Below are 57671 nucleotides of genomic sequence, written 5' to 3'. Positions count from 1 at the left end.
TTTTTTGTGCCCAGCGCAGCGTAATTTATTGCCAGTGCCGCCCGGCACTGGCTTTGTTTTTTCTTCCACACCTTGGATTTTGTTGATTAATCGTCTCTAAGCGTCTGATTTTGTAAACAAATGTTAAATTTGTCTGTTCACCTTGTGCGCTTCACATCCTTTGTTCATCTTGCTACGTATCGGCATGTCACATTGCATTCAAACACTTACTTTACTGGGTGTCGCGACCATACTAATTAAACTTCTGCGATACCTTTTTCCGGGGAGAAATCTATGAGAATCCTTATGCCGTGCAGGACTCGCGGTGCTTTTTTAACTTCACTGTGCATGTCAATGACCTGCGTTGTGTGGAGTGCTTTTGTGCTCACTGCTAACGCCCAACCAGCGGCGAGCGCTGCGACGGAAGTGATTGTGCAAGCAGCAAGTACAGCGCAGCTCACGACCACAATTGAAGCGCTAGGTGATTTGCGTGCGAATGAAACAATTACTCTCACCTCCAATGAAACCAAAAAAATCACCCGTATTAATTTTGATGATGGTCAGCGTGTCGAGAAAGGGCAGATTTTGGTTGAAATGACCAGCCGCGAAGAGTCAGCGTTGCTTGAAGAAGCACGCTTCAATACCGATGAAGCCAAGAAGCAACTTGATCGTGTGCGCGAATTAGCCAAGCGTGGTGCTGCTTCGCAGTCAGAGCTTGATCAGCGCATCCGCGAATTTGAAGCAGCGCGTGCACGTTACAACGCAACCGAATCGCGCTTAAAAGATCTGGTTTTGCTTGCGCCGTTTTCTGGTGTGGTGGGCTTGCGACAAGTCAGTGTCGGTGCGCTGGTATCGCCAGGTAATATTATTACCACCCTGAACGATGACTCTAAAATGAAATTGGATTTCACTGTGCCAGCTATTTACCTGCGCAGTTTGGCCACCGGGTTACCCATTGTGGCGAAGAGCCGTGATTTGGGTAACAAGGAATTTCAAGGTGAGGTAGTCAGTATTGATAACCAGATTGATGAAGTGACTCGCGCCATCAAAGTGCGTGCACTATTGGACAATAAAAATCATGAATTGAAACAAGGCATGTTAATGCTGGTGGATTTAAAAGCGGCATCGCGTACAGCATTGATTATTTCTGAATCCGCTTTGGTGCCTTTGGCCAGCAACAATTTTGTATTCGTGTTGCAGGATGCAGAAAATGGTCCGGTGGTGGAGCGTCGCCAAATTACCATTGGTGAACGCTTGCCTGGCTCTGTGGAAGTGCTGAGTGGATTAAGTCCGGGCGAAAAAATTGTGACGCATGGTTTACAAAAAATTCGTCCGGGACAGAAAGTGCAAGTTCTTGCCGAAGAAAAACCTTTTGCGGAACAGACGGGGGAGGCATTACACCTGTCTGACTTAATTAAATCCAAAAATAACTGAGGGCCACCATCATGATGCTCTCGGATATTGCTATCAAGCGCCCGGTATTTGCCTCGGTGCTGTCAATTTTATTAATCGCGTTCGGCATAGTTGCCTTTGAGCGGCTGACCTTGCGCGAGTATCCCAATATCGATCCCCCTGTTGTATCTATTCGCACTAATTACCCCGGTGCTGCTGCCAATATTGTTGAAACCAGAGTAACCAAGGTTATTGAGGATCGTATTTCCGGTGTGGAAGGAATTCGCTACATAGAATCCTCCAGTGAAAATGGTGTTTCGAATATTGTGGTTCAGTTTGATACGGGCCATAACATGGATGCCGCCGCGAATGATATTCGCGATCGTGTAGCCCGTGCGTTGGGTAATTTGCCCGATGAGGCCGACCCACCCGAAGTGCAAAAAGTCAGCTCGGATGAAGACGTTATTCTCTGGTTTAATTTTGCCGGTGAAAATATGACTATGCCGGAGCTTTCTGATTACGCCCAGCGTTATTTGGTGGATCGTTTTTCAGTAATTGATGGTGTGGCGCGTGTACGTATTGGTGGTGAGCAGCGCTACGCCATGCGCATTTGGTTGGATCGCCGTGAATTGGCGGCGCGCAATCTTACCGTCAATGATGTGGAGGCCGCGCTGCGCGCTGAAAACGTCGAATTGCCGGCGGGTAGTATTGAATCCCTGGAGCGACAATTTACGGTGCGCATGGCACGCTCCTATCGCACCGTCGATGAATTCAGTCGCCTTGTGGTGCGGCGCGGTGAAGATGGTCACCTGACCCGTTTGGGGGATATTGCCAAAGTAGAAAAGGGCACCGAAGAAGATCGCAATTTATTTCGCGGCAACGGTGTAACCCAGGTCGGGATCGGCATTGTTAAACAATCTACTGCAAATACCATTGATGTGGCGCGCGGTGCAAAACTCGAGCGCGACAAGATTAATGCAATTTTACCTAAAGGCATGAGTCTGGAAGACAGTTATGACAGCTCGGTATTTGTAGAGCGCGCTATTCACGAGGTGTACATCACGCTCGCCATTGCGATTGGTTTGGTGGTGTTGGTTATCTATTTATTTTTAGGCAGTGTCCGTGCCATGTTAGTGCCTGCGGTTGCTGTACCTGTATCTATTATTGCTACCTTTACCGTGCTTGCTGCCTTGGATTTTTCAGTCAATATGTTCACGCTGCTTGCGTTGGTTTTAGCAATTGGATTAGTGGTAGATGATGCGATTGTGGTACTGGAAAATATAGTCCGGCATATTGAAGAGAAAGGCAAAACACCTCTGCTCGCGGCGGTTGATGGAACACGGGAGGTGGGTTTTGCGGTAATCGCTACCACACTGGTGTTGATTGCCATTTTTGTGCCCATTATTTTTCTTAAGGGCGATATAGGGCGATTGTTTTCCGAGTTTGCCATCACCATGGCCGCCGCAGTTGCCTTCTCATCGCTGATCGCACTTACTTTATCGCCGATGATGGCGTCCAAGGTACTCACCCGCAATGAAAACAAAAATAATCTGGTTGAGAAAATTAATCAGGGAATGTTGCGTTTGCGTTTGCGCTATCAGGATTCCATCCGTTTTTGTTTGCGCCATACCAAAGCAGTTATTGTTATTTTTGCACTGCTCATTTTGGCGATGTTTTATGTAATTAAAACTTTGCCATCTGAATATGCGCCGCGCGAAGACAGGGGAACTTTTTTTGTCATGGTGAATGGCCCGGAAGGTGCCAGTTATGCCTACATGGAAGAGTACATGACGGAGATTGAGAACCGCATGATGAAATATGTGGAGGCCGGTGAAATCAATCGCTTGATGGTTCGTGCACCACGGGGCTTTGGTGCCGTAGAAAGTTTTAACTCCGGCATGATCATTGCCGTTATGAATGATTGGAGCGAGCGGCGCGGTGCATTTGTGGTAATGGAGGAAATCCGGCAAAAGTTGGCAGATTTACCGGGCGTGACCGCGGCGCCGGTAATGCGACAGGGGTTTGGCTCGCAAGCGCAAAAACCGGTTCAGTTCGTGCTGGGTGGTGGTACTTATACCGAGTTGGCTCAGTGGCGCGATATTTTGCTGGAGAAGTTAGAGGAAAATAACCCCGGCTTAACCGCAATCGATTGGGACTACAAAGAAACCAAACCACAAATAGAAGTATTGATTGATACGAATCGTGCAGCGGATTTGGGAGTTAGTGTCAATAATATCGGGCGTACACTGGAGGCGATGTTGGGCTCGCGCCGAGCGACAACCTACATCGATGATGGCGAAGAGTACGATGTAATTATGCAAGGTGAACGCCATGAGCAGCGCACCACTACCAGTTTGCAAAATATGTATGTGCGCTCTGAACGCAGCGGGGAATTAATTCCCTTGGCAAATTTGGTCACGCTAAAAGAAGTTGCCGATGCCAGCCGTTTGAATCGTTATAACCGCATGCGCTCATTAACAATAGAGGCGAATCTGGCTGACAATCTCGCGTTGGGTGATGCCTTGGCTCATTTGAATGGTTTGGTGCGTGAGCATCTACCGGCAACTGCGGTGGTGGATTACAAAGGTTTATCGCGCGATTTTCAAACTGCAGGCAGCTCGGTAATGTTTATTTTCCTGCTCGGTATTTTAATTACCTTCCTGGTGCTGGCTGCCCAGTTTGAAAGTTATGTGCATCCTTTTGTAATTATGCTGACGGTGCCGCTGGCTATTTTGGGTGGCATGTTGGGGCTGTATGTTACTGGTTCCAGTCTTAATCTCTATTCACAAATCGGATTGTTAATGCTCGTGGGGCTCGCTGCTAAAAACGGTATTTTAATCGTTGAGTTCGTCAATCAGTTGCGCGACCGTGGCGTTGAATTTCATGATGCACTGCTCGAAGCATCATCAGCCCGTTTGCGTCCGATCCTAATGACCAGCTTAACTGCAGTTGCCGGTGCAATTCCTTTGGTTATTTCATCGGGAGCCGGTGCAGAAACGCGTTTTGTGATCGGCACGGTGGTGATCGCGGGGGTAATAGTTGCCACTGTTTTGACTTTGTTTTTGGTGCCTGTGGCTTACAGCTTGCTTGCGCGCAATACGGGGTCACCCGGTGATGTAGCTCGTCAGCTAGTTCAGGATCAGGCGCATTACAGTGGCGAAGACGATTAAATAGTTATTGCGTCAGGCGATAAGGGCGATATTGACTGGTCAGTATCGCCCTTATTCGTTAGTATCCACCTCACTATAAAAATGATTTATTTTCGGCAATTTCGTTAACCCTTTTTGTCAACTCCCTACCATGAGGAGCGGCAATGGTATTGCTGCAGATTGCTATGAAATTTTCTTTATTATTAACAATTCCCTGTGTTGCTTTTTTATTTGCCTGCACAAGTACAGTACCGTCAATTACACCCAATAATAATGTTGCCTTGTGGCAAGTGAATTCGCTAGAAACTATCGCCGGCGCAAAAGTAAGTATTTCTGGTGATCCTGAGTTAGTGAAAAGCGGGCAGGATCAGGTGGTGCGTTTTGATGGCGATGGTGATCGTTTATTGGTGGATGCCAATCCATTGGGTGACGCACAGGAATTTACCATTGAGATTTTTTTTAACCCCGCCGATGCTTATCCCAATAATCTGGAGCCGCGTTTTTTTCACATCGAAGCGGAGGATAAACCGAATCGTCGCATTACCATCGAGTTGCGTTTGAATGATAAAAAACAGTGGTATTTGGATGCCTATATTAAATCTGAAACTTCCCAGTTTACCTTGATAGACCCAAATAAGGTTCATCCAATAGGGCAGTGGGCTCATGCTGCAGTGACTTATAAAAATGGCGAATTTGTGTCTTACGTAAATGGAGTGCGTGAGCTAACCGGGCAGGTGGAATATTTACCCATTGCTGCGCATGCTAAAACCTCTATCGGTGCGCGCATGAATCAAGTGCATTGGTTTAATGGTGATATTGCCTGGGTGAAAATTACACCAGCAGCATTACCGCCAGAGGCATTCACGCTGACCAAATAGAGTTGCGACACCAAAAAAAGCCGCTGGTGCATTGCTGCAGCAGCGGCTTTTTTTAACGGAGAAAGTTCCAGCAAAAAATTACAGTTGGATTTTTGCTTTCAAGAACTCAACAATGTCTGTTGCTGGAATTTCTTGTTTTTCTGCGTCGCGACGGCCTTTGTATTCGATATTGCCCGCCTCCAAACCACGGTCGCCAATGACGATGCGATGGGGAATGCCCATCAAGTCGGTATCCGCCAACATTCCGCCCAGGCGCGCTTTTTCGTCGTCCATCAACAATACATCAAAACCAGCGTTAGTCAGTTGTGCATAAAGCTCTTCGCTTTTGTTAGCTACTGCGGCTGATTTGCTGATATTGATGGGCACTATGGCAATATGGAAAGGTGCAATTGCATCTGACCAAATGATCCCATTGTCATCGAAGTTTTGTTCGATGGCAGCTGCAACCACACGAGTTACACCAATACCGTAACATCCCATAATCATGGTTTGCTCTTTGCCATTTTCATCCAGTACTTTGGCTTTCATCGCTTCGGAATATTTAGTGCCGAGTTGGAATATGTGGCCCACTTCAATGCCGCGCTTAATTTCCAGTGTGCCCTTGCCGCAAGGGCTCGGGTCACCTGTGACGACATTGCGAATATCGGCAACCAATGGCGCTTTTTCATCGCGCTCCCAGTTTACGCCGGTGAGGTGGAAACCGTCTTTATTGGCGCCACAAACAAAATCGGCAAGGTGGGCAGCAGCGTGGTCAACAATTACTGGAATTTGTAAACCTACCGGTCCGATCGAGCCAATACCCACACCCAGTTCTTCTTTAATGCGACTTTCCGGTGCCAGCGTTAGTGGGGCCGCGATACCGGTTAATTTCTCTGCTTTGATCTCATTGAGTTCATGGTCACCGCGCAATACCAATGCTACCAATGGCTGGGTTTTATCGGCGCGTATTTCGCCTAATACAATGAGCGTTTTTACGGTTTGCTCGGGGCTGACCTTCAAGAATGCACACACTTCTTCGATGCTGTGTTTGCCGGGAGTCGCAACTTCCTGCAGCAGATGTTGCGGAGCAGGGCGTGTACCGGCTGGCGGCAGTGCTTCCGCTTTTTCAATGTTGGCAGCGTAGTCACTGGCATTGCTGAAGGCGATATCGTCTTCACCGCTGTCAGCCAGTACATGGAATTCGTGGGAAAAAGCACCGCCAATAGAGCCGGTATCGGCTAATACGGGGCGGAATTGCAAACCCAAGCGCGTGAAAATGCTGCAGTAGGTTGCATGCATCACATCGTAGGTTTGTTGCAGTGATTCAAAACTATTATGGAAAGAGTAGGCATCTTTCATAATAAATTCACGCGAGCGCATCACGCCAAAACGCGGGCGAATTTCATCGCGGAATTTGGTTTGAATTTGATAGAAATTAGCAGGCAACTGTTTGTAACTTTTTACTTCATTGCGAATTAAATCAGTGATGACCTCTTCATGGGTCGGGCCGAGGCAAAAGGGGCGGTCGTGACGATCGTTCATGCGCAGCAACTCGGGGCCATACTGCTGCCAACGACCTGATTCTTCCCACAGTTCCGCAGGTTGTACTACTGGCATCAAAACTTCCATAGCGCCGGATTTATTCATTTCTTCGCGGACGATTTTTTCAACCTTGCGCAGCACTCGCAGGCCCATCGGCAACCAGTTGTACAAACCGGATGCGGACTTGCGGATCATACCGGCACGCAACATCAATTTATGGCTGATGACTTCTGCATCTGAAGGGGTTTCTTTAAGAGTGGCAATTAAAAATCGACTGGAACGCATAGTTAAGGCTTCTTGATGGCTATAATGGGTTTCAAAGCTGCCTATTCTACGGTGGTTGATGGCATTGGTATAGCGCCCTGTGGCGCTTCACTACCGCCCACAGTGATGATTGCTTTAGCTTATAAAAGGATAACAACTTATGTTTGAACTTCACCCCCGTCTTGCACAAGATTCCGTTGTGATTGGTGAATTTGATTTGTCTCTGCTGCTCTTGAGTCGCGACGCAAACTACCCTTGGTGTATTTTGGTTCCCAAGCGCGAAGAGGTTTACGAAATTCACCATTTGAGTGAGGAGGAGCAGCTGCAGCTAATCCGCGAATCTTGTCGCCTCTCAGAAGTCATGACGAGTGTGTTTGACGCCGACAAGATGAATGTGGCCGCACTGGGCAATGTGGTGCGCCAGCTGCATATTCACCATATTGCACGCTTTACCGACGATGCAGCCTGGCCGCAGCCTATTTGGGGAAAGCTGCCGGCTAAAGAGTACAGTGAGGTAGATTTTGCCGAGCGAATCAAGCGCTTACAAAATGCGCTGATCGGTGAAGGGTTCACGGTTTGTTAACTGTTAATGGCTAGATTGCAGCCATAAAAAAACCCGCTGAAGCGGGTTTTTTTATAAAAAGTAATCGTGTCTATTAAACAGCGAATTCTTTCAGTTTTTTCAGCGGACGCACTTTTACGGAAATGCTCGCTGGTTTAGCTTTGAAAGTTACTTCTTCTTTCGTGAAGGGGTTGATGCCTTTACGCGCTTTAGTGGCAGGCTTTTTCACGGTAGTAATTTTCAGCAGGCCAGGCAGAACAAATTCGCCTACGCCTTTTTTCTTGATGTGACCTTCAATAACATTGGTCAATTCGTCCAACACTGCCTGTACTTGCTTTTTGCTCAGTTCGGTTGCATCAGCAATTTGTTGCAGCATTTGGGTTTTGTTTTGACGCTCAGCGATTGGCTTAACAACAGCAGGTGCTGCTTTAGCTACTGGCGCTTTTTTAGCTGCTGGTTTGGCAGCAGGCGCTTTCTTGGCAACTGCTTTAGGGGCAGCTTTTGGAGCTGCTTTAGCAGCTGGCGCTTTTTTTGCTGGAGCAGCTTTTGCGGCTGCAGGTTTCTTAACGGCCATATTTTTTTCCTTGTGTAAATGTGATCAACCTTGGGTTGAGTCGATGTTTTTTGATTACGCGTGTAACAAAAACCCCTGTATTTATAGGCTCTATGGCGCCTCAATACGGATTGACGCTATATATATAGGATTGAAAACGAATCGGCAACAAAAAATACTGTGGATTAAGCGCAAAAAGGGCTTTTTTTACGGCGTGTGACTTTTTGCCTTGGTTTTAACGAGTTAATTCATCGCTAAGGAGCGGATACTATTACAAATACAGCTGTTGAAACTCAGGTTCCGGTTCGGCGTATTGCCACAAGTAATTGAATTCCTCGCGCAGTTGTTTCACTTCGCGTGATGCCGCACTGTTATAGAAACCGCGGTAAGTGTTGTCGTCGTTTTTGTAGAGGACTTTTGTGGTATCACCCAACATGAAGCCCATTTCTTTATTGTTAGGCTCCTGCGTCATTTTTCGCACTTCAATTTTAGAAGAGAGTCGTTGCGCAAGGCGAACCAATGGATGGCCCGATTCTATAGCGCGCTTGGTGTCTTTTATCAGGATTTGGACCTGGCAGTGCCGGCTTGAACGTGCAAAGTCTGACAGCGCCTGCACATAGTGGTTAGTGCCGTACACTGGCTCATCCAGGTCGCGACTGAGAATAGCAATCTGCCGGTTGCTCTGCTGTAAAAGTTCAAGGCTGTAATGGCGAAAGTCTTCGAGGCCATCAAGTAACCAGAGTTCGGTACTGACAGCGGATTGTTCAGCCATTTTGCAACTCCCCGGCTTCAAACCACATAGTGATATGAGGAATACCTGCATCCATAAATTCACTACCCCTGGCGCAAAACCCTAGCTGTTCGTAGAAACTGCGGCGCGTGGTTTGGGCATGCAAATAAATCTTCCTGTCGGGCGCCGTGCTTAGGCAATAGTTAATAATAAATAGCATGAGCTGATGGCCAATACCTTGAGCGCGGAATTCGCGTAAGACGGCAACTCGGCCAATATGGTAAAGATAACCACCTTGTGGATTGGATTCTGTGAGCAACCGTGCACAACCTATTGCATTAACATTACTCTCCTGCACTAAAAAATGAATGGCGTCACTGTCGTATTCGTCCCATTCATCAGCTTCTGGTACTGCCTGTTCTTCGATAAAAACCCGGGTGCGAATATTACTTAGGTCGGTTTTGTGGGTGCGCCAATCGGTAATTATTGTTGTGCGGCTCATGATTTTTCCGTCGAAAAATAGATGGGTAGTGCGTGGGCTCTACCCATTCCAGGTTTGAAAATTATTCGTCGACTAGCAGTGTTTCCAGATTAATTAGCTGGGTTATGGCAGCGCGGTCTTGCGGATCTTGGACTAAGGTTTTGAGTTCGCGCCAGCTAATCTCCACTTCTTTGCACACCAGTTCGGCCAGCTCGCGCGAGCAGCAAATCACTTCGCCATCGGCAAATAAAATAGTGCCTTTTTCATCGCTGTGGAAGGCGAGGCGCGCAGCGGGATGACGCCAGAGTAATTCGCCGTCGGCGAGTGCAGATTGCCATTCACTGGCGTCTATATCGAGCGGCTCTTCATCGGTCTGTTCAATATATTTGCGTTCAGTCATAAATTTACCGAACCAATGGGCGATATTTTCGTTGGTCAGATGCTGCAAAATAATATTGCGCACTTGTTCGATGGCTTTGTTGTTAATTTCGCCCGGGTTGTCTTGCAAGGCCAAGTCTGGGTCGGAGTAGCGCAAGTCATCGACAATCGAGAGTGCAATTTCTTGCCCGGCCTCGGCGATAATATCTGCATGGCTGGGTGCGCGGAAACCAATCGAGTAGGTCATACAATCATCGCCCTGGGCATTGCCCCAGTGTGCGATGCCTGGTGGGATATAAAGCATGTCGCCCGGCTCCAGCACCCACTCGTCGGTAGTGTGAAATTCACTGAGGATTTTCAAGCGAGTACCTTCAACACGCGGTGAATTGTTGTCGCACATTTGCCCGAGTTTCCAATGGCGTTTGCCCAAGCCCTGCAACAAAAATACATCGTAATAATCAAAGTGCGGGCCAACACCGCCTTGATCCGGCGCGTAGCTGATCATTACATCGTCCAGGCGCCAGCTGGGGATAAAACGGAAATAGTCCAGCAGTTGATTTACTTCTGGTACAAATTGATCAACGGCTTGCACCAATAAAGTCCAGCGTTTTTCTGGCAAGGTTGCAAACGTTTTTTCATCGAATGGGCCATTGCGCAATTCCCAGGGCGTTTCGCCTTGCTCCAGCACAATGCGCGACTCAACTTCTTCTTCCAGCGCGAGACCAGCAAGTTCGTCAGGAGATAACGGTGATTCAAAACCGGGAAATGCGTTGCGAATTAACAGCGGTTTTTTTTGCCAGTAATCGCGTAAAAATTCTTCAATCGGCATATCGCCAAGATGGGTGAGGGGTGTGGTCATCTTTAATACCTGAAAATAAAATGGGAATTAAAATAATAAAGGGCTCCGTAGAGCCCTTTATTTTTTCACGGTTTAGATCGCCTTGGCTTGATCTACCGCATTACCAATGTAATTGGCGGGCGTTAAGTCACGCATGGTCTGTTTGGCGTGTTCGGGAATATCCAGCGTCTCTACAAATGCTGCCAACACTTCGCGGTTGATAGTTTGGCCGCGAGTCAGCGCTTTTAATTTCTCATAGGGTTCGGCGACGTTGTAGCGGCGCATAATGGTTTGGATTGGTTCGGCCAATACTTCCCACGAATTATTTAAATCTTCTGCGAGGCGTGCGCGATTGATCTCAAGCTTGCCCATACCTTTTAAGGTGGAGGCATAGGCAATCATGCCGTAACCAAAACCAACGCCCATATTGCGCAATACAGTTGAGTCGGTCAGGTCGCGCTGCCAGCGGGAAATAGGCAGTTTTTGTGCGAGGTGGGTAAAAATGGCATTGGCGATTCCCAAGTTGCCTTCGGAGTTTTCAAAGTCAATCGGGTTAACCTTATGCGGCATGGTGGACGAACCCACTTCACCAGCGATGGTTTTTTGTTTGAAGTAGCCGAGTGAAATATAGCCCCATACATCGCGGTCAAAATCGATAACGATAGTGTTGAAACGGGCGATAGCATCAAACAATTCGGCGATGTAGTCGTGCGGTTCAATTTGAGTAGTGTAGGGGTTCCAGGTCAGGCCTAAACTTTCGACAAATTCTTTGGCGTTTGCTTGCCAGTCAACATCCGGGTAGGCCGACAAATGCGCATTGTAGTTGCCCACGGCGCCATTGATTTTGCCGAGCAATTCTACTTCTTTAACGGTTTTTAGTTGGCGACGCAAACGCGCGGCGACGTTGGCCATTTCTTTACCGACGGTAGTAGGTGATGCCGTTTGGCCGTGCGTGCGTGAGAGCATGGAGTCTTCGGCGTAGTCGTGTGCGAGTTTGGCGATACCATCAATAATGGCTTCAGCATCCTGCAAAAATACCTTGCGACCTTCGCGCAGCATCAGCGCATGGGATAGATTGTTAATATCTTCAGACGTGCAAGCAAAGTGCACAAACTCCAATACTGCTTCCAATTCCGCGTTGCCCGCGAATTTATTCTTGAGAAAATACTCAACGGCTTTTACATCGTGATTAGTGGTGCGTTCTATATCTTTAACGGCTTGGGCATCTTCACTGTTAAAGTTGGTGACAATGCTGTCGAGAAACGCATTAGTCGCCGCGCTAAAGGCAGGTACCTCGGGCACGCCGGCCATCCGACTCAATTGCTGCAGCCAGCGCACTTCCACTTCTACACGAAAGCGAATCAAACCGAATTCACTGAAAATATTGCGCAGTGCGATAGTTTTGCTACCGTAACGGCCGTCTACCGGAGACACGGCGTTCAGCGCGGAGAGAGTGTTGAATGTATTGTCCATTGCGTTTCTCGTTTGAAATTAAAAATAAAAAGAAGATAAAGCAGAATTTTTATAAAACTATTCGTTTGGGATAAGGCGAGTCATGGGGCCGTTAAATCCGGCGCAATAAATCATCAACCTGCCGTGCGATATCCTTGCGATTGAGCAGCAGTTGCCAGCGATTGCCGCCTACCTGACGCCATAAAATGGCAGATCGCACCGCAGCGAGCAGCAAGGCGCGAATTTGGTTGGCGATGCGTTGTTGTTGCAGATAATTGTAGTCGCCATTTACTTGAATGCGAAAACGGAAGGTGCTCAGGGTTTCGGTATAAAGCGTGCCCAAATTGGCGACCACATTGTCGTGTGTGGATGAAAAATGCTGTGCCTGTTGGCTGGCTTGTTCAATGCGGCTGCCGATGACATTTAACATGTCTCGTCGGCCGGCGAGTTTCTTTTGCAAATGTAATACACCCAAGCCATAGCGCAGCACTTCGCGATGTTGCTGCGAGTTTGGGCGCAGTAATTCCCGCATAACCTCAAGGCCGGTACGCAGGTTTTCAATACTGCCGCCGTAGACATCCAGCGTGCTGGCAGGATTCAAGTCGAGAATGGATTCCATGCTGCACTTAAACGCATCGGTAGGTACATGCCCGGTTTTGGCGACTTGATCAACCAGTGCGGTGGCTTGAAATACGCCAGCGAGGGCGAGGGTAATGTCTTGCCAGTTTTTGCTCACGCGAATTCTCTCACTATCAATCGGTTGGAAGGCTATTAATCGCCTGAATGCTGTTACTTGGGTTGAGGTAAAACATTCATTAACGATTGTCGGTTGACTCGATAACGGCGCCACCCAGACAGATGTCGTCTTGATAGAAAACCACTGATTGTCCGGGTGTTACCGCGCGTTGCGGTTGATCGAAGTGTACATCGAGCGTGCCGTCGCTCATCACCTTGACTACACAGTCCTGATCGGCTTGGCGGTAGCGGGTTTTGGCACTGCAGCGAAACTCGGCCGCCGGTGGTGTACTGTTGATCCAGTGCGCCTGTTGTGCGATTAAATGATTGGTAAACAATAATGGATGATCTGTGCCCTGAACCACCACCAGCACGTTGCGGGTTAAATCTTTTTGCGCGACGAACCAGGGCTCTTCGTTGGCACCCTTAACACCGCCTATACCCAAGCCCTGACGTTGGCCAATGGTGTGATACATCAAGCCCATGTGCTCGCCAATGACTTTGCCATACGGAGTTTGAATTTCACCCGGTTGTGCGGGTAAGTATTGTTGTAAGAAGTCTTTAAAGCGGCGCTCGCCGATAAAACAGATGCCGGTGCTGTCCTTTTTGTTGTGGGTGATTAACCCATGCTCTTCGGCGATACGACGTACCTCCGGCTTTTCCAGCTCCCCTACAGGGAAGAGTGAGTGGGCGAATTCGGCTTCGCCAACAGCGTGCAAAAAGTAGCTTTGATCCTTGTTGGGATCTAACCCTTTGAGTAGATAAGTATGGCCATCGCGGTCGGCGCGGCGCACATAGTGGCCGGTGGCGATGAGTTCGCCGCCGAGCATGCGGGCATATTCCATAAAGACTTTGAATTTGATCTCGCGGTTGCAGAGGATATCCGGGTTGGGCGTGCGGCCCGCTTTGTACTCTTCAAGGAAGTGTTCAAAGACGTTATCCCAGTATTCTGCTGCAAAGTTGGCGGTGTGCAGCTTGATGCCAATGCGCTCACAGACGCGCTCTGCATCGGCCAAATCTGCTTTGGCGGTGCAGTATTCGGTGCCGTCATCTTCATCCCAGTTTTTCATAAACAATCCCTCGACTTGATAGCCTTGCTGTTTTAGCAGTAGGGCAGAGACAGACGAGTCGACACCGCCCGACATTCCCACAATAACGCGGGCACCGGGGGCAATAGAGGGCTTGGAAAACTGGGTCATAAGCGGAAATTACAGCGGTTGAAAAAGAGGCGGGCATTTTACCCGCCTTTTGCCCCTCTTAGCCAACAACCTCGAGCGGAAAACGGCGGCCGGCGCGATATTCCTCAATAATTTGCAGGGTCATGGGGCTGCGCAGCTGATCTTTGCGGGCGACCAGCTCTTCGTAGGTCAACCAGACTGCCTCGATTATGCCGGTGTCCAGCGGTCGCTGGGTGTCGTGACTGAGTGCTTTGGCGATAAATGTTGTACGGAAATAAGTAATGCCGTTGCTGGGCGCGGTATAAAGGTTAACGCCAACTACGCCCGTCAATTCAATGCTCCAGCCTGTTTCTTCGAGTGTCTCGCGAATCGCGGCCTCTTTAAGCGTCTCGTTAGGGTCAAGGTGACCAGCAGGTTGGTTGTAAACTTTTTTTCCATCCGCTTCCTCATAAACCATAAGGTAGCGATTGTCTTGCTCGATAATCGTCGCGACAGTTACATGAGGTGCCCAAGTCATAACCAATCCTTAATTGAGAATAATTGAGCGGGAAGAGTAAAGAAGCAATGTCATCCAGGCAATCAGATAACTCATTTTTATGAGTGATCCAGTTGGCTCTTTGGTGCGTTATGGGGTGGGTGATGAATGTCATTAGTTTGTGATAATCATTAACAACGCATTGGAGAATCAGGCAAAAGGGAATATTATTCGCCCACCGACCAGATGGTCGGATGATTCTTTTTGTGACCGGTTTTGGTTGTTGTGCGCTACATTTTTTGACAACTCCCAAGTTTGGTTTTACCGGTGACTGTGTAACAATTCTTCCGCATGAATGCGTGAAGCGATGGTCGGGATGCCGTTAATTTACCTCCCTTCCTATGTTGCTCGTTTCCAAATCGTTTTTCTCCTCTTCTTTTAATGGTTCTTCATCTATGAACAATGCGAAATCAATCGGCATTGCGGCCGCAAGTCTTGTAGGGATTTTCCTCATTGTTGCTGGCGTTAAGTTCGGTCAAATCATGGCAATGGTTTCTGCCGGAGAAAATACACCACCAGTAACGGAAACAGTCAGTACGTTTACCGCAGAGCTGCAGCGCTGGCCCAACAGTTATACCGCCATGGGAACCGTTGAGGCTTCCGAGGGTATTGTAATTGCCGCTGAAGTGGCTGGTAAGGTAAAAGAAATTCGCTTTAATTCGGGCGAGCAAGTTAAAAAAGGAACAGTGCTGCTGGTGCAGGAATCCGGCAACGAACAAGCGCAATTAAGTGCGGCGGAAGCGCGCTTGCGTTTGGCTAAATCCAACCATGAGCGTTTGCTGGAATTGCGCAAGCGCAATACCGTATCGCAAAGTGAGTTGGATGCTGCCTTGCAACAAATGGAATCAGCGCAAGGCGATGTGAACGATTTGAAAACCACGCTTGAGAAAAAAGTAGTGCGTGCTCCTTTTGATGGCCGCCTTGGTATCCGCAAAGTGGATCTCGGTCAGGATTTGCAGGTGGGTGGGGAATTGGTTTCCCTGCAGGCGACTAACACTGTGCGGGTAAATTTCCCGGTACCGCAATTTTGGTTGGTGCAAATGACACGTGGCCTGCCAGTGGAAGTAAATGTGGGTGATGGTTCTGATGCAACTATCAAAGGTGAAATTACCGCAATAGGTGCAGAAATAAGCACGCTTACTCGCAACGCCATAGTGCAGTCTTATTTGCAAAACGAAAACAGCTTGTTGATTCCGGGTATGGCGGTGGAAACCAAAGTGACCTTATCTGACCCACAAGAGGTGCTCGCGGTGCCATCTACAGCAGTTATTTATGCTCCTTTTGGCGACACCGTATTTGTAATTGAGCCAGGCGAAGCGGCGGGCAGCTTTAAAGCGCGGCAACAATTTGTTCGTTTAGGTAAATCCCGAGGCGATTTTGTCGAAATCGTCGACGGTTTGAAACCGGGTGAAGTAGTGGCGAGCGCTGGCGCATTCAAATTGTTGAATGGCCAAGCAGTAACCGTGGGCAATTTACCCACACCGGAATACAAGTTGGAGCCAACGCCGGCAGATAGTTAATCACATCGGTGATTAGATGGTTTATCAACTCCACAAGCCTCAACGCCAATGGGCCTAAGTTATGAAATTTACTGATGTATTTATTAAGCGCCCGGTTCTCGCCATAGTGGTGAGCCTGCTTATTTTAATTTTAGGGATTCAAGCCGGGTCAAATTTGACTGTGCGCCAATATCCTCGCAGTGACATCTCTGTAATTATTATTAATACCGTTTATGTGGGTGCCAATGCTGAATTGGTACGTGGTTTTATTACCACACCTATTGAGCGCGCCATCGCTTCAGCGGGCGGTATTGATTACATTGAGTCGCAAAGTGCAATGGGCATGTCCACCGTGACTGCCCACTTGCGTTTGAATTACGATCCCCTCAAGGCTATGACGGAAATTTCCGCCAAGGTAAATCAGGTGCGTGGCGATTTACCGCCAGAAGCCGAAGTGCCTGCAATTCGTATTGAAGCAGCCGATTCGCAATTTGCTGCTGCCTATTTGAGTTTCAGTTCGGAAATTCTTGAGCAAAACCAAATTACGGATTTCTTAACTCGCTCTATTCAGCCGCGTTTAACTGCGATTAATGGTGTGCAAAAAGCGGATGTATTAGGTGGTAGAACCTTTGCAATGCGTATTTGGCTAAAATCCGAGCGGATGGCGGCGTTAAATGTAACACCGGTTCAGGTTCGCGCTGCGCTTGCCGCCAATAATGTGCAAGCCGCTGTTGGTCAAACTCGCGGTTCTTACACTCAGGTAAACCTGCGGGCAGACACCGACCTGAAAAGTGTTGATGAATTTAAACGATTAATTATTCGCAATTCTGCCGATGGGATTATCCGCTTAAGCGATATTGCCGACGTCGCTTTGGGTGCGGAAAATTATGACACAGTAGTAAATTTCTCAGGCGATACCGCAGTATTCATGGGCGTATGGGTCGCTCCCAACGCTAACGCGCTGGATGTGATGAAGGCTGTTAACAAAGAAATGGAGGCCATTAAATCCGAGTTGCCAACTGGCTTGAGCGGTACTGTGGCTTACGACTCTACCGAATATATTGATGCAGCGATTAATGAGGTTATTAAAACCCTCACGGAAACGCTATTAATTATTGTGGTGGTAATTTTTCTTTTCCTTGGATTTAGCCGCTCGGTAATTATTCCGGTGCTAGCGATTCCGCTCTCGCTTGTCGGCGCCTTATTTATTATGCAGGTGTGCGGCTTCTCGCTTAATTTATTGACCTTGCTGTCCATCGTATTGTGTGTGGGCTTGGTGGTCGATGATGCCATCGTTATGGTGGAAAATATTGAGCGTCATATCCAGGAAGGGATGAAACCTTTTCCTGCAGCTATTACCGCCGCACGTGAATTGGCAGGGCCAATTTTGGCCATGACCGTAACGCTCGCTTCGGTTTATATTCCAATCGGTTTGCAAGGTGGTTTGATAGGCTCATTATTCCGTGAATTTGCCATCACCCTGGCAGGCGCGGTGACTATCTCGGCGGTTGTTGCAATCACGCTGTCCCCTATGTTGGGTTCGCGTATGTTAAAACCTCACACGGGTTTAAATGCACCGCTGGAGAAGCCCTTTGAGCGTTTCCGCGCTTGGTATGTAGAAAAACTTAAAGTGAGTCTGGAAAATCGTACCGGTGTCTATATTTTTTGGATTGGTATTACGCTGCTGTGTTTCCCGCTGTACATGATGTCGGCAAAAGAGCTGGCGCCCGTTGAGGATCAAGGTGTTATTTTTGGCATTGTGGATGCGCAAGCCAATTCAACGGTTGACCAATCGTCGCATTATGGGAAGCAAGTGAATGAAGCGTTTATGAGTGTTCCCGAGACAGATTTTACCTTCCAGCTGACCATGCCCACTGGCGGTTTTTCTGGCATGGTGACTAAGCCTTGGGAGGAGCGTGATCGCGATGTATTTCAAATCATGCCGGAAGTGCAAAAAAAGCTGGCAGAAATCTCCGGTGTAAGAATTCTACCTATCACTCCACCTGCATTGCCTGGTGGTGGCCAATTCCCGGTTGAATTTGTATTGGCTTCAACTGCAGATATTAAAGAAATTTATGATTACGCATTAAAAGTGCAGGAAATAATGCAGAAATCTGGCAAGTTTTATTTCCAAACACTGGATGTAAAAGTGGATCAGCCTGATTACAAATTGAATATTGATCGTGAAAAAGTGGCAGATCTTGGTTTGGATCTGCAAACAGTAACTAACGACGTAGGCACTTTGCTGGGCGGAGGTTATGTAAATCGCTTCAATATGGCGGGGCAGAGCTACAAAGTGATTCCACAAGTTAAGCGCGCTGAACGTTTGACTCCTGATGATCTGGCAAATCTTTATGTAACCGGGCCAGATGGGAATCTTATTCGTCTGGATCAGGTTGCCACAATTACTCACTCTACCGAGCCACGGACTATCAACCGTATGCAGCAATTAAATGCTGTCAAAATCAGTGGTGTCCCCGGTGTGCCATTGGGTGAGGCACTGGCTTTCCTCGAGACAGAAGTGCGCAAAATTCTGCCCAAGAGTTACACCATTGATTACACCGGTGAGTCGCGTCAGTTAAAGCGTGAGGGCAATACATTTTTGCCTGCATTCTTAATGGCAATTGTGATGATCTTTTTGGTGTTGTCTGCGCAATACAACAGTTTCCGCGATCCATTGGTTATTTTGGCGGGATCAGTACCGCTGGCGATGTTTGGTGCGCTGTTGTTTACGTTTTGGAAGATTCCCATGCCGATTCCATTTTTCACCGACGGTTTTACCACCACGTTGAATATTTATTCTCAAGTGGGTCTGGTGACGCTGATGGGGTTGATTGCACGTAATGGTATTTTGGTTGTGGAATTTGCCAATAAGTTGCAAGAGCAGGGTATGGCCAAGTTGGAGGCGGTCCGTGAGGCCTCGTCACTGCGTTTGCGCCCGGTGATGATGACCAGCGTGGCAACTATTGCGGGGCATACACCGTTGATTTTTGCTTCCGGTGCAGGTGCAGAAGCGCGTAACGCGATTGGTATTGTTCTGGTGCTAGGTATGGCGATAGGTACATTCTTTACGTTATTTGTATTGCCCTCGGTGTATATGCTGCTGGCGAAAGATCACCAGCATGACCACGAGCAATTGGATGAGTTGGTGCAAACCACTTGATTCAAGTGGTAGTTCCCGCTCCAAAAAAGGGTGCCACATGGCACCCTTTTTTGTTAGGGTGTACCGATTTTTAATGTCGGGCTGTTTATTTTTGGAGGCATTTCATGGCTAGTCACAATCAATCGATTCCCGGTGTAAAAAACATTATTGCCGTAGCGTCTGGCAAAGGCGGGGTAGGCAAGTCGACTACTGCTGTGAACCTTGCATTGGCGCTTGCCGCGGAGGGCGCGCGCGTGGGTATTTTGGATGCTGATATCTATGGCCCGAGTCAACCACAAATGCTTGGAGTGGGTCAGCAGCGCCCAAAAATTATAGGCGAGCAAGGCCAGCAAAAAATGGTGCCGATTGAAGCGCATGGCATTCAATCTATTTCCATGGGTTATCTGGTCACAGAGGAAACCCCTATGTTGTGGCGTGGGCCAATGGCGACCGGTGCTTTGCAGCAGCTACTCATGCAAACCGCATGGGATAATCTCGATTATTTAATAATCGATATGCCGCCAGGCACAGGGGATATTCAAATCACCCTCGCGCAAAAAGTGCCGGTAACTGGTGCTGTTATTGTGACAACACCGCAGGATATTGCGTTGCTGGATGCTAAAAAAGGCATAGAGATGTTCCGCAAAGTCAATGTGCCGGTGTTGGGTGTAGTGGAAAATATGGCCGTTCATATTTGTTCCAATTGTGGTCACGCCGAGCATATTTTTGGTGAAGGTGGCGGTGAGCGAATCGCACGTGCCTATCAAACGCAGTTACTGGGTTCACTGCCGCTGGATCTATCTATTTGCACTCAGGCAGATGCGGGAAAACCATCAGTTGCGGCAGATCCAAATTCAGCAATCAGTCATCGCTATCGTGAAATTGCACGCAAACTGTTAGTGATCGTGGCACAGCAGCAGGAAAGTGGTGGTGATTTGCCGCCAATAGAATTGAGTGATGACTAATCGTTATTCATTCAGATCTGTCAGGTAAAAGTAAATGCCCGTTGTTAGCGGGCATTTTTTTGTGGCAGGTCTTTATTGTGAGTTACTTTTAAGCGGAATTATTGTTCTGGATTGCAATTAATCCGCGTGATTAAAATCAGGTAATTCATCAAGCGTAATCACATTGTTATGGGTGTAAACCTTGGTTTTGTGCGCGTTGGTGTTGTAATACTCACCGCTCCAGAAATTGTCGGCGTGGGTATCGGATACCAAGGTGGTCTGATTAAAGTTGCCATCGTTCCAAGTCATAAACCACAACCACCACGCGCTATCGGCTGCGATGTTATCCGGGTCGGGAATGTAGCTGTTCTCGCTCAGCGCAACCATTTTGGTTTCCACTGGATATTTGCGCGCTTGGTCATAAGTGGCAATTTGCGATTTATAGGTTTTGTTGTCGCTGTTGTCATAAATATCATGGCTGACAATATCGACATAATCATCCCCAGGGTACCAAGCGGCATTCTGGCCATTCCATACCCACAACAAGTTGTGAATATCGTGGTGATTTACCAGTCGGTCATACATGTGGCGCCATAATAAAATCTGCGCCAGCGATTGGGGTACATCATCGGTGCGTGTGCGGCCCCACCAAAACCAGCCGTCGCCGTTGTAGCCCGATGCTTCGTGCAGCGGACGCCAGAGCACGGGTACATCAGCATCAGCGAGTTTTTTCAGTTCTTCGGCAATCAGGTCAATCCCGGCGTTGAGTTGATTGTAGGCCGGGCTACTGGTGTCGAGTGCGCCGTTAACCACGGGAATGGTGAAATTGGTGTTTTTGCTGGCATCAGATTCGCGCGCATAAAAGTTCGCGTTATTGACGCTGTTAGTGTTGAGCAGCGCTGGGTCGCGCCAGTGCCAGGAAAAGGTGATCAATCCCCCCTTGTTGGCATAGGCAATAGCTTCTTCAGTTTGCTCCAAGCCCTCTACCCAGTTTGCGGTCATGCCATAGTTCATAAAGTCATAACCCATGAGTGCAGGGTATTTGCCGGTATCGTTATGCACCCGTTGCGCCATATCAATATCGTCTTTCCAGGTCAGGTCTTGCTGGCCTGCCAGTGTCTTTTCACCCCAAATACTTTTCAGGTAGCTATAGATAGCCTTGGTCTTGGCGGAGGCCGCATCATCAACCGGCGTGTCACGTGCTTCCAAGCTAGGAAAGCTGGTGCGATTGGCTGGGCAGAAACTGTGGGCGATACAGTAATTTCCCCCTTCAAAACCCCATTCATTGTTATCGGTTACACAAATATTCCATTGTTTGCCATCGACAGTGCACCTAGCCACAGGCGCTGTGCTTGATGAACTAATTTGTTGTGAAGATGATGAGGGTGACTGAACTGACGAGCTGCTCGATACAGGCGTAGAGCTGGGCGCGATGGAGCTTGTAGCGATAGAGCTAGTATTTACGCTAGCTGCAGCGGATGAAGGTGTTGATCCGCTACCTCCACCGCCACCACCACAAGCGGTTAATACTAAAGCAATAGATAACAAAACGAGCGATAGAGGGAGTTGGGCTAAGGGCTTCATGGGTTCTCCGGATTCTTATGATTATTTGTAAAAAAGCGGTTTACAGTTGATTTAATGTAACCGGTTACCGTTTGAAGTATACCTAGCTAAAAAAAATACAGGTAGTCATAAATGGGGGATTGCTAAAAAATTACTGGTTTCAGGTCATCAAGGGGGTAGGTAAGTAAACACTCGTTTTTGAACCTGAGCTGTTTTGTTTATTCCATGAAAAAGGAGGGAGTGGAATTTGGCCTGAAGTGGCATCTCATGTAGAATGCGCGCCTCGCTTTTTCTGCCTGTTCAGGCCTAAACCCGGATCAAACTGCGCACTATCATGGAAATTAATCCCTTATTAAATGCCCTTAAAGACCTTACTGAGCGCACCAATGTGCTTAGGGGGTATCTTTGACTATGACCTTAAGAAAGAACGCTTAGCGGAAGTCGAACTTGATCTTGGTGAGCCGAGTGTGTGGGATAACCCCGAACGTGCTCAGGCGTTAGGGCGCGAGCGTTCAGCGCTTGAGATGGTAGTCAAAACCATCGATGACCTTGATGTGGGTGTGCGCGATTCCCGTGAATTATTAGATATGGCCGTGGAGGAGGATGACGAGTCCATGGTTGCCGAAGTTCAAGCGGAAGTGGATCGCTTGGATAAACAGCTCGCCGAGCTGGAGTTTCGCCGTATGTTCTCGGGCGAAACTGACGCCAACAATGCGTATTTGGATATCCAATCCGGCTCTGGTGGTACCGAGGCGCAGGATTGGGCAGAAATTGTATTGCGCATGTATTTGCGCTGGGGCGAAGCCAAAGGGTTCAAAGTGACTTTGGAAGAGGTTTCTGCGGGTGATGTGGCCGGTATTAAAAGTGCGACCATTTATTTTGAAGGTGAGTATGCGTTTGGTTGGCTGCGCACGGAGACGGGTGTTCACCGCCTGGTGCGCAAGTCACCGTTTGACTCCGGCAATCGTCGTCATACGTCATTCTGCTCGGTGTTTGTTTCGCCGGAAATTGATGACAATATTGAAATTGATATCAATCCGGCCGATTTGCGGATCGATACTTACCGCGCCAGCGGTGCCGGCGGTCAGCACATTAACAAAACTGACTCAGCGGTGCGTATAACCCACATTCCTACCAACATAGTGGTGCAGTGTCAGAACGAGCGCTCGCAACATGCGAACCGCGACAAGGCCTATAAAATGTTGCGTGCAAAAATGTATGAACAGGAAATGCAAAAGCGCAACGCTGAAAAACAAGCGATGGAAGACAACAAGTCAGACATCGGCTGGGGCAGTCAGATCCGCTCTTATGTACTGGACGACTCGCGCATTAAAGATTTGCGCACCGGCGCCCAAACCTCCAATACCCAAGCGGTACTGGATGGCGACCTGGATCAATTTATTGTCGAAAGTTTAAAGGCTGGCCTGTAATTTTTTGCAGACCCACTCCACTATTTTTAATTCAACATCAGTGAAGACTATGAGCAACGAAACCCAATCAGCGCAAACCGATGCGCATGCACATGACGAAAACAAACTGATCGCTGAACGCCGCAGTAAGCTTGATGCTATTCGCGAAAAGGGCAATGCATTTCCTAACGATTTCCGTCGTGGCGACAAGAGCATTGATTTGCAAGCACAGTTTGGTGAAAAGACCAAAGAAGAATTGGAAGCGCTGAATCATGTAGTCAGTGTTGCCGGTCGTGTGATGGCCAAACGCGGCCCGTTTATGGTGTTACAAGACGGTGATGGCTCAATCCAATTGTATGCGGATAAAGCTGCGCAAGAAGTGATTAAAGATAAATGGGGTTTGTGGGACATTGGCGATATAGTCGGTGTAAAAGGCGCGCTGCATAAATCGGGCAAAGGCGATTTGTATGTGAATTTGGAAGAGTATCAATTACTCACCAAGTCCTTGCGTCCACTGCCGGATAAATACCATGGCCTGAGCGATCAGGAAATTCGTTACCGTCAACGCTATGTCGATTTGATTGTGAACCCGGAAGTGCGTGACACTTTCCGGTTGCGTTCACAGTGCATTAGTTTTATCCGTAATTACATGAGCGGCTGCGGTTTTATGGAAGTGGAAACACCCATGCTGCATGTGATTCCTGGTGGCGCATCCGCCAAGCCGTTTATTACCCATCACAACGCGCTTGATATGGAAATGTTTTTGCGTATCGCGCCGGAATTGTATTTGAAGCGTTTGGTAGTCGGTGGATTTGAGCGCGTATTTGAGATTAACCGCAACTTCCGCAACGAAGGTGTTTCTACTCGTCACAATCCAGAATTCACCATGATGGAATTCTATCAAGCCTATGCGGATTACAAAGACTTGATGGATCTGACCGAAGACTTGCTGCGCAAGCTGTGCATCGAGGTGACTGGCGGAACCACCCTGAAATACCAAACCAGCGAATACGATTTTGGTAAGCCATTTGTGCGTTTGTCTATGTTTGATTCGGTGTTGCACTACAATCCGCAGATCACGGCAGAGCAATTAAGCAGTGTTGAAGGTGCCACCAAAGCGGCAGAAGCCTTGGGGCTAAAAATTAAACCCGGCACTGCGCTCGGCAAAATCCAAACCGAAATTTTTGAAGAAACGGTTGAGCATAAACTGGATCAGCCAACTTTCATTACAGAATATCCGATTGAAATATCACCGCTTGCACGTCGCAGTGATCACAACCCGGCGGTGACCGATCGCTTTGAGTTTTTTATCGGTGGGCGTGAATTGGCCAACGGTTTCTCTGAGTTGAATGATGCGGAAGACCAAGCTGAGCGTTTCATGCAACAAGTGCGTGAAAAAGATGCCGGTGATGATGAAGCCATGCACTACGATGCTGACTTTGTGCGCGCGTTGGAGTACGGTTTGCCACCAACGGCGGGTGAAGGTATTGGTATTGATCGTTTGATTATGCTGTTTGCCAATGCGCCGTCCATTCGCGATGTATTGTTGTTCCCACATATGCGCCCGGAATAATTCATTCGCGTGTAAAAAAATAGCGCCCATTGTGGCGCTATTTTTTTTGACTGGAAATTACTACATTAATGTTATTGGCGCTGCTTTATTGGTTCTGTGTTGCCGATTTTTTTTATTGCGCCAATTGCTGTTTAGAGTTAATTTTCGGCGGGAACTTTTGTGGGGTCATGATCCACAAAAATTAATTGTTCTGTCGCAAAACCCAAGGCTTTTGCTTTGGCAATTAATTCAGCTTGCAGATTTTTATCAATAACCGGTGTGCGTGCCAGCAGCCAGAAATAACTTTTATCCGGGCCGCTCACCAGTGAGTATTGATAATCTTGTTTGTCCAACTCAAATACCACATAAGAACCATAGAAGGGGCCAAAAAAAGAAACCTTTAAATAGCCTTGGTCTTTTTTATCCACAAAGTACGCTTTACCCTCGGCAGATTGCCATGCCTTTTCCTCTGCAGAATATCCTTTGTTAAGTACATTAATGCCGCCGTCTTCACGCAGGCTGTAGGTGGCGCTAATGTGGCTTAACCCGCGTTCAAACGAATGATCAAGGCGAGCGATTTCATACCACTGACCCAAGTAGCGGTTTGCATCAAAGTTATCGACTGGTTTGATGTTCTCGGGCATGCCCGTACACGCAGTCAGCAGGCACAACACAAATAATAATCCGTACTTTTGCATGAATCTTTTCCCCTTGTGAAACATCAATTTTGATCGGTTAGGGTGCAACACAATCCAGGCATTGCACATAAATACCTTGCGGATCGTTCATGTTTTTCAAATCTTGCAGTGGTTTTAACGCCGGGCTTATGTCATTCAGAATGCTCAGTGATACAAAATTGTTGACCAGTGATTTCGGGAGTAGTACGCCCGCTTGCCCCTGTGTTAATGAGCGTAAAAATTCTTCTTTGGGTGAAAGTGGGCGCTGTACAAATTCAACTTTGTAAGTATCCAGTTTTGCTTCCTGTGCGATTGCTCTGATCACATCTTTTAGTGTTCCGAGTTCATCCACTAAGCCGATTTCTTTGGCTTTGGTTCCGGTCCAGACATGGCCTTGTGCGATTTCATTGATAGCATCTTTTTCTTGCTCACGCGCATTGGCAACCAAGGTAATAAAACGCTGATAAATATTATCGACACTTTGTTGTACCACTTTGCCCGCTTTTTCTGACAGCGGGCGATCCAGGCGCATGGTGCCTGCCAGTTCAGTGGTGCCTACGCCATCAGTATATACACCGATTTTTTCCAGCGATTTTTCCAGTGTAGGAAATGCGCCGAATACACCAATAGAGCCGGTGATGGTAGTTGGTTGTGCCCAAATTTTATCGGCGGCGGTGGCAATCCAATAACCGCCGGAGGCGGCAACTGAACCCATGGAAATATAGATGGGAATTTTTTTGTCGCGCAGCGCAATAATTTCACTGCGAATAACTTCGGATGCAAAAGCGCTGCCCCCGCCGGAATCGATACGAATCACCAGTGCTTTGATATTCTTGTCGTCCTGCACTTGGCGCAGTAATTCAAGCATGCTTTCGCTGCCAATGCTGCCATCGGGTTGATGGCCATCAAGGATTGATCCGGCAGCGACTATGACGCCGACTTTATCGGATTCAGTGATCGCTTTTTTGCGCATGTCGCCGAGATAAAAATTAACATCTATACCGTTGTAATTATCGCCTTCTTTATTTTTGCCCGCCTCTGCGATCAGGGTTGAGATTAATTCACGGCGCGGTGCAATTTTATCAACCAAGGCTTTTTCAAGTGCGAGTTTGGCGCTGTCGCCTTCGGTAAGCGCCATATGTGCATCAAGATTGTTGACATAATCATTGATGCTGCCCGGTGGTAAACGACGCAGGCGCTCTACATTACCGGTATAACCAGCCCAGAGTTCATTAATCCACTGGGCGTTGTGTTCGCGCGATTCGGCTGACATGTCGTCGCGCAGATAGGGTTCCAGATAGTCTTTGTATTTTCCGGAACGGAAGGCGTGAATAGTTACACCGAGTTTGTCCAGTGCACTTTTGTAGTAGTTCATGTAGCGGCCATAGCCGGTAATTTCTACCACGCCCATTTCATGCAAATAAATTTCATCGGCAAAGCTGGCAAGATAATATTGGTCTTGGGAGTAGTTATCGCTCACAGCGATAATTTTTTTACCGCTTGCTTTAAAACTTTCCAGCGCTTGGCCGATTTCGTTGAGCTTGCTGATGCCGCCGCCGAGCAAACGGCCTGGCTCCAGCACCAACAAAGTGACACGCTTGTCTTTTTCGGCGTAATTAATCGCAGCAACTATGTCACTGACCAGCGTTTCACTTTCCTGCGGATTTTCATCGGACAGTAACAAACTGGTTGGGTCTATATAGCTGCGCTGATCTACTAAAATACCACTGGGAGCTATGCGCAGTGCAAAGCTATCGGGCAATGGCAGTGTAGCTTTACCGCTGATGGCAGCAATAATCAGCAGCAGGATAATAAGAAAAATAATATTGGCGAGAGTATTGCGCAGGGTGGTGACCGCTGCGCCCATGCCACCAAAAATACGGCGCAAGCGATTCGATGGTTTAGGCTTTGGAGTGTAACCACCATTGCCGGGCGCTTGCGATGTGGGTTGATTCGTGGGTTGTGGCGCTGCCTGCGCTGCAGACTGTGGCGCCGAGGGCGGTTCGTAATAATTCACAGACACAATAATATTCCTTGGGAAAAATGAAATTTAGCGATGAAAATTTGAATGGATAATCATTGTTTGGTCGACAGGTAATAGTTCCAATATTGCAGCCAGCGACTGGTCATCATCGCGGCAACAAAAAGTACCGTCACTAAAATAGTCATTAACCAGTAGGTCAGCGACCAATAGCTCATCAATAGCGGTACCAAAAATAAAAAGTACATTAGCAATACAAAACACAGCCAGCTGTAGGTGCGATGTTGCGGTTTGAGTAGACCTGGAATAAAAATCGCGAGTGGCAGTATGGCTACCAACCAATGAACAAATTTCATGTCATCGCTGAGTAAATAATTAATTGTCAGCATCAATAATAGGGCAACGTAGCTAGCGTTGCAGATGAGCTGGCCGCGGCGTAATTTTTTTTCCAGCACCACCGCATCGGCATCGGTAATCACGAGTATTTTTTTGGGCTTTTCATTGGCTGCTGGCTGCTGGGCTGAATTGTCCGGTGAATCCTGAGTCATGGTTTAACCTTTTAATTGAAGCGCTAAGGTGGCGATGCGTTTCCCCAGTGCCTGGCACAGGGCGATTTCATCACTACTAAGTTTATTGGGGGTATCGCCAGGGGCGAGATGGGATGCGCCGTAGGGAGTGCCGCCGGTGCGGGTAGTTGATAAGCCCGCTTCGCTGTAGGGAATTCCGGCGATAATCATACCTTGATGCAGGAGTGGCAACATCATGGTTAGCAGTGTGGATTCCTGCCCACCGTGTAGGGTAGAGGTTGAGGTAAAAACAGCGGCCGGTTTATTGATTAAATCGCCGTTTAACCATTGGCTGCTGGTGCCATCCAAAAAATATTTCATGGGCGCGGCCATATTGCCAAAACGGGTAGGGCTGCCAAGAATTAATCCGGAGCAGTGTTTTAAATCGTCTTCGCTGCAATAGACAGCGCCAGTTTCGGGTATTGCGGGTGCGCTGGCTTCAGTAACCGGTGACACAGCGGGGACAGTGCGTAGGCGTGCTTCTATGCCCGCCACTTGTTCAACCCCACGCGCGATGTGTTTGGCCATTTCCAGGGTGGAACCTTGGCGACTGTAGTAAAGCACGAGTACATAAGCGGTCATAAATTAGCCTTCGGGGGCGATTAATAATTAGGGGGTCAACAACTGTAAAACGTTTTCTGGTGGTCGGCCGATCACGGCTTTGCCGTCTTTTATAGCAATCGGGCGCTCGATTAATTTGGGGTTTTCAACCATCGCATTAATCAAGGCTGTCTCGCTCAGTGTTTGATCGGCCAAGCCTAATTCTTTGTAGGCATCTTCACTTTTACGTAACAGTGCGCGTGCACTTATGCCCAGTTGTGCAAGCAGTGATTTCAACGTCTTGGCATTGGGTGGCGTTTCCAGGTAAAGAATAACTTCCGGTTCAACACCTTGCTCGCGCAATAAGTTCAATGCCTCGCGCGATTTGGAGCAGCGCGGGTTGTGGTAGAGTGCAATCAGCGTGTTATGTTTCATTAATCAGTCCAATACCAAATCAGTCCACAGTAATTTTTTGTTAAACGTCTATCCACCGGGAACAGCCGTGCGGCGATTATAGCGGCTGAGCCCTGACTTGTTTTAAGGATTTAACCTTATGCCGTTGTTGCAAACCCTGCGTCGCCTTGCGATTGAAAATTATCACTGGCTAATGGGATTTTTCGGGTTAATGGTGCACCAGTATCGCATCAAAGCCTGCCAGAAAAGTGCAGCTTCCCTGACTTACGTTACCCTCTTTGCCACCGTGCCTATGCTCACGGTGACTTTCTCGATGTTTTCATTGATTCCTGCATTTCAGGATTTAGGCGAAGAACTGCAAACCTTGTTGTTCCAGCACTTTTTGCCTAACAGTGAGCAGGATTTGGGCAAATATCTGCAGGAGTTTTCCCAGCAGGCGCGTCAGCTGACGGCATTCGGTTTTGTGTTTTTGTTAGTGTCAGCGTATCTGATGTTGAAAAATATCGAGCAAAACTTTAATGCCATTTGGGGTGTTGCCCGTGGCCGTCGCGGGGTTGCTAATTTTTTACTCTATTGGGCGATATTGAGCCTTGGCCCGTTGCTGCTCGGTGCTGCCTTGGCGATGAGCACTTATTTGGCCTCGTTCCGATTACTGGTTGGCACTTACGATAATTTGGGCCTGGTGGAGTGGGTACTGCAATTTGCGCCCTGGGTGCTCACTTGGGCTGCCTTTACTTTGCTATTTGTGGCGGTACCCAACTGTAAGGTGCCAGTGCGTCATGCCCTGGTGGGCGGTTTTTTCACTACGCTGGGTTTCCAGGGTTTAAAAGCAGCATTTAGTTGGATAGTCAGTCACTCTTCTTTTTCCTTGGTGTATGGCGCATTTGCAGCGCTGCCGTTGTTTTTGTTGTGGGTAAACCTGATTTGGACTGTAGTGCTGGGTGGTGCGGTCTTTGTGCACACTATCAATGCCCATCAAATTGGTTTGCGTCATCGCAAGTATCCCGACCTGATTGCCGCATTACTGGTGCTGTGGCGTTGTTATGATGCCGCCAAAGAGGGGGCCAGTGTGCCCGAGCGGGTTTTGTTACGGCAGGGTTTGGCAGCTGATCAATGGCAGCGCATCTGCGAAGCATTGGTGCGGCATCATGTGATTACGGCTAACTACCAGGGCGATTACTTACTCAGTCAGAACCTTCATTTACTTAGCTTGCAGCAGTTGGCAGATATTCTTGAGTTGCCGCGGCAGCTGCCAGCCGAGAAAGACAGCTTGCGCCAGTTGCCTTGGGGGGAGGCTGGCCTGCAATTACTTACCGAGGCGGAGCAGCAAATAAATTCGCTGTTTGCGATCAAACTGGGCGTGCTTTTTGACAGTCCTGCACCAGCCGAGCAACCCGCTGTGCCTCCAAAACTCAGCCAACACGGAGAGGCTTAATGGTTATTTGTGTGCGATAAACTTGGCTAAAAAAGTGACTGACGTCCAATTCACTGGCTATACTCCTAACAACTTTCCCACTGACAGATACAGCAACTCCATGGCTACACCTCTATTGATTTGTGATGATTCGATGATGGCGCGCAAGCAGGTGGCGCGCTCCCTACCTGCCGATTGGGATGTCGATATTACCTTTGCCACCAACGGCGCTGAGGGGTTGCAAGCTATTCGCGATGGCAAGGGTGAAATGGTCTTTTTAGACCTGACCATGCCGGAGATGGATGGCTATCAAGTGTTGGAGGCCATTAAAGCCGAAGGGCTGGACGCTATGGTAATAGTCATCTCGGGCGATATTCAGCCTAACGCCCAAGCGCGCGTGACGCAGTTAGGTGCTATGGACTTTATTTACAAACCGGTTAACCCTGAAAAGTTGGCTGAAACCTTACGCAAATTTGGTCTTATCTAGTTACGCTTTTCTGCCAGGTTTTCCTGCGGTAGAGTTTTTCTTTGGCACCCGTTAGATTGCCCGCTGGTTTGCGGTATCAATCAACGGGTGTTTGCTTTTCAGGGGGTGTACTCCTGCTGTTATGGGTAGTTATCAATGAGTGTTTCATCGTTAAAACTTTCGCGTTTCGGGCAAAAATTATGTACCGATGCCGGCATAGTCACCTTGATGGATGATTTGGGCGAGGCGCTGCGGGTAAATCCCGAGATGATTTTTATGGGCGGCGGTAATCCGGCGCGAATCCCGGCTATGGAACAAGCGTTTGCCAGCGCGCTGGATGCAACACTCGCCAACCCGCGCGATGCGCATGAGTTGCTTGGCTTATATCAGCCACCACAGGGCGATGCACAATTGCTGGACGCCATTGCCGATTTGCTTAATCACGAATACGGTTGGGCGATAGCGCGCGATAACATTGCGCTTTCCAACGGCAGTCAGGCGGCGTTTTTTGTACTGTTTAATTTATTTGCTGGCGACTATGCCGATGGCAGCAACAAGAAGATCCAGTTGCCGCTCACACCGGAGTATTTGGGTTACAGCGACCTGGGCATTAGCGAGGATTTTTTTACCGCTACACGCCCCAGTATTGAAATATTGGACGATGGTTTTTTTAAATACCATGTGGATTTTGATGAGCTGAAAATCACCAGTGAAACGGGCGCGCTCTGTGTATCGCGCCCCACCAATCCCACTGGCAATGTGATTAGCGATGAGGAACTGACTAAGCTCGATGCGCTGGCACGTGCGCATCAAGTTCCTTTTATTGTAGATGGCGCTTACGGCACACCCTTTCCCAATATTTTATTTGTGGATGCGCAACCCCACTGGAATAGCAATACGATTCTGGTATTGAGTCTATCCAAACTTGGTTTGCCCGGTGCGCGCACTGGCATCGTTATCGCCGACCCTGCCATCATTCAAGCTTTTGCCAAAGCCAATACTATTCTCAGTTTAGCGACGGGCAATTTTGGCCCGGCAGTGGCACGACATTTATTGCGCGACGGAAAAATATTGCGATTAAGTCGCGAAGTAGTTGCGCCGTTTTATCGCACACGAATGGAAATGGCAGTGGCGAGGTTTAAATCGGCACTGGGCGATTTGCCTTGTTTAATCCACAAGCCTGAAGGCGCGATTTTTTTGTGGTTGTGGTTTAAGGATTTGCCGATCAGTAGTGAGTTGTTATACCAGCGTTTAAAAACGCGTGGAGTATTGGTGGTATCCGGACATCATTTTTTCCCCGGTTTGGCGGAGGATTGGCCGCATCGCCATGAATGTATCCGCGTGACTTATTGTCAGGAGCCGGAAACCGTTGCGCGCGGTGCGGCGATTATTGCCGATGAAGTGCGCCGTGTTTATCGCGAAGCGGGTTGATTGTTCGAGTAAATAGTTGTGATCTGCGGTGACTATGCTATTTATAAATGGCTACCAACCATACCTACACCGACAATAATAGTGGAGTCCAAGATGCCAATGTCCCCGGAATTAGTTGCTGAACTGCAAGTGCTGCGCCTGTTTGACGCGACAACCAGCCAGACCGGACTCAAAGTTCATTCAGATGCAGCACCTGAGTTGATCGCCGCCACCAAACGCCTGCACGAAAAACAATTAATCACCTTGCCCGATGGTGGTTATTTAACCCCCTTGGGTTATGAATCCACGGTGCATTTACAAAACCTGCTGCAAATCCTGACTTCAAAACCACTGCTGTAAGTGGCGACTCTCGTCAATCTGGAGGTGCTAAAGGGCGCCTCTTTAGATGCATAAAATGATTTAGTTGGCGCGTAAAGTTCTGTGTTTCGGCTAAACTATTAGATATGCCCATCACCGATGAGGCTTATCCATGAGCCAAACCCCAGTGCTTTCAACTTCTCCATTCGATCCGTCGCTTATTACTCGCGAGCAGTTGCTTGCGATCATTGCTATTCAAACGGAAATCGCCAAGGTTGGCCTTGATCTTGGTGGTGTGATGGCACTGGTGGTTGAGCGTGCGCAACAGCTCGTTGGTGGCGACGGTGCGGTTATTGAGCTGGTCGAGGGGGAAAATGAGTTGGTGTATTGCGCCGCCTCAGGCATAGCCGCGCAACAAATAGGTTTACGTTTACAAGTCACCCAGAGCCTCTCTGGTCTCTGTATTCAAACTGGAATGCCCCAGCGCTGCGATGACTCCGACGTGGATGCGCGCGTTAATCGCGCAGCATGCCGCTCGGTCAACCTTCGCTCCATGGTGGTAATACCACTTAAATATCGCAATAACTGTATTGGGGTATTAAAAGTGGTTTCCGCGAAACCCGCTGCTTTTGGTTCGGCAGATCAGACGTTATTAAACATGCTCTCCGAGGTGCTGGGCGCGGAAATGTTTTTTGCGGCCAAATATGCCCAGGATGAACTTTTTTATCGCGCTACTCATGATGAGATGACCGGAGTGGCTAACCGGGCTTTATTTTTTGATCGCTTACGCAACTTGCTTGGACAATCCCGTCGCGACGACTGTTATTTGGCCGTCTTGATTGCGGATATGGATAACCTAAAAAAAATCAACGATACCCACGGGCATACCGCAGGTGACGCAGCCATTTGCGAGCTCGCGCAGCGGCTCAAAAATATGGTGCGTGTGACGGATACTGTGGCGCGTTTGGGGGGCGATGAGTTCGGTTTACTATTGCATCCGATTGAAAGCCGCACCGCACTTGAGCGAAGTGTGCAACGCCTACTGGATGAAATTGCCCAACCGTTTTTGTATAAGGGTATTTCCATATCCCTCAGTACCAGTATTGGTTACGCGCTTGCACCGGATGATGGCTTTGATCAGGACCTGCTATTGGAGCAGGCGGATAAGGCAATGTACGCGGTGAAACGAAGTATTAGTGCTCCTGCCGATAAGTGATTAGTGCCAAGCCCATTTTGCATGGCTATCAATACTGTCGCGCTCAGTGGGACTGGGCTCGATGCATGTTTGCCATCCCGGCGTCCTTGCCGGGGGCTTGTAAAGCTATTGTCCAGCAGTTTGGTTAATTGCAAACGTTGCCATTTACCACCGGAACTTGCGCTGTTGCGCTACTGCCCTTATTACCTTGGAAACCTATCTCCACCGACTGCCCTGGCGGAATAGTGCCGTTCCAATTCAGGTTGCTCGCACTGTAGGGATTGTTTCCACTAAACACGGCATTCCAGCTGTTGGTGATACGGCTGCCATCGCTGTAGGACCAATTTACCGTCCAGCCATTGATAGGGCTGCTGCTGGTGTTGGTAATGCGCAGAGTAGCCGTAAAACCATTATTCCACTCGTTGCTCACCAGATACTGGCAGTTACCACCCCCTACACTGGCTACCGAACTGGATGAACTTGCCAGTGGTGTCGAGCTGGCAACGGAAGAGGGCGCCGTGCTGCTTGGGGTACTACTTGCAGGCGTGCTGCTTGCGGGCCTGCTACTGGCTGGAGTGCTACTTGTACCGCCGCCCACTATGCCAAAAGGCGCGGGTTGGGCACTGCAGGTACTGGCTGAAATACAGCTTCTGTTGTTCTCATACCCCCAACCGGAACTGGTAACGGCGCACAGCGGATAAAGCGTGCCATACCAATTACATTGCTGCGCAGTACTGACGCTTGACGCGACTGACGACGAGCTGCTGGGTGCGATAGAGGATGAGCTTGAGGTTGTTGCCAAGCTGGAAGAACTGGCTGGAACCGATGAACTGATCGCCTGGCTTGATGAACTGACAGCGAGGCTCGATGAGCTCAGACTGGATGAGCTTTGCCCACCGCCATTGCCCTGTGCGTAGTCGTTGTAAAACGCGAGGTTCCAAGCCAAGGGAGCGTTCCAGTTAATGGTAATTTCATTAACCGCATAGGCATTGATGTTATCAGCCCAACAAGTGGCAGGTCTGGACTTGCAACCACCCAACAATGAAGCTGAGGTGCTGTCCTCAAGACCGGCATTGGGGCCGCCAGAGAGTGCGCCGGGTGGTGGGGCAGGGTAGTTGGTATTGATCGCATTTGCCCAGAAACGGTGATGTGGTTGGGTGGCCGTTTTGGTGCCCGCACCCGTCACGAATGAGGTGGACAGGGTGTTTTGACCGAAGAAATAGTTCAGTCCTTTCCCCACCCCTTTGGCGTAGTTTTCATTGCCCGTGAAATCATAGGCAAGCCCCATCAGGATTAGTTTATTCGCCACGGCGCCGTTGGAACCCCAATAGTACTCAAGGGTTGAAAGCGGTGCGGGATAGCCAGATGCATTTTGGGTGGCGATATTATTGTCGGCGATACTGATAATTTTCTGGCGCGCACTCGAACGCAAACTGGCCGTGTGAGTGGTGGGAACCATCGCCAATGAAATCAAGCCCGCCAGTTCGGTGTCAGCCCACCCGAAATCGTTGCGGGTAATAGCAAAGTTATTCAATGTGCTTAGGTATCGGCTATTGCCAGTGGTGATGTACAACTCGGCAGCGGCCCAGTAAAACTCATCGCTGACGTTGGCATCGCCATAACCGCCGCCGCCATTGTCGTAATTGCCACTGTAAATATCATTGGGGTTGGCTTGGGCGGCATCCCAGGCGCGGGTTGCAGCACTCAGGCAGGTAGCGGCAAAACCGGAATCGATGTCTTGCCAAATCCGTGCACACTGGGCAGCGGTGGCCGCCAAATTCAGTGTGGCAGCGGTAGACGGTGGAACCAGTGCACGCTGCTGTGGATCTTCATGGGGTGCAAGAGGGAATCCGGTCCAGCCTACATCGTGCATTTTGTGGTGCGCCATACCGGCTTTGGCTTGGCCGACGGGCACTTGCATCGCCAACAAAAACTCCATTTGCCAGCGCGCTTCGTCCAGCACATCAGAAATACCATTGGCACTTTCGGGAATATTCAGTTTGCCGTCGCCCACCAAGCTGCCATTGTCGCTCAGGTACAGGTCGCGCTCGTAAAGGTTTAATAATGTCCAGGCTGAAATGCCGCCATTTACCACGTATTTGCCGTGATCACCGGCGTCATACCAGCCTTTGCTGACATTCAGCGAATAGTTACAGGTGCCACTCCAGCAGGGCACATTGATGTCGCCTTTGTTGGCACCGATGTTCAAGTGACCCGCCGGGCGCGACCATTTGCTATTGCTGGCAAAGGAGCCATTGCCGCCACCGGTGTACTGGGTCTCAATCGCGATGCCACTGCGGTTGTGGTAGAAATATTTAAGCGAGTCGTAGAGTGCGCCTTTGAGGGCGGTATTGGAAATCGCAAAGCTGTAACTGGTGTCGCCACCGACCGTCAGGGTAAAACCGCTTCCGGTTGCACTCACGGCCGACAAATCAATCTGATGCAGGTTGTCGCCGCTGGCCGCATCGGAGCCACTTGGCAGTGTTTGGCCGCTCGCGACCACTGTGCCATTTTGTCGCAGCTGCCAGGTTTGTGCGCTGGTTTGGGTGGTTTTGTAGGTCGCGGTTTTGGCGCCGGTGGGCAGGTAGCCAAGCTGGTTTACCCGTGGGTTGCCTATCTCGGCCTGGGCATTGAATGCCGACAGGGCGAGCAGCCCTGTACCAATCAATTGGTACAGCGGTGTGCGTTTGGCGGATAGTTCGCGCGCAAATTCTTGATCATTATTCTGGACGGATTTTTTCATCGGAAATATCTCGCGTGAAATAAAAGAGGAGCTGTAATCAGCGTTAAAAAAACCGGCCTGCGAAACAGGCCGGTAAATAATTGCATTGATTAAGGGGTTTTATACCGGGGCGGGAGTGATGGCCTTGTCCTGAAATCCACCACCTCCGGTATAAAAGGTACCGGCTCATCCCTAAGCCAAGTCGCAACTCCTGTTTTGACTTGAGTCCACCGGAAATCCGGCTGTACTGATCTGCTTATTGCAGTGGTGGGTAAGCGTTATCCACCAGTTGCTTGAACCCTTCCGAGAACCAGCGGCCAGCAACCGGCGCATTGGGCATAGCGCCAGTGGTGGTGCCTGCAGCATTGGTAAAGGTAGGGTCACAGTTGCGGTCAAAGCCTTTGGCTGGATCTTGTGGGTCGTAAGACAGTTCCAGTGAGGCTGCACCATCTGATTCACCTGGCGGTTTCACCCATACATAAGCATCGATACCTGCAACCGGTGCTACTTGTGGCCGTTCGCCCACGCCACCGCGTTGGTTACACCAGTTACCGCGATGGGCACGACGGTCAATGCGCGATTGGTCAACAAAGGTATCCAGTACCGTGCTGGTTGACTGCGCAGTTGGACGGTTAACACCACCCCAGCCGTTGCGTGAGGTATCCACTAACATGCCGATGTTGGATGGGAAGCCGGCAGAGATCATGGCATTGCGCCAGGCGGTCACAAAAGAAACTTCACTGAAGTGCGGGTTCCATTCGTAGAACTTGGCTTGACGGGTTTGTGTGCCGCCACCACTGCCCGGGAAGGCGCTGTTAGCCAATGAATCCAGGAATGGTTCGTACAGTGGGGTGTAACCTGAGGTGTTGGATACAAAGCCGGCTACGGAATTCACCCCGCCAGTCGCCCCTTTGATCGCATCGCCAATCAGGGTAACAGCCTTGCCGAAATTGTCCGTCCAGCCCAACCAGCCTGAGTGGCCGATATCAACGTAAGAATAAACGTTGGTAATCGGGTAGAACTTGCTCAGGGTGTAACGGGTGTTAGGGACATAACCATGGGTCGCATCGGCTGCTTGTTGACACGCCGGTGTGCTCAGGTTGGTGACCAGGTTAGGTAATGAGTCAGGCTCGATGATCGCAATAATGCGCAGTTCGCGGTATTTAGGATCAGCGAAGATGGATGCCAACACATCGATATATTCGGTGCGATAGCGGGTAGTGCCTTCAACGCCTTGGTTCAACTCACCATTGGACGCTAACGCGTGGCAATCGCGGTTAGGTAGGTCATAGACCACCACCTGGATTACATTGGCGTTTTGATCCAGAGCTGCATCCAAATGGTCGCGCAGACCCCAGCTACCATCGGTTGGGGCAATCGCACCGATACGATCCATCCACACCGCGGTGTTGTAATTGGCCACTTTGGAGCCACCGGTTTCTGCCATGGCTTTGGCTGACCAGATTGGATCTACGTACCACTGGGCGCCAACGAAGGGGTTATCCAAACGTGGGCCAGCGCTGGCTGCACTGGAGCTGCTAACACTGACGACTGAACTGCTTGCCACGGAGCTGCTAATTACAGACGAACTGCTGGAGCTGACCGAGCTAGAGCTGGGTGGTACCAAGCTGCTGCTTGATGACACACTGGCTGACGACGGCGTAGTGGCGACAGAACTGGACGACACTACTGACGAAGAAGAGCTGGTAGTTGATGAGCTAGTGGTTGACGAGCTTGAAGTTACACCGCAGCCGGCGACTACCCCAAAAGGTGAAGGTTGGCTGGTACAGGTCGCTGTAGAGATACAACTCTTGCCATTTTCATAACCCCAACCACTGACGGTAGTGGTGCAAGTGGGGTAAAGCGTACCGTACCAATTGCATTGCGACACTGCCGCGCACTGTGATGCCACACTGCTGGAGGAAATAGAAACGGTGCTGGATGAAGAGCTTGCCGGCGGAGTGCTGCTGGGTGCTGAGCTGCTTGTTGCAGTGCCACAAACATTACCGGTGATAGTCGGGATTTCAGCAGTAGCGCCATTCTTGTTGCCCTGCACCCCGAAGCTCACGGATTGCCCCGGTTGAATTGTGCTGTTCCAGTTCAATCCACTGGCGGTGTAGGGATTGTTGCCACTGAGGGTGGCATTCCAGGAATTGGTGATGCGGTTGTTGGTGTAAGCCCAGCCCACAGTCCAACCGTTAATGGCGGTAGTGCCATTGTTGGTGATACTGACAGTACCTTGAAAGCCGGTATTCCATTCATTGTTGAGTGTGTAAGAGCAGACCGCTGCGTGCGTTTGGCTCGCGACGACCATGCTCAGGCTTAGCAGCGAGGCTATCCCGAGCGTTTTGCGTAGTGATGTTTTCATTATGTTTATCCTTGAACGTGATGTTGAAAGGCGTGGTACGCCTTTTTTGTAACTCACCTCTCATTCCGGTTTGTTTTCCAAAATGAACTGCAGGTGGATTTTTACCTCGTACTTCTACCCTCGGAACTTCTACTTTCTAAACTTCCCGGTGTAGGCCGGTTCACGTGTTGATGAATCGGTGCCAATCCTGACAATTTGTTAACGGCCGAGACTATCTGCCTTGGTTTGAATTATTTTTTCTCTGTAACACTTTGTATTTTCTAGGGTTATTTTTATTTATCGGGCGTTCTACCCAGTATGTGTTAAACATAAATTCAAAAAGGACAGCGCTGTCATTTTTGTGCCGCGAAAAATATCACTTATGAAATAAAAATACTCTGCACAGTGCGGGGCACTATTAAATTCTGCAGGCTGGATCACGATAGTATCCGGCATAAATTCACCTTTCTGTTCAATCAGGCAAGTCGGAGTGATGGCGCTTAAATTGTCTTTTTGGTTGATAAATTTTTTGTAACTTAAAATTTTCAAGGTGAAAAACGATGTTTTATTTTTATTATTTAATAAATAACCAGGAGGTAATTTTTAGCCACAGTAGTTTAAAAAAAATGAAAAAACAATAATTAAGTTTTTGTGTTTTGTTTTTTGTTTCGGAAAAAAATGGCTTTATTTGTTGTAAAAAAGTGATTTCTAGAATTTATAAAACCTCAAAATATGAGTTAAAACAGATGTTTAATTGATTTTTAAAAAGTTAAAATCAATTAAAAATTTTTTAATAGTTGCTCTTAAAAAATATTATGTTTTGGTGATTTTAATTTGGCGTTTTTGATTTCTTAAAAAGACATTTACAGGTGAAAATATTTGTGTCGCTTAAATCTTTATTTCTACTTGTGTGAGCCCTGTGTTGAGCTACCGGGTTAGGGGTAACCCCTCGTCAAGCGACGAGTGATTGGGGGGGCGCATGGTCATCAAAGTGGCCTGTCAGGTTGTTGTCGCTATGGGCTGTATTTTGCCGCCAGCTGACGCGTTTAACCCCCGGCTTTTTGAGCAGGTTTTTTTTTGAGCAGTTATTGTTCTTTGCTCCAAATCATGAGTGTTGTGTCGGTCTTTTTGTGGGTGCTCAAGTGGCGGCCGCTACTACTAAGGCGTTTAAATCTGCTAGGCTTGCCGCCATCAAGATCAGCCAAATATCAAAGCCTATGGAATTGAACGTGCAATCCGGTCAACCAGACTATTCAGTCTATCGCAGCTTGGTTAGCGAATTACTTGCAGGCAATGAGCAGTTGCCCAGTCTGCCTGCTATTACCTTTGAAATTCGCAATGCGTTGGAGCAATCGGATTTGTCGATGGCTGAGTTAAGTAAGTTGCTCGCTAAAGATCCTTCGCTGTCCGCCATTTTGCTGAAATATGCCTCAAGCCCTCTGGTAGGGAGCCAAAACCCACCGCAAACCCTGCTGGATGTGGTGCGCCTGTTAGGGATGAATCAGGTAGAGCGAATTACCATGGTGCATTCCATTAAAAGCTTATTTTCTGTGCATTCGGTTAAACATAAGCGCCTGTTTGTGGAGGCATGGCGGCGCATGGCATTAAAGGCTAGCCTCAGTACTTTCATTGCCAAACATGTAGGTAAGGTTGTACCGGATCAGGTATTAATGGCTGCGCTGTTAAGTGAAGTGGGAACCCTGGCAGTGTTGTCCGCTTTTAAAAAGAGTGAGCAAACACCAGAGTTGGCGGTTTATGTAGGGCTTTGCCGCGAGTATGCAAAATCACTGGGTGTGATTACGCTGAAAAAATGGCAGGTGGATAGCCAATACCTGAAAGTTATCCAGGATATTGGTAACTGGTCAGGGGATAGCCCCGGGCCAATTAATTTGAGCGATATTATCAATTTGGGTTTGTATCACTCAGTGAAATTAAGCCAGGCAAAAAACAATTTGCCTCCCATTACTGAATTAACCGCCTATAAAAAATTGGATGCACCGGAAAACTCTGTTGTAGCGGGCGGCCTGACCTTGGTAATGACCAATGTGCAGGAAATTCGCATGGTGGCAAAAAGCCTGTTCTAAGCAGTTAATTCACGTTTTTCGCGCATAAAAAAAGGGGCCAAGGCCCCTTCGATTTCTTACCTGACTTCCTGTCTGCTTCCCTGCTGTTTCTGTTTCCTTACTCTCTCGGTTTTTATGATATGTGGTCAAGGTGACAGGGTGATGACAGCCCTCCCTTAGATCCCGTTCGGGTTGTAAACCCACAGCATGTTGTTGACATGGTTGCTGCTGTCTTCGCCGATTAATACGCGACCATCATCCAATACTTCGATGTTGTCTGGCTGCGCTATGCCGTTAACGTCACATTTGTCGGTAGTGCTGGTGCCGTTATAAGCGCCGCCCACTACAACAGGTTGCATGCGATTTACGTTGTAGCTTTCATCGAAACCAAAACGATACACCGCGCCACAGCGGTTTTCAGTTACCTGGATGTCACCTGTGGTGTCGGCCATGGCGCCGCGCACTTCAGCCATCGCTACGTACATAAAGGGTACGCTGCGGTCTTTAGCTCCGTCGTAATTAATGTTGATCCCTTCCATTTTGTTAAACTCAACCGTGGCACCTTTGGCTTCGGCGGCGCGCAAGGTTTCCAGGAATGCGACGCGATCATCTGCGGCGTTACCTGCAGCCCAATTAGCTACTTCGGCATCAGAAATGTAACTGGTAGCCCCTTCAACGTAATCACTTTCATCAATACCATCGTAAGAGCGCACCCAGCTTTCAATGTCAGCATTGGTGGCATGGGCCAACTCAATCCATTCAATATCAAAACCGGCTTTGGCGGTATCTACTGTGGCGTCTTGCATTACTTTGGCGGCGTAGAGTGTGCCCGCGCTCATGTCACCTGCAACATCGGCAACAAATTTATAAAAGCCTTTGTTAGAGCCGTCATCCGTTAAATACACAGTTTTGTGGTCGGGCATAATCACCGGGTTTTCATGCGCATAACGGCCCATGGTGAAATGTTTTACCGGAACCGGCGCAGCGGTTTTAGGTTGGGTGATTTCAACAATGTAGCCGTAGTCGTAAGGGTTGGGGAAAGTGCCGCCCAGGTAATCCTTAATCTTCAGCACGTCTGCGTAATTGGGGTAGCCAGTGGAGTAGGTGGCATCGTTCCAGCGCACGGTGTTTTCGGCTTCGTAGTTTTCTTCCGAGGTGAGTGGCGTGCCCCAGGGTGAAACGGTACCGAAGCAGTTAATCATGGTGCCTTTTACGTTGCCAAAATTTACGTTCATCGCATCGTTCACACGCCAGGTGCCATCGTTTTGTTTCGCGATGCTCAAACGGCTTACACCACCGGGACGATCTTCCCACGCGCTAAACAAGTAACCTTCGCTACCGCTGATATTGTCGGGAATGTAAGCGTTAAAGTCCGGGTTGTTGGATTGTTTGACGCTAACACTGCCATCAGGGGTAGTGATATTGCCAAAACCAAAGGGCAGTGCACCGGCAAAAATATCACCTTCGCGGCCCAGCGCTTGATAGCTGCCCACAGCAACTCGGGTGGTTTGTGATTCAGGAGAGCCTTTTACGGGTACTGCGACGGGTGTAATTTTGGGGTCAAGCATGTCCAGGTCAACACCGTTCCAAACGCCCACCGCCGCTTTGCTTTCATCGCCGGGTAGAGTGTCTGATGGATGTTGAATATTAAAAAATAATTCACCGTTATCGGTTTTAAACATACCGGTTAATTCGGAGCCCATGGGCGTGGTTGCCAAGCGAATTAATTTAGCGGGTGCGGTTGCATCAACACCGTCTTCGCCGTCAGTGCCGTCCTGACCATTGGCACCATTTTGCCCCGGCGCGCCATTGTTTCCTGCTGGGCCAGTTGGGCCTGCAGGGCCAGCAACACCGTCAGAGCCTGCGGGGCCGGTTGCACCGTCTTTACCATCGTCACCACCACAGGCGGTGAGCAACAGGGTGGATGAAATTAAAACGGCTAATAATTTTTTGTTGAACGTTATATTCATGTTAAATCCCAAGGTTGCTTGTAAACAGTACAGAATTAATTGTTAGGAAGGTCTTGCTACGGAGTCTGTAGCCTAAGCAAGTTTTATGAATGTTTCGCAACGGAAATGTGGCAATTCAGTGAAGCTTTTTTTACAAGAAATTCGCGATAGTTTTAAGTCGATACCCGCATGCGCGGGCACGACAAAAAATATTTTCAGTGATTACGTTACGTGCGGAAGTAAAATATTTTTGAGGGTTATTGAGTGTTCTGTGACCAATCCAGGCGGATGTCCCAATTGTAAAAGCGATGTTCGGGTGGGAGTGGTGGCAGCTCGTCATTGATTACATCAAAAACATTTTTTGCGGGTAACCAAGTTGCATCACGGCCGTAAATAAAACTCTGGGTGCGCACAATATGGGCGTAGGCTTTATTTAATTGCAGGGCACGTTGATGCGAAGGTGTAATTAACTCATAAACATTTGCAGCGCTCACTTTTTCTTCATCCACCATGCCATTATCTTTGAACCAGCGTGTAAGCATTTCAGGATTTTCACGAAATTCACTACCGCCGCCTGCGCGCTGTAAATAATGCAAAATCTCGCCGCCACTTTCGCTCACACTGGGCGCATCTTTCATGCCTTTGAGGTTAATGTAACCCCAGCCCTCGGCGCCGGTAACCTTGCGTGCTAGTGCAAAGGTGTGGTCTATGGTGGCGCCAACGGCGGCATGGCAACCCATGCAGAACAAGGTTTCTTCATGGGTTTGTGGGCGCAGGGCACCTGCGTAATCCTCGATAAAACCTTGCAACAACCAGCCAAAACCGTTTTCCATACCCAGCTCGCCGTGATCATTAAAGTTGGGTAGCAGTTCAAGGTTTTTTTCTTTACGTTCGCGCGCATAACGGCTGGCAACGTCATATTGTTCCAACACACGAATTTTTTTCATGTAACGTAATTCTTTCATGCGCTCAGGCACAAAAATATCGCCTTCTGATTTTGTGCCCACATAGCGCACGGTGTGCATTAATTCGCTATCCAGTGGGTATTGTTGTGCGGTGACGGGCATATTGCTGGCATCACCCAGGTAGCTTTCCCGTTTTACCAATTGCTGTGCAATGCCGAGTGTGCCATCGCCATCCAAATCGATACCCAGCAGGTTTTCGTCCTGTGCAGGAATACTGATCGCAGCGAGCTGTTTGATATTCAGTTCCACCAGCGACAAATTCAGTAAATACACCGCGCGATTATATTGCCCATTTAATTCACGCAGGGCGGCTGGCAGGCGAATGATGACATCGTCAGTGGAACCATTGGTTGGCCAAAAAGTACCGGGGAAGGGTTTGTAATTAAACGCTACCCAGTGGCTGCCGTCTTTGGCAAAACCCTGCGCATCAAAGGCAGCCGCCGCGCGCTGATAATTTGCCAAGTCGGGAATAAAGCCTTTCCAATCGCGTGCTTTGAGCGACTCGGCCAGTGCGCTGTAGTTGTCACTATTTACATAGTGTTGAATCGTTTCTTCGCTTACCGCATCTAGCCATTCGCGGCGATCAACAAATAAATTTTTCCAGTGATTACTCAAGCCGTCTTCTGAAAAAATATAAGCGCCTTGCAGGCCGCCATCATCCAACTCATTCATGCGAAACTCGCCCGCGCTACGGTCATACATTTGATGGCAGGTGTAGCAGGGGTTGTGGCGATTTTCAGTTTTGGTATAACACTGCGCAGGAATGGGGGCTTCCAAATTGGTAATGACTTCATTGGATACGGGCGTCCGCGCCGCGAGTTCAATGTTCGGTAAATCTTTTGCTTTGGTGGCGCTAGTGCCTTGTGGAAACTCGCCATCACTTAATAAATCACAACCGACCAAACTGATTGTCAGGCTGAGAGGCAACAACAGGCCAAGTGAAAATAAACGGTTGAAAGGCTGCTTGAATTGCATAGGGGGTATCCGCATAGCGTTGGTTATTCAGTTGCTTTTTAACAGCATAAAGAGGTAGTCAATAAGTCAAGCAAGCCTAACAAGCCTTTGTGACATTATTCTTTCAGTCAAAAAAGCATCCCATGCACCCTCCAAACAACCACGCCTGCTACAATTCACGCTCAATTTTTTATTTTCTTCTGATGTAAAAGTAACCATCATGCTCAGCGAACTACTCGCCATTCTTGCCCCTATTATGATTTCTGTCGGTGCCGGCTTTATTTGGGGAAAAACCGGCACTGATTTCCCCGCGGATTTTATTTCACGCATAGTGATGAACATCGGCACTCCTTGTTTGATTATCAGCGTGATGGCGAAAGTGGATGTGCAACCATCCGTGATGGGGCAGGTCGCGCTTGCCACAGCAATCGTCATGACCGCTATGGGGTTATTCGGCTGGACATTATTGCGCTGGATGAAACTGGAAATTAGCACTTATCTCCCGCCACTTATCTTCCCCAACAACGGCAACATGGGGTTGCCGCTGTGTTTATTTGCCTATGGGCAAACCGGCCTCGCGCTCGCGTTGGGCTCATTTATGGTGATGATGATTGCGACTTTTACGGTGGGCTTATTACTTGTGACCAGCAGCGAAGGTGGGATCTTTAAACGCCTGGAAGCCATTGCTAAACAACCGGTGATTTATGCCATGGCAATCGCTGTGTTATTGCTGGTGACGGGTACAGAGTTGCCGCGCTGGATCAGCAACACACTCGATCTCCTCGGCGGCATCGCCATCCCGCTAATGACCATCGCACTCGGTGTTTCCCTCGCGACGCTAAAAATTCATTTCTGGAAGCGCAGTTTGTTTTTTAGCCTACTTCGTGTGGGTGGTGGGTTGCTATTTGGTTTTATTGTGTGCGAATTAATGGGGCTGACAGGCATATCGCGTAATGTCGTGTTATTGCAATCTGCCATGCCTGTGGCAGTGTTCAACTATCTATTGGCGTTGCGTTACAACCAAAAACCGGAAGAGATTGCCGCCATGGTGTTGGTGTCAACCTTAATTGCATTTATCGGCTTGCCGTTTTTGCTTATAGCAATTTTGTAACTATGCTTTGATTTGTCTTTTTATAGCCATTTTCTAACAAAATATGAAAGGGATTTTATTCAGTTAATAAGAGAGCTGCGAATGGAAAATCCTGTTGCTGTTTCTTCACCTGAGGTTTCTTTTGCGCGGCTCGCCTGTGTAATTCGGTTGACTGCTTTACAGGCGGAAGTTGAATCACTACTGCACCTTTCGCAAGTAGCTGAGACCTGGGTTGATCACGTCAATAAAAACGATTATCGCGGTGGTTGGGATGTATTGCCCCTGCGCTGCCAACGCCAACACCTTAGTGCACATCCCATCCTGCAAGGTTTTGCCATAGCCAATGGCGATGACTGGGAAAATTTACCGGTATTGGATCAGTGCCCGGCAATTGCCGCCATTTTTAATCAGCTGCAATGCCCCATCAAAGCGGCGCGTTTAATGCGTTTAAAAGCCGGCGCAGAAATAAAACCCCATCGCGATCAAGGGTTGAGTATTGCGTATGGCGAGGCGCGGTTACATGTGCCAATTTACACCAGTGCGGATGTAAGTTTTATTGTCGACAATAAAATTGTTCCCATGGACGCGGGTGAGTTGTGGTATTTCAACGCCGATCAAACTCACGAAGTTTACAATTACGGCAGCGAAGACCGGATTAATTTGGTAATCGATTGTGTGGCTAACAACTGGCTATGTAACGCTATTGCGACTGGTGTGCCAAATGCCTGAATTTTATGCGGAATACTGCGCGTTAATTAGCTCCAGCGAGCAGCTTGAACAATGCAAAAGAGCGCATTCGCTGCAGAATTTGTTGGCGATTATCAAAAATCTATGGCATTGCCCCGAGCGTAGTGATAACCAGTTGCTGGGTGATATCGCGCAACTCAATCAATTTCCCATAACTGAAAATCAGGCCCAGTTTGCAAAGAATTGGTTGCCTTATCGCTATCGCCCTGGGCAACAGCGCGTGTACTGGCTCTTACCCTTTGGTCATGCCACCGAGCCATTTCAGGATGAAACTATTTCTCGCTACCGCCAGCAATTGATTAATCAAATAATCCAGCCTTGTAGCACTTTGGCGGTTGCGCAACAACAGGCAATAGCGCTTGCCGATGCACAACCTGCGGGTTTTATTTTTCATTTGTCGCGCTGCGGTTCTACGTTAATTTCGGGTTGTGTATCTGAACTGGATTCCACTTGTGTTTTTTCCGAATCGCCTTTGTTGACAGAATTATTGTTGGATAAAAACCTGTCAGTGCACGAGCAGCAAAATTTACTGCGTGCTTTTATTAACTTGCAAGCGGCAGTGTTTCCCAATCGCCCACAGGTGATTATTAAATGGAACTCCTGGGATGTTTTTTGCTGGGATTTAATTCGCGCAATTTATCCGCAAGTACCAGTGGTTTTTGTAGTGCGCAACCCGGTAGAGATTTTGGCTTCCCATCAGAAGCTAGCGGGGCGGCATATGGCGGGTGAACCAGGGTTAGCACTATTTAATAGCGTGTTTTCAAGGGCGACTAATCATCTTTCGCTGTTGCAGTATCGCACTGATGTATTGCGGAGCTTGCAGCAAAAAATGCACAGTATTCAGACACAAAATTCTATTTTGTGTATGGATTACAGCCAATTGAAATATTCGGGCATAAATACCATTTTTCGCTATTTTGAATTGACGCTAACAGGGGAAGAACAGACAGCGGTGATGCAGCGACTCGGTATTCACTCAAAAAAACCCGGCGTATTGTTCAAACAGGATTCACTGAGTAAACAATCATTATTTTCTGCCGCGGATAAACACTATATAGAGCAACAGTTGTTCGTTACTTATGAGCTGCTGCGGGAAGCGGCCACCTGCTTGGCTGAGCCAGAGGGTTATTAAGGAGTTGTAATGGAAAAAAATATCTTTTTGCCTGCCGGGATTTGTGTGCGTTTAGCGGATGCTACAGATGATGCATTTTTATTTTCACTGTTTTGCGAGGCGCGACCTGAATTAGCCTATTTACCGCTCCCCCCTGCACAGGTGGAAACCTTATTGGCTCAGCAATACCAGTTACAGCAGCGCGGTTATGCCAATCAATATCCCACCGCCAGAAATTGGATTATTGAGTGTGAGTCACAAGTCGTTGGCAAGATCATGCTGGCTGAACTGGTAAATTTTATACACATTGTTGATTTTGTTATCGCATTTAGTTGGCGCAGCCGGGGTATAGGTTCCGCGGTATTGAATGTAGTAAAGCACTATGCGAGCGCGCAATCCTTAGGCCTGAGCTTGCAAGTTGAGCGTCAAAATATTGCGGCAAAACGGCTTTACACCCGAATTGGTTTTAATGTTTGTCAATTAACTGCCACGCATGAGGCGATGGAGTGCAAATAACTGTGTTATGGCTCGTAATGTGAATTAGTTCTGCTATACCTTAGTCTTCAATTTGGAGTTGGCGTGTCCACGGAGAATGATCTTATATTCAGGAAAGAATGGCTGTTGTTAACAGTATTTTATGGCGCAGGAGTCTGCGCTTAATCATTCAAGGATTACATTTCATAATCAATCCTGACCTTTAAGGACAGGTTTCTTGAATCAAGGAGTCATTGATGTCTGATTTTTTCCTCGGAGAAATTAAGCTTCTCCCTTACAACTGGGCACCCAAGTATTGGGCCTTGTGTGCTGGGCAATTATTGCCAATCAATTCCAACCAAGCCCTTTTTTCACTCTTGGGCACTACTTATGGTGGTGATGGAGTTACTACCTTTGCGCTGCCGGATTTGCGTGGGCGCACAGCTTTGCATCCCTCTCCGTCTGTTCCTCAGGGCGCTAAGGCTGGCGCAGAAACGGTAACCCTGACACCGAGTAATTTGCCGCAACACAATCATTTTGTCGCTGCCAGTTCGGCGGTGGGCGATACCCAATTGTTCGCTGGAAACAATATTGCAGCGGCCAAGAATGCAGCGGGCGATGTGAATTTGTATGAGCCCGCCACTGGCTTGCAAGCACTCGATCCTGCCACTGTATCCAGCGCGGGGGGCAACCAGCCGCATGAGAATCGCCAGCCTTCGCTAGTGATGAATTTTTGCATTGCCATCCAAGGCATTTACCCGTCACGTAATTAAGGAGAATCACAATGGATGCTTATATGGGTGATATCCGTTTATTTGCGGGTAGCTACGCGCCTGCTGGCTGGATGTTGTGCGCAGGCCAGCTATTAAATATCAGTGAGTACGACGCGCTTTTTGCGCTGATTGGTACTACTTACGGCGGTGATGGAGTAAATACATTCAAACTACCAGATTTGCGAGGCCGCTTGCCGGTTGGACAGGGCAATGGCCCCGGCCTTACGCCTTATGTACTAGGGCAGGAATTTGGTACTGAATCCGTCACTTTACTTAGCCAGCAAATGCCGTCGCACTCGCACAGTTTTTTCGCGAGTACGGCGAGCCCCTCAACCTCGCCTAGCCCAACAAACAATGTGTTTGCACATAGCAATGCTGACAATATTTACGCGCCGTTACCGCAAACAGGTGCTGATCCTCAAGTGATGAATACTGCCAGTGTTCAAGTTTCCGGGGGAAACCAGCCGCACAATAACATCATGCCCACCACTGCGATTAATTACATCCTGTGTGTGCAAGGCATTTTTCCGTCGCGTAATTAAGGAGTGAAATTATGGAACCCTTTATCGGTGAAATCCGTTTATTGCCATTCAGTTTTGCTCCCAAAAATTGGGCGCTGTGTAATGGTCAGTTGCTATCCATAGCCAGTAATACCGCACTGTTTTCTATTATTGGTACAACCTATGGCGGCAATGGAACAACCACCTTCCAACTACCAAACTTGCAAGGTCAGGTGGTGGCGGGAGTAGGGCAGGCACCAGGGCTTAGCAATTGGGCGTGGGGTGAACAAATCGGTCAAGATTCGGTGACTCTGCTCACCACAGAAATGCCGGCGCACACCCATACACTGACCGGTTTGAATAATCCCGGCACACTGCCTTCGCCTGCGGCGAATAGCTATTTAGCAAAAGATATTCGCGGTGGAGGTGGCATAGTGAATTATATGCAAACCGCGCCCGGCAGTATTAACAGCACCATGGCCCCGCAGACAATGGGCATCAGTGGCGGAAGCCTGCCTCATGAAAACCGTCAGCCATTTATTGCACTAAATTATTGTATTGCGCTCACGGGGATTTTTCCCTCGCGCAATTAATGGCTTTAGTCCCGATAGTATTTACCATCGGGACTTTTTTAATATTTGTACCGGCAATTTTTATTCATTTTTTAATTAGATAAACCTATTGATGCCAACTAAATTACATTTTATTTCCGGTTTGCCGCGCTCAGGTTCAACCTTGCTTGCGGGCATACTTAGGCAAAACCCGCGTTTTCATGCGGCCATGAGCAGCCCAGTGGCGGGCCTCGTTAATGGCGCGCTTGAGCAGATGGGGGCGGGCAGTGAATCCTATTCTTTTTTCGATGAGCAAAAACGCAAACGCATTTGCAAAGCGCTTATCGATGCCTATTACGCCGATAAAGACCAACCGGTAATTTTTGATACCAATCGCCATTGGACTGCGCGGCTTCATCAATTAGTTGAACTGGTGGATGACTTTAAGGTGATTTGCTGTGTACGTAATCCCGCGTGGATTATGGACAGTTTTGAAATGATTTATCGCAAAAACCCTTTCGATTACAGCCGTATGTTCAACACGGCCTCGCGTCAGACGGTTTATAGCCGCTGCGAAGCATTAATCAATGCTGGTGGTTCGGTGGGTAGCGCCTGGACTGCATTAAAAGAAGCCTACTACGGTGAATTTTCTGATCGTCTATTACTGGTGGATTACGACCTGCTTACCCAGCATCCGGCACGCACTATGGAATTGATTTATCGCTTCATCGACGAGCCGCAATTCGATCACGATTTTAATAATGTGGACTACGCAGAAAACGAATTCGACCAAAATCTGGGAGTAAAAGGGTTGCACAGCGTAAAGAAAAAAGTGGAATACAAAAGCCGGCGTAGCATTCTGCCACCGGATTTATTTTTGAAATACCAAGAGATGGATTTTTGGCAAGACCAGGCAGGCACAGCTGCCAATATTATTGCGAGTAAAAAACCAGTTGCATTCAACGCAAAAAATGACGGGAATCAATCATCATGAGAAACACACTCCTTAGTGGGCTTTCCTCTCTGTTATTACCATTGGGGCTATATAGTGCCAGTGCAACGGCCGGGGCGAGTTATCAGCGAACTTATTTAAGTTCATCGATCAGTACATCGTCTGATCAACTGCTGCACACTAGCACGGCATTGCCACGGGATTTGATTGATTTATCCGGCGACCAGTTGGACATCCGAACGGCGCACCCTGTGCGTGAATTGGTGATTGTAGATGGTGCCGTCGCTGAAACAGATAAAGTGGTGTTGCGCCGTGCCCTTAAACCAGGTGTGCAATTGGTAGAGTTAGATTCTTCTGTCGCAGGGTTACCGCAATTAATTAGTGCACTTGATGGTCACAAAAATCTCGCCGCTATTCATGTGGTCTCTCACGCCGAAGCGGGCACGATACTACTGGGCAACTCACGCATCACAACGGAATCAATTCAGCAAGAAGTTCATGCCTTTGCGGCATTGCACGGAGCTGTGCGTGAGGGTGGCGATTTATTATTTTACGGTTGCGATTTGGCGGCGAATAAAGCCGGTGAAGAGTTGCTCGATATCATCAGCAATAAAACCGGTTTGGATGTGGCTGCGTCAAATGACTTAACCGGTAATTCTGATTTGCATGGCGATTGGGATTTGGAAGTTAAGCGCGGAAATGTTGAGGCGGAACTGGCGTTTTCTGAAGTGGCATTAAGGGATTTTTCGAGTGTGTTGGTAGCTTCGAGCGGTACCAAAACCTTTAGTGGATGGTCAGGAAACCTCACTACAGAGCTTAGCACTACCGATTTCAGATTAACTGCAAAGGATGGAAATAATAGTGTGCGGAATGTCGGAATTTTCGGAAACAGCCTTGCTTATATCTCGACTGGTACTGCTGGTATCAATAGCAATCACTATCTCTATTTAAAGGCCGACGGAACCAATACTACTGCGTTTGAGCTAACAGGTTTAAGTAGTGGAGAGGTGAATCTCCCGGGCTATTACCATAACTTTACTAATGTGCGGATTGTGGGAATGGTGCAAGGAGGGGGGACGGTCAATTCTTCCACAGTATTCGGCACCGGTACTTTCGGTGAATCGTTTGCGTTTGGGGGGGAGCAGCTAACCGAATTTTCCGGGGTCAAGCTGACAGGTTTTAAGCTCTATTTTGATTGCAGTACAAGCTGCTCACAAGCTAGTGACGTCGCCTTGTTTGAGTTCAGAAGTTTCACCATCCAAGGGGCTGTTAATACACCGCCTGCTGACAGCGACGCCACCCTTACCGCCGCAGGCGGTGTTGCTGAGCCTATCGGGCTGGCAACCACGATTGATTCGGTTGGTGAAGCTGTGGATGTTTTTGACTTCACCATCAGCGACGGTGGAACTTCTGATGGTCTTGCGACTACTGTTTCTCAAATTGTTGTCAGCGTTAGTGGCACCAGTACCGATGCTGAGCGCAGCAAAATTACCTGGCGCCTGAACGGACCTGATGTCACCAATGTGACCGGTACTTACAACGCCGGTACAGATACAATTACCTTCTCCGGCCTGAGTATGTCCGTTGCCGACGGTGGCAATGAAACCTACACGGTAAATGCCTACTACAACGACAATACGACGCTCACAGAAGATCGCACGATTATTTTGAGTGTGGATGGCGATACCAACCTCACGGTTGGCGGCAGCGGCACGCAAATGGCAAGCGGGCAGAGTGCAGTCACCAATGGTAGTGGTACAACCATTGATGTAGTAGTGAGTCAACTAGTCTTCACTACCCAACCTGCTGGTTCTGTTTCCGGTGCTGCATTGACTACCCAGCCGGTATTAGGGCGCGTGACGCTTTCGGTAATACCGATGTGGATTTCACTGAAACCATTACCTTGAGCGAGGTTAGTGCGGGCATCTTAACCAACGGCACCCAAGCGGCGACGGCAGGTGTGGCGACATTTACCAACCTGACTTATACCGCCACCGCCGACCAGCAAGCATTCACCCTGACAGCAAACGATCAGGATGGTGTTGGTTCAAATTTATCGACTGTTGATGCCAATTCCGTGACCTCGGATGTGGTTGCTACTCAATTGGTATTTGATACCCAACCTGCGCCCACCAGTGTGGTTAGCGGGCAAAACACCAGTTTTACAACCGTACCTGTGGTGTCAGCACGCGATGCCAATAGTGTGGTGGATACTGGCTACAGCACGGGCATCACTTTGGCGGAAGTCAACGGTGCTGGCAGTGCGACGATGACGGGCACGGCAGATACCGATGGCAATGGCGCCACTGTGTCTATTACTCCCAGCAGCGGTGTATCTACTTTTACCGGTATGCAAATTACCTACACCAACTCTGGCGCGGGCAGTGAAACCTTCAATTTGCGTGCGTCTTCCGGTGGTTTAACCACGGCAGACAGCAGTCAGTTGACGGCGGCAACTACACCCACTGTCACCGACGGTAATATCAGTATTTCCGGTGCGAGTGGTACCGGAGGTGCTTTCAAAATTGGCGATACAGTTACCGCTACTTGGAACAATACGGGCGGTGGCGATGCCAATGCTGGCATTACCGGGGTCACAGTAGATTTCTCTCAATTTGGCGGCGGTGCGGCGGTAGTTGCAAGCAATAGTGGCGATTCCTGGACTGCGACTTATACGATAGTATCCGGCGGCATTGATACTACTAATCGTAATGTCAGTGTCACTGCAACTAATGCGAGTGGCGATAGCACTACAGCCGATACTACCAATGCAACAGTGGATAATACTGCACCAGTAGTGACCAATAACAATCTCAGCATTAGCGGTGCAACTGGAACCAGCGGCGCTTATAAAATTGGCGATACGGTTACTGCGACTTGGAACAATACAGGAGGTGGAGATAACAACAGCGACATCAGTGGTGCAACGGTTGATTTCTCCGCATTTGGCGGCGGAGCCGCAGTAGCTGCGACTAACAGCAGTGGTACTTGGACGGCAACTTATACCATCACTGCAGGTGCAATCGACACGTCTAACCTTAATGTCAGTGTCACAGCGACTGATAATGCAGGAAACACAACCACTGCTGCAGACAGCAGTAATGCCACTGTGGATAGCCAAGCGCCGACAGTCACTGATGGCAGTATCAGTATCAGTGGCGGATCTGGTGGTGGAGGGGGCTTTATCATCGGCGATACGGTCACCGCAACCTGGAACAATACAGTAGGCGGTGACAATAACGGCGATACCATCAGCACCGTAACAGTTGATTTCACCGGGTTTGGCGGTGGGGCTGCGGTAGCGGCAACTAATAGTGCGGGAACCTGGACAGCGACCTATACCATTGTGAGCGGTGTTATCGATGGTACTAACCGCAATGTTGCAGTTACGGCAACAGATAACGCTGGCAACATCACTACTACAGTCGATACCAGCAATGCCTCTGTGGACAATATCGCACCTGCTGTCAGTAGTGTAAGCGTGCCAGCAAATGCCACCTATATCGCTGGCCAGAACCTTGATTTCATCGTCAACACCAGTCAAAACATCACCGTGAGCACCACGGGTGGCACTCCACAAATTGCGCTGACACTTGGGGCTTCAACTGTCTATGCTAGCTATCTTTCCGGCTCAGGTTCTAGTGCTCTGACATTCCGCTACACCTTGCAGGCGGGAGATTTGGATGCAGACGGTATCGCGCTTGCCGGTGTTATTGACCTGAGTGGTGGCACCTTAAAAGACGGTTCAGGTAATGATCTGAATCTCACTTTGAACTCTGTTGGCAGCACAGCTGCTGTGTTGGTGGATGCCGTAGTGCCTAACGCTCCCTCAGCGCCGGATCTTGCTGACTTGTCCGACAGCGGTAATAACACCGACAACATCACCAACGACACCACTCCAACCCTCACTGGTACAGCCGAGGCAGGTAGCACCGTCACGCTGTATGACACAGACGGTACGACCGTTTTGGGAACAGCAACCGCAACCGGAGGTAACTGGAGTATCACCAGCACTACGCTCAGCGAGGGTAGTCACAGCCTTACCGCGAAAGCGACCGATACTGCGGGCAATGAGTCTGATGCTTCGGGTGTGCTTACTATCACTATTGATACCACTGTGCACGCCAAACCGATTGCACCTGTGTTGGCGACAGCCTCAGACACGGGCAACAGCAACTCCGATGGTATTACCAACCTAACCACGCTCACCTTGCAAGGTGCTGCCGGTTCGGTGGAGGCCAATGCTTCAGTGCATGCTCGTTCTGATCTTGAAGGTGGTCTCACTGGTACCACCGCCAATGCCGATGGCAGTTGGACGCTTGTGGTTAGCAGCTTAAGTGAAGGCATTCATCAATTGACTATTCGTGCAACGGATGTCGCGGGCAACCAAAGCGTTTATTCTGATCCGCTCAGCGTGGTGATTGACACCACTGTACCTACCGTAAGTAGTGTGGCCTTTGATCAAGCGAATGTGACTGTGGCTAATCGCACTGCCATTAGCCTGAGCCTCGCAGGTGCCGAAACAGGTACCAAAGCCAGCTACAGCATTACCAGTAATAACGGTGGAACTCCAGTGACTGCCACTGGTCTGGCGGTCAGTTCAGTCGCTCAACAATTCACCGGTATTGATGTGACAGGCTTGAATGACGGCACGCTGACAGTGAGCCTGACGTTGGTGGATCTTGCCGGAAACACCTCCACTGCTGTGACTAATACCATCAGCAAAGATGCCAATGTGCCTGAAGTGACCAGCGTTGCCATTACCAGCGGTAACTATGCCGAAGGTGATGTGATCGGCGTGACTATCAACCTGAACGAAGATGTGACCGTTAGTGGAACTAACTCCGCCTTGGCGATTGATATTGGTGGCGTTACCCGTCAAGCCGTATTCGTGAGTGAGAATGCGGGTGTACTGACTTATCAATACACTGTGCAAGCGAACGACAACACCAGTGGCACGGGGGTAATTGCCCTTGCTAACGGGCTTTCGCTTAACGGCGATACGATTCTTGATGCCGGTAACAACCCGGCAAGTCTGGTCTATGCGCAAGCCAGTAATGTCAATGCGCAGGTGGATACCACCGCGCCCGTAGGCGTTGTTGTTGCATCTCCCGCTACGGCTGTATCTGTGAATGCAGATGAATACACCATTAACGGCACGCATGTGGAAAATGGTGTAACTATCACCCTCTACCTTGACGCTGACAACGATGGTGTAGCGGATAACGGCTTGGTTCTTGATTCCGTCGTTGTTACTGGTGGCGCCTGGAGTTTGAGCGCGCCACTCACCGCTGACAGTGCGAATAATTTTGTAATCGTGGTGGAAGACGCTGCAGGGAATCTCTCCGCTGCCGTTGATGTGCCCACCATCACAGAAGATTCCATCGCACCGGCAGCCCCTGCTGCAGCTGATTTGTTGGCCGCCAGTGACAGCGGTGCAAGTGATACCGATGATCTGACCAGTAATACCACACCCACACTGACCGGAACGGCTGAACCTAATAGCACTGTGACACTGACCAGTGATCTGGATGGTGTAGTAGGTACAGCTGTCGCTGATGGCGCAGGTGACTGGAGCATCACTGCCAGCACACTTAGCCCTGGTGTTCATAGCTTGACTACAACAGCGACGGATGCGGCGGACAATGTCAGTACACTTTCTGCGGCATTGAGCATTACTGTTGACAATCAGGCGCCAACCTTGAGCGCAATTGCCAATCAATCCTTGAATCCCGGTGCCAGCAGCAGCGCGTTAGCAGTCACCTTGGCGGATGATTCCAGTACACCTGCGAACCTGACATTTACCGCCACTAGCTCCAATGTGGCAGTTGTACCTTTGGCCAACCTAGTGCTGGGCGGTGCTGATGCTGATCGCACAATAACAGTCACTGCATTGGGTTCAGGTACTTCTACTATCACACTGAGTGTCGAGGATGAGGCAGGCAATACTGGAACTGGTACCTTTACGGTGTCTGTTAACGGCGCGCCAACCATTAGTGGTACACCAACCACCAGCATAAATCAGGGTGCGCCTTATAGCTTTATTCCTACCGCTGTAGATGGGGATGGTGACGGGCTGACCTTTAGCATTAACACAACACCCGCTTGGGCGAGTTTCAATCCCGCTACCGGTGCATTAACCGGTACACCGACTAACGCGGATGTTGGTACAACAAGTGGTATTGTGATCAGCGTATCTGACGGCACCTTGAGTACCAGCTTGTCTGCCTTCGATCTAACTGTGGTGAATACCAATGATGCACCGCTAATCAGTGGTACACCGACGACGTCGGTTGATCAGGACGTTGCCTACAGCTTCACCCCAACCGCAAGTGACGTGGATGTAGGCGATGTACTGACTTACAACATCACCAACAAACCCACTTGGGCAGCGTTTGATGCCGCCACTGGTGCCTTGACCGGCACACCAACCAATACGGATGTGGGCACTACCACCGGAATCGTGATCACTGTCAGCGACGGCACCTTGAGCGCAAGCCTGGCGGCGTTTGACCTGACCGTGACCAACGTGAATGAGGCGCCCGTGATTAGCGGTACGCCATTGGTATCAGTCGATCAGGACGTTGCCTACAGCTTCACCCCAACCGCAAGTGACGTGGATGTAGGCGATGTACTGACTTACAGCATCACCAACAAACCGACTTGGGCCGCGTTTGATACCGCCACTGGCGCCTTAACCGGTACACCGGTTTACGATGATGTAGGTACCACCACCGGAATCGTCATCACCGTTAGCG

Annotated in this window: 44 protein-coding genes and 1 pseudogene (1 of these 45 running past the window's edge); 26 read left to right on the top strand and 19 right to left on the bottom strand. The window is 48.9% G+C overall.

The window, feature by feature from the left end:
- From msrB to O59_RS10525, 4 genes are all read left to right on the top strand, one after another.
- Positions 1-24, top strand: the final stretch of a protein-coding gene (msrB, locus tag O59_RS10540; RefSeq protein ID WP_007642428.1) for a peptide-methionine (R)-S-oxide reductase MsrB. The gene continues 378 nt to the left of window position 1, outside the view; only the last 24 of its 402 coding nucleotides appear in the window; its start codon lies off the left edge, out of view; its stop codon occupies positions 22-24.
- Positions 25-360: 336 nt separating this feature from the next.
- Positions 361-1413, top strand: a complete 1053-nt coding sequence (locus tag O59_RS10535; RefSeq protein ID WP_232283076.1) for an efflux RND transporter periplasmic adaptor subunit — start codon at positions 361-363, stop codon at positions 1411-1413.
- Between the two features lie 11 nt (positions 1414-1424).
- Positions 1425-4541, top strand: coding sequence for an efflux RND transporter permease subunit (locus O59_RS10530; protein ID WP_007642426.1), 3117 nt, complete (start codon positions 1425-1427; stop codon positions 4539-4541).
- Positions 4542-4705: 164 nt separating this feature from the next.
- Positions 4706-5398: a LamG domain-containing protein gene (locus O59_RS10525; protein WP_157152548.1), complete on the top strand. Its 693-nt coding sequence runs from the start codon at positions 4706-4708 to the stop codon at positions 5396-5398.
- 78 nt (positions 5399-5476) lie between these two features.
- On the opposite strand, the gene O59_RS10520 is transcribed toward O59_RS10525, so the two are convergent.
- Complete coding sequence (locus O59_RS10520) at positions 5477-7204, bottom strand: proline--tRNA ligase (protein WP_007642424.1); 1728 nt, start codon at positions 7202-7204, stop codon at positions 5477-5479.
- Between the two features lie 139 nt (positions 7205-7343).
- Here O59_RS10520 and O59_RS10515 point away from each other — a divergent pair, with 139 nt between their 5' ends.
- Positions 7344-7766, top strand: a complete 423-nt coding sequence (locus O59_RS10515) for an HIT domain-containing protein (protein WP_040392185.1) — start codon at positions 7344-7346, stop codon at positions 7764-7766.
- Positions 7767-7839: 73 nt separating this feature from the next.
- On the opposite strand, the gene O59_RS10510 is transcribed toward O59_RS10515, so the two are convergent.
- The 8 genes from O59_RS10510 to O59_RS10475 all read right to left on the bottom strand — a co-directional run bounded on the left by O59_RS10510 (position 7840) and on the right by O59_RS10475 (position 14607).
- Entirely contained in the window at positions 7840-8319 is a 480-nt protein-coding gene (locus tag O59_RS10510) for an HU family DNA-binding protein (RefSeq protein WP_007642421.1), read from the bottom strand.
- A gap of 250 nt (positions 8320-8569) precedes the next feature.
- Positions 8570-9070, bottom strand: coding sequence for a hypothetical protein (locus O59_RS10505; protein ID WP_007642409.1), 501 nt, complete (start codon positions 9068-9070; stop codon positions 8570-8572).
- Complete coding sequence (locus O59_RS10500) at positions 9063-9530, bottom strand: GNAT family N-acetyltransferase (RefSeq protein ID WP_007642407.1); 468 nt, start codon at positions 9528-9530, stop codon at positions 9063-9065. The genes O59_RS10505 and O59_RS10500 overlap by 8 nt, the downstream gene beginning before the upstream one ends.
- 61 nt (positions 9531-9591) lie before the next feature.
- Positions 9592-10746, bottom strand: coding sequence for a cupin domain-containing protein (locus tag O59_RS10495; RefSeq protein ID WP_007642405.1), 1155 nt, complete (start codon positions 10744-10746; stop codon positions 9592-9594).
- A 72-nt stretch (positions 10747-10818) separates the two neighbouring features.
- The gene (purB, locus tag O59_RS10490; protein ID WP_007642404.1) at positions 10819-12198 is read right to left on the bottom strand and encodes an adenylosuccinate lyase; all 1380 of its coding nucleotides are present in this window, start codon (positions 12196-12198) and stop codon (positions 10819-10821) included.
- Positions 12199-12289: 91 nt separating this feature from the next.
- Entirely contained in the window at positions 12290-12913 is a 624-nt protein-coding gene (gene hflD, locus O59_RS10485) for a high frequency lysogenization protein HflD (protein WP_007642402.1), read from the bottom strand.
- Between the two features lie 79 nt (positions 12914-12992).
- Positions 12993-14111: a tRNA 2-thiouridine(34) synthase MnmA gene (gene mnmA, locus O59_RS10480; protein WP_007642399.1), complete on the bottom strand. Its 1119-nt coding sequence runs from the start codon at positions 14109-14111 to the stop codon at positions 12993-12995.
- Positions 14112-14169: 58 nt separating this feature from the next.
- On the bottom strand, positions 14170-14607 hold the full coding sequence (locus O59_RS10475; RefSeq protein WP_007642397.1) for an NUDIX hydrolase: 438 nt from the start codon (positions 14605-14607) through the stop codon (positions 14170-14172).
- Positions 14608-15020: 413 nt separating this feature from the next.
- Here O59_RS10475 and O59_RS10470 point away from each other — a divergent pair, with 413 nt between their 5' ends.
- The 3 genes and pseudogenes from O59_RS10470 to apbC form a co-directional block, all read left to right on the top strand.
- Positions 15021-16145, top strand: a complete 1125-nt coding sequence (locus O59_RS10470; RefSeq protein ID WP_040392180.1) for an efflux RND transporter periplasmic adaptor subunit — start codon at positions 15021-15023, stop codon at positions 16143-16145.
- Positions 16146-16206: 61 nt separating this feature from the next.
- Positions 16207-19287, top strand: a complete 3081-nt coding sequence (locus tag O59_RS10465) for an efflux RND transporter permease subunit (protein WP_007642385.1) — start codon at positions 16207-16209, stop codon at positions 19285-19287.
- A 107-nt stretch (positions 19288-19394) separates the two neighbouring features.
- Positions 19395-20231, top strand: a pseudogene (apbC, locus tag O59_RS10460) (iron-sulfur cluster carrier protein ApbC); the annotation flags it as partial.
- A 117-nt stretch (positions 20232-20348) separates the two neighbouring features.
- On the opposite strand, the gene O59_RS10455 reads toward apbC, so the two are convergent.
- A complete protein-coding gene (locus tag O59_RS10455; RefSeq protein WP_050977039.1) occupies positions 20349-21794 on the bottom strand; it encodes a glycosyl hydrolase in 1446 nt (481 codons plus the stop codon).
- Positions 21795-22107: 313 nt separating this feature from the next.
- Here O59_RS10455 and prfB point away from each other — a divergent pair.
- Both prfB and lysS read left to right on the top strand, forming a co-directional pair.
- Positions 22108-23203 (top strand): peptide chain release factor 2 gene (gene prfB / locus O59_RS10450; RefSeq protein WP_157152547.1). Its coding sequence is split into 2 segments (ribosomal slippage): positions 22108-22179 and positions 22181-23203, totalling 1095 coding nucleotides; the frame shifts between segments, so codons are not numbered across the junction.
- Between the two features lie 49 nt (positions 23204-23252).
- Entirely contained in the window at positions 23253-24755 is a 1503-nt protein-coding gene (gene lysS / locus O59_RS10445; protein WP_007642376.1) for a lysine--tRNA ligase, read from the top strand.
- A gap of 137 nt (positions 24756-24892) precedes the next feature.
- On the opposite strand, the gene O59_RS10440 is transcribed toward lysS, so the two are convergent.
- Genes O59_RS10440 through arsC form a run of 5 tightly spaced genes read right to left on the bottom strand, consistent with a single transcriptional unit; the run spans position 24893 to position 28933 of the window.
- Complete coding sequence (locus tag O59_RS10440; RefSeq protein WP_007642374.1) at positions 24893-25432, bottom strand: lipocalin family protein; 540 nt, start codon at positions 25430-25432, stop codon at positions 24893-24895.
- Between the two features lie 37 nt (positions 25433-25469).
- The gene (gene sppA / locus O59_RS10435) at positions 25470-27434 is read right to left on the bottom strand and encodes a signal peptide peptidase SppA (protein ID WP_232283075.1); all 1965 of its coding nucleotides are present in this window, start codon (positions 27432-27434) and stop codon (positions 25470-25472) included.
- Between the two features lie 53 nt (positions 27435-27487).
- On the bottom strand, positions 27488-27940 hold the full coding sequence (locus tag O59_RS21015) for a DUF2069 domain-containing protein (RefSeq protein WP_007642370.1): 453 nt from the start codon (positions 27938-27940) through the stop codon (positions 27488-27490).
- Between the two features lie 3 nt (positions 27941-27943).
- Positions 27944-28540 carry an NAD(P)H:quinone oxidoreductase gene (wrbA, locus tag O59_RS10425; RefSeq protein ID WP_007642368.1) on the bottom strand — a complete coding sequence of 199 codons (597 nt, stop codon included), beginning with the start codon at positions 28538-28540 and terminating at the stop codon, positions 27944-27946.
- Between the two features lie 27 nt (positions 28541-28567).
- A complete protein-coding gene (gene arsC, locus O59_RS10420) occupies positions 28568-28933 on the bottom strand; it encodes an arsenate reductase (glutaredoxin) (RefSeq protein ID WP_007642366.1) in 366 nt (121 codons plus the stop codon).
- Positions 28934-29051: 118 nt separating this feature from the next.
- On the opposite strand from arsC, the gene O59_RS10415 reads away from it, so the two are divergent.
- The 5 genes from O59_RS10415 (at position 29052) to O59_RS10395 (ending at position 33736) form a co-directional block, all read left to right on the top strand.
- Positions 29052-30347 (top strand): YihY family inner membrane protein, encoded by a 1296-nt coding sequence (locus O59_RS10415; RefSeq protein WP_007642364.1) that lies wholly within the window; start codon positions 29052-29054, stop codon positions 30345-30347.
- A 100-nt stretch (positions 30348-30447) separates the two neighbouring features.
- Positions 30448-30813, top strand: a complete 366-nt coding sequence (locus tag O59_RS10410; protein ID WP_040392178.1) for a response regulator — start codon at positions 30448-30450, stop codon at positions 30811-30813.
- Between the two features lie 135 nt (positions 30814-30948).
- Complete coding sequence (locus O59_RS10405; RefSeq protein WP_007642354.1) at positions 30949-32223, top strand: valine--pyruvate transaminase; 1275 nt, start codon at positions 30949-30951, stop codon at positions 32221-32223.
- A 93-nt stretch (positions 32224-32316) separates the two neighbouring features.
- Positions 32317-32562: a TIGR02647 family protein gene (locus O59_RS10400; RefSeq protein ID WP_040392176.1), complete on the top strand. Its 246-nt coding sequence runs from the start codon at positions 32317-32319 to the stop codon at positions 32560-32562.
- A 130-nt stretch (positions 32563-32692) separates the two neighbouring features.
- Positions 32693-33736: a sensor domain-containing diguanylate cyclase gene (locus tag O59_RS10395; protein WP_007642352.1), complete on the top strand. Its 1044-nt coding sequence runs from the start codon at positions 32693-32695 to the stop codon at positions 33734-33736.
- Between the two features lie 124 nt (positions 33737-33860).
- Here O59_RS10395 and O59_RS10390 read toward each other — a convergent pair whose 3' ends face one another.
- Together O59_RS10390 and O59_RS21400 are read right to left on the bottom strand one after the other, a co-directional pair.
- A complete protein-coding gene (locus O59_RS10390; protein WP_007642351.1) occupies positions 33861-36458 on the bottom strand; it encodes a glycoside hydrolase family 9 protein in 2598 nt (865 codons plus the stop codon).
- Positions 36459-36693: 235 nt separating this feature from the next.
- Complete coding sequence (locus O59_RS21400; protein ID WP_007642349.1) at positions 36694-38805, bottom strand: glycoside hydrolase family 6 protein; 2112 nt, start codon at positions 38803-38805, stop codon at positions 36694-36696.
- Between the two features lie 1208 nt (positions 38806-40013).
- On the opposite strand from O59_RS21400, the gene O59_RS10375 reads away from it, so the two are divergent.
- Positions 40014-40868, top strand: a complete 855-nt coding sequence (locus O59_RS10375; RefSeq protein ID WP_232283074.1) for an HDOD domain-containing protein — start codon at positions 40014-40016, stop codon at positions 40866-40868.
- Between the two features lie 155 nt (positions 40869-41023).
- On the opposite strand, the gene O59_RS10370 is transcribed toward O59_RS10375, so the two are convergent.
- Both O59_RS10370 and O59_RS10365 read right to left on the bottom strand, forming a co-directional pair.
- Entirely contained in the window at positions 41024-42817 is a 1794-nt protein-coding gene (locus O59_RS10370) for a PhoX family phosphatase (protein WP_007642341.1), read from the bottom strand.
- 236 nt (positions 42818-43053) lie between these two features.
- Positions 43054-44736 (bottom strand): hypothetical protein, encoded by a 1683-nt coding sequence (locus tag O59_RS10365; protein ID WP_007642339.1) that lies wholly within the window; start codon positions 44734-44736, stop codon positions 43054-43056.
- 199 nt (positions 44737-44935) lie between these two features.
- On the opposite strand from O59_RS10365, the gene O59_RS10360 reads away from it, so the two are divergent.
- The 10 genes from O59_RS10360 to O59_RS10315 all read left to right on the top strand — a co-directional run.
- Entirely contained in the window at positions 44936-45826 is an 891-nt protein-coding gene (locus O59_RS10360) for an AEC family transporter (RefSeq protein WP_007642337.1), read from the top strand.
- Positions 45827-45907: 81 nt separating this feature from the next.
- Positions 45908-46534: an aspartyl/asparaginyl beta-hydroxylase domain-containing protein gene (locus O59_RS10355; RefSeq protein WP_007642335.1), complete on the top strand. Its 627-nt coding sequence runs from the start codon at positions 45908-45910 to the stop codon at positions 46532-46534.
- Positions 46527-47684: a sulfotransferase family protein gene (locus O59_RS10350; RefSeq protein WP_007642333.1), complete on the top strand. Its 1158-nt coding sequence runs from the start codon at positions 46527-46529 to the stop codon at positions 47682-47684. Before O59_RS10355 ends, O59_RS10350 begins: the two co-directional genes overlap by 8 nt.
- Before the next feature lie 9 nt (positions 47685-47693).
- Positions 47694-48179: a GNAT family N-acetyltransferase gene (locus O59_RS10345; protein ID WP_007642332.1), complete on the top strand. Its 486-nt coding sequence runs from the start codon at positions 47694-47696 to the stop codon at positions 48177-48179.
- 215 nt (positions 48180-48394) lie between these two features.
- Positions 48395-48910 carry a phage tail protein gene (locus tag O59_RS10340; RefSeq protein ID WP_007642331.1) on the top strand — a complete coding sequence of 172 codons (516 nt, stop codon included), beginning with the start codon at positions 48395-48397 and terminating at the stop codon, positions 48908-48910.
- A gap of 11 nt (positions 48911-48921) precedes the next feature.
- Positions 48922-49452 (top strand): phage tail protein, encoded by a 531-nt coding sequence (locus O59_RS10335; RefSeq protein ID WP_007642330.1) that lies wholly within the window; start codon positions 48922-48924, stop codon positions 49450-49452.
- An 11-nt stretch (positions 49453-49463) separates the two neighbouring features.
- Entirely contained in the window at positions 49464-50003 is a 540-nt protein-coding gene (locus O59_RS10330) for a phage tail protein (RefSeq protein ID WP_007642329.1), read from the top strand.
- A 91-nt stretch (positions 50004-50094) separates the two neighbouring features.
- The gene (locus tag O59_RS10325) at positions 50095-50955 is read left to right on the top strand and encodes a sulfotransferase (RefSeq protein ID WP_007642328.1); all 861 of its coding nucleotides are present in this window, start codon (positions 50095-50097) and stop codon (positions 50953-50955) included.
- A complete protein-coding gene (locus tag O59_RS10320; RefSeq protein ID WP_040392172.1) occupies positions 50952-52820 on the top strand; it encodes a DUF4347 domain-containing protein in 1869 nt (622 codons plus the stop codon). Before O59_RS10325 ends, O59_RS10320 begins: the two co-directional genes overlap by 4 nt.
- Positions 52793-57671: S-layer family protein (locus O59_RS10315; protein ID WP_040392170.1), on the top strand; the 4879-nt coding region annotated here is incomplete at its 3' end. The genes O59_RS10320 and O59_RS10315, both read left to right, overlap by 28 nt.

Source organism: Cellvibrio sp. BR, from assembly GCF_000263355.1.
Lineage (GTDB): Bacteria > Pseudomonadota > Gammaproteobacteria > Pseudomonadales > Cellvibrionaceae > Cellvibrio.
Note: the sequence above shows the minus strand (reverse complement) of the source record. Positions and strands in the feature narration are given on the sequence as shown.

Excerpts from the sequence above, each read along its gene's own strand:
- O59_RS10530 (WP_007642426.1), top strand. The coding sequence starts at position 1,425 with ATGATGCTCTCGGATATTGCTATCAAGCGCCCGGTATTTGCCTCGGTG.
- O59_RS10525 (WP_157152548.1), top strand. The coding sequence starts at position 4,706 with ATGAAATTTTCTTTATTATTAACAATTCCCTGTGTTGCTTTTTTATTT.
- O59_RS10520 (WP_007642424.1), bottom strand. The coding sequence starts at position 7,204 with ATGCGTTCCAGTCGATTTTTAATTGCCACTCTTAAAGAAACCCCTTCA.
- O59_RS10515 (WP_040392185.1), top strand. The coding sequence starts at position 7,344 with ATGTTTGAACTTCACCCCCGTCTTGCACAAGATTCCGTTGTGATTGGT.
- O59_RS10510 (WP_007642421.1), bottom strand. The coding sequence starts at position 8,319 with ATGGCCGTTAAGAAACCTGCAGCCGCAAAAGCTGCTCCAGCAAAAAAA.
- O59_RS10505 (WP_007642409.1), bottom strand. The coding sequence starts at position 9,070 with ATGGCTGAACAATCCGCTGTCAGTACCGAACTCTGGTTACTTGATGGC.
- O59_RS10500 (WP_007642407.1), bottom strand. The coding sequence starts at position 9,530 with ATGAGCCGCACAACAATAATTACCGATTGGCGCACCCACAAAACCGAC.
- O59_RS10495 (WP_007642405.1), bottom strand. The coding sequence starts at position 10,746 with ATGACCACACCCCTCACCCATCTTGGCGATATGCCGATTGAAGAATTT.
- purB (WP_007642404.1), bottom strand. The coding sequence starts at position 12,198 with ATGGACAATACATTCAACACTCTCTCCGCGCTGAACGCCGTGTCTCCG.
- mnmA (WP_007642399.1), bottom strand. The coding sequence starts at position 14,111 with ATGACCCAGTTTTCCAAGCCCTCTATTGCCCCCGGTGCCCGCGTTATT.
- O59_RS10475 (WP_007642397.1), bottom strand. The coding sequence starts at position 14,607 with ATGACTTGGGCACCTCATGTAACTGTCGCGACGATTATCGAGCAAGAC.
- O59_RS10470 (WP_040392180.1), top strand. The coding sequence starts at position 15,021 with ATGAACAATGCGAAATCAATCGGCATTGCGGCCGCAAGTCTTGTAGGG.
- O59_RS10465 (WP_007642385.1), top strand. The coding sequence starts at position 16,207 with ATGAAATTTACTGATGTATTTATTAAGCGCCCGGTTCTCGCCATAGTG.
- O59_RS10455 (WP_050977039.1), bottom strand. The coding sequence starts at position 21,794 with ATGAAGCCCTTAGCCCAACTCCCTCTATCGCTCGTTTTGTTATCTATT.
- lysS (WP_007642376.1), top strand. The coding sequence starts at position 23,253 with ATGAGCAACGAAACCCAATCAGCGCAAACCGATGCGCATGCACATGAC.
- O59_RS10440 (WP_007642374.1), bottom strand. The coding sequence starts at position 25,432 with ATGCAAAAGTACGGATTATTATTTGTGTTGTGCCTGCTGACTGCGTGT.
- O59_RS21015 (WP_007642370.1), bottom strand. The coding sequence starts at position 27,940 with ATGACTCAGGATTCACCGGACAATTCAGCCCAGCAGCCAGCAGCCAAT.
- wrbA (WP_007642368.1), bottom strand. The coding sequence starts at position 28,540 with ATGACCGCTTATGTACTCGTGCTTTACTACAGTCGCCAAGGTTCCACC.
- arsC (WP_007642366.1), bottom strand. The coding sequence starts at position 28,933 with ATGAAACATAACACGCTGATTGCACTCTACCACAACCCGCGCTGCTCC.
- O59_RS10415 (WP_007642364.1), top strand. The coding sequence starts at position 29,052 with ATGCCGTTGTTGCAAACCCTGCGTCGCCTTGCGATTGAAAATTATCAC.
- O59_RS10410 (WP_040392178.1), top strand. The coding sequence starts at position 30,448 with ATGGCTACACCTCTATTGATTTGTGATGATTCGATGATGGCGCGCAAG.
- O59_RS10405 (WP_007642354.1), top strand. The coding sequence starts at position 30,949 with ATGAGTGTTTCATCGTTAAAACTTTCGCGTTTCGGGCAAAAATTATGT.
- O59_RS10400 (WP_040392176.1), top strand. The coding sequence starts at position 32,317 with ATGCCAATGTCCCCGGAATTAGTTGCTGAACTGCAAGTGCTGCGCCTG.
- O59_RS10395 (WP_007642352.1), top strand. The coding sequence starts at position 32,693 with ATGAGCCAAACCCCAGTGCTTTCAACTTCTCCATTCGATCCGTCGCTT.
- O59_RS10390 (WP_007642351.1), bottom strand. The coding sequence starts at position 36,458 with ATGAAAAAATCCGTCCAGAATAATGATCAAGAATTTGCGCGCGAACTA.
- O59_RS21400 (WP_007642349.1), bottom strand. The coding sequence starts at position 38,805 with ATGAAAACATCACTACGCAAAACGCTCGGGATAGCCTCGCTGCTAAGC.
- O59_RS10370 (WP_007642341.1), bottom strand. The coding sequence starts at position 42,817 with ATGAATATAACGTTCAACAAAAAATTATTAGCCGTTTTAATTTCATCC.
- O59_RS10365 (WP_007642339.1), bottom strand. The coding sequence starts at position 44,736 with ATGCAATTCAAGCAGCCTTTCAACCGTTTATTTTCACTTGGCCTGTTG.
- O59_RS10360 (WP_007642337.1), top strand. The coding sequence starts at position 44,936 with ATGCTCAGCGAACTACTCGCCATTCTTGCCCCTATTATGATTTCTGTC.
- O59_RS10355 (WP_007642335.1), top strand. The coding sequence starts at position 45,908 with ATGGAAAATCCTGTTGCTGTTTCTTCACCTGAGGTTTCTTTTGCGCGG.
- O59_RS10350 (WP_007642333.1), top strand. The coding sequence starts at position 46,527 with ATGCCTGAATTTTATGCGGAATACTGCGCGTTAATTAGCTCCAGCGAG.
- O59_RS10345 (WP_007642332.1), top strand. The coding sequence starts at position 47,694 with ATGGAAAAAAATATCTTTTTGCCTGCCGGGATTTGTGTGCGTTTAGCG.
- O59_RS10340 (WP_007642331.1), top strand. The coding sequence starts at position 48,395 with ATGTCTGATTTTTTCCTCGGAGAAATTAAGCTTCTCCCTTACAACTGG.
- O59_RS10335 (WP_007642330.1), top strand. The coding sequence starts at position 48,922 with ATGGATGCTTATATGGGTGATATCCGTTTATTTGCGGGTAGCTACGCG.
- O59_RS10330 (WP_007642329.1), top strand. The coding sequence starts at position 49,464 with ATGGAACCCTTTATCGGTGAAATCCGTTTATTGCCATTCAGTTTTGCT.
- O59_RS10325 (WP_007642328.1), top strand. The coding sequence starts at position 50,095 with ATGCCAACTAAATTACATTTTATTTCCGGTTTGCCGCGCTCAGGTTCA.
- O59_RS10320 (WP_040392172.1), top strand. The coding sequence starts at position 50,952 with ATGAGAAACACACTCCTTAGTGGGCTTTCCTCTCTGTTATTACCATTG.